The sequence below is a fragment of the Sporolactobacillus sp. STSJ-5 genome (assembly GCF_024385605.1).
In the GTDB taxonomy this organism is placed as follows: Bacteria; Bacillota; Bacilli; order Bacillales; family Sporolactobacillaceae; genus Sporolactobacillus.
The window spans coordinates 230,687-288,357 of the sequence record NZ_JANFOJ010000002.1; the positions used below are offsets into that span (position 1 = coordinate 230,687).

Annotated in this window: 53 protein-coding genes and 1 pseudogene (2 of these 54 running past the window's edge); 38 read left to right on the plus strand and 16 right to left on the minus strand. The window is 41.4% G+C overall.

From position 1 onward, the window contains the following. Positions 1-237, plus strand: partial view of a TIGR00282 family metallophosphoesterase gene (locus tag NOM01_RS03280; RefSeq protein ID WP_255746378.1) — the 3' end only. Its footprint begins 561 nt before the window's first position; the window shows 237 of its 798 coding nt (coding positions 562-798); the start codon falls outside the window, past its left edge; the stop codon is at positions 235-237. 170 nt (positions 238-407) lie between these two features. Here NOM01_RS03280 and NOM01_RS03285 read toward each other — a convergent pair whose 3' ends face one another. After that, the gene (locus NOM01_RS03285) at positions 408-668 is read right to left on the minus strand and encodes a stage V sporulation protein S (RefSeq protein ID WP_255746380.1); all 261 of its coding nucleotides are present in this window, start codon (positions 666-668) and stop codon (positions 408-410) included. A 257-nt stretch (positions 669-925) separates the two neighbouring features. Between NOM01_RS03285 and NOM01_RS03290 the strand changes: the two genes are divergently transcribed. The 3 genes from NOM01_RS03290 to NOM01_RS03300 all read left to right on the plus strand — a co-directional run bounded on the left by NOM01_RS03290 (position 926) and on the right by NOM01_RS03300 (position 2,500). Next, positions 926-1,768 (plus strand): SPFH domain-containing protein, encoded by an 843-nt coding sequence (locus tag NOM01_RS03290; RefSeq protein WP_255746381.1) that lies wholly within the window; start codon positions 926-928, stop codon positions 1,766-1,768. Between the two features lie 13 nt (positions 1,769-1,781). Then, positions 1,782-1,955 (plus strand): type II toxin-antitoxin system antitoxin, encoded by a 174-nt coding sequence (locus NOM01_RS03295; protein ID WP_255746382.1) that lies wholly within the window; start codon positions 1,782-1,784, stop codon positions 1,953-1,955. Positions 1,956-2,038: 83 nt separating this feature from the next. After that, complete coding sequence (locus NOM01_RS03300) at positions 2,039-2,500, plus strand: CBS domain-containing protein (protein WP_255746383.1); 462 nt, start codon at positions 2,039-2,041, stop codon at positions 2,498-2,500. A 255-nt stretch (positions 2,501-2,755) separates the two neighbouring features. On the opposite strand, the gene NOM01_RS03305 is transcribed toward NOM01_RS03300, so the two are convergent. Further along, on the minus strand, positions 2,756-4,027 hold the full coding sequence (locus tag NOM01_RS03305) for an MFS transporter (protein ID WP_255746384.1): 1,272 nt from the start codon (positions 4,025-4,027) through the stop codon (positions 2,756-2,758). A 209-nt stretch (positions 4,028-4,236) separates the two neighbouring features. Between NOM01_RS03305 and miaB the strand changes: the two genes are divergently transcribed. The 3 genes from miaB (at position 4,237) to cotE (ending at position 6,780) form a co-directional block, all read left to right on the plus strand. After that, positions 4,237-5,724 carry a tRNA (N6-isopentenyl adenosine(37)-C2)-methylthiotransferase MiaB gene (gene miaB, locus NOM01_RS03310; RefSeq protein ID WP_255746385.1) on the plus strand — a complete coding sequence of 496 codons (1,488 nt, stop codon included), beginning with the start codon at positions 4,237-4,239 and terminating at the stop codon, positions 5,722-5,724. Then, complete coding sequence (locus NOM01_RS03315) at positions 5,721-6,086, plus strand: YlbF/YmcA family competence regulator (protein ID WP_255746386.1); 366 nt, start codon at positions 5,721-5,723, stop codon at positions 6,084-6,086. The genes miaB and NOM01_RS03315 overlap by 4 nt, the downstream gene beginning before the upstream one ends. A 136-nt stretch (positions 6,087-6,222) precedes the next feature. Continuing rightward, a complete protein-coding gene (cotE, locus tag NOM01_RS03320; protein ID WP_255746388.1) occupies positions 6,223-6,780 on the plus strand; it encodes an outer spore coat protein CotE in 558 nt (185 codons plus the stop codon). A gap of 88 nt (positions 6,781-6,868) precedes the next feature. Here cotE and NOM01_RS03325 read toward each other — a convergent pair whose 3' ends face one another. The 4 genes from NOM01_RS03325 to NOM01_RS03340 all read right to left on the minus strand — a co-directional run bounded on the left by NOM01_RS03325 (position 6,869) and on the right by NOM01_RS03340 (position 11,509). Further along, positions 6,869-8,074: an MFS transporter gene (locus NOM01_RS03325; protein WP_255746390.1), complete on the minus strand. Its 1,206-nt coding sequence runs from the start codon at positions 8,072-8,074 to the stop codon at positions 6,869-6,871. A 99-nt stretch (positions 8,075-8,173) separates the two neighbouring features. Beyond that, positions 8,174-9,379 carry a DUF4129 domain-containing protein gene (locus NOM01_RS03330; protein WP_255746391.1) on the minus strand — a complete coding sequence of 402 codons (1,206 nt, stop codon included), beginning with the start codon at positions 9,377-9,379 and terminating at the stop codon, positions 8,174-8,176. Beyond that, complete coding sequence (locus NOM01_RS03335) at positions 9,372-10,568, minus strand: DUF58 domain-containing protein (protein WP_255746392.1); 1,197 nt, start codon at positions 10,566-10,568, stop codon at positions 9,372-9,374. The genes NOM01_RS03330 and NOM01_RS03335 overlap by 8 nt, the downstream gene beginning before the upstream one ends. Beyond that, a complete protein-coding gene (locus tag NOM01_RS03340; protein WP_255746394.1) occupies positions 10,565-11,509 on the minus strand; it encodes an AAA family ATPase in 945 nt (314 codons plus the stop codon). The genes NOM01_RS03335 and NOM01_RS03340 overlap by 4 nt, the downstream gene beginning before the upstream one ends. 137 nt (positions 11,510-11,646) lie before the next feature. Between NOM01_RS03340 and mutS the strand changes: the two genes are divergently transcribed. After that, a complete protein-coding gene (mutS, locus tag NOM01_RS03345; RefSeq protein ID WP_255746395.1) occupies positions 11,647-14,262 on the plus strand; it encodes a DNA mismatch repair protein MutS in 2,616 nt (871 codons plus the stop codon). 28 nt (positions 14,263-14,290) lie between these two features. Then, positions 14,291-16,153: a DNA mismatch repair endonuclease MutL gene (mutL, locus tag NOM01_RS03350; protein WP_255746397.1), complete on the plus strand. Its 1,863-nt coding sequence runs from the start codon at positions 14,291-14,293 to the stop codon at positions 16,151-16,153. Between the two features lie 262 nt (positions 16,154-16,415). On the opposite strand, the gene NOM01_RS03355 is transcribed toward mutL, so the two are convergent. Then, a complete protein-coding gene (locus NOM01_RS03355) occupies positions 16,416-17,564 on the minus strand; it encodes a helveticin J family class III bacteriocin (RefSeq protein ID WP_255746399.1) in 1,149 nt (382 codons plus the stop codon). A gap of 257 nt (positions 17,565-17,821) precedes the next feature. Here NOM01_RS03355 and NOM01_RS03360 point away from each other — a divergent pair, with 257 nt between their 5' ends. Next, positions 17,822-18,601 carry a hypothetical protein gene (locus NOM01_RS03360; protein WP_255746400.1) on the plus strand — a complete coding sequence of 260 codons (780 nt, stop codon included), beginning with the start codon at positions 17,822-17,824 and terminating at the stop codon, positions 18,599-18,601. A 315-nt stretch (positions 18,602-18,916) separates the two neighbouring features. Here the strand turns inward: NOM01_RS03360 and NOM01_RS03365 are convergent, their stop codons facing one another. Next, positions 18,917-20,368 carry an IS1182 family transposase gene (locus NOM01_RS03365; RefSeq protein WP_255746402.1) on the minus strand — a complete coding sequence of 484 codons (1,452 nt, stop codon included), beginning with the start codon at positions 20,366-20,368 and terminating at the stop codon, positions 18,917-18,919. Between the two features lie 758 nt (positions 20,369-21,126). On the opposite strand from NOM01_RS03365, the gene NOM01_RS03370 reads away from it, so the two are divergent. From NOM01_RS03370 to NOM01_RS03435, 14 genes are all read left to right on the plus strand, one after another. Further along, complete coding sequence (locus NOM01_RS03370; RefSeq protein ID WP_255746404.1) at positions 21,127-21,423, plus strand: hypothetical protein; 297 nt, start codon at positions 21,127-21,129, stop codon at positions 21,421-21,423. A 31-nt stretch (positions 21,424-21,454) separates the two neighbouring features. After that, positions 21,455-21,583 (plus strand): hypothetical protein, encoded by a 129-nt coding sequence (locus tag NOM01_RS03375; RefSeq protein ID WP_255746405.1) that lies wholly within the window; start codon positions 21,455-21,457, stop codon positions 21,581-21,583. A 312-nt stretch (positions 21,584-21,895) separates the two neighbouring features. Further along, positions 21,896-22,519: a DUF5052 family protein gene (locus NOM01_RS03380; RefSeq protein ID WP_255746407.1), complete on the plus strand. Its 624-nt coding sequence runs from the start codon at positions 21,896-21,898 to the stop codon at positions 22,517-22,519. A 315-nt stretch (positions 22,520-22,834) separates the two neighbouring features. Next, positions 22,835-23,794, plus strand: a complete 960-nt coding sequence (gene miaA / locus NOM01_RS03385; protein WP_255746409.1) for a tRNA (adenosine(37)-N6)-dimethylallyltransferase MiaA — start codon at positions 22,835-22,837, stop codon at positions 23,792-23,794. 204 nt (positions 23,795-23,998) lie between these two features. Beyond that, positions 23,999-24,232, plus strand: coding sequence for an RNA chaperone Hfq (gene hfq / locus NOM01_RS03390; RefSeq protein ID WP_093669405.1), 234 nt, complete (start codon positions 23,999-24,001; stop codon positions 24,230-24,232). Positions 24,233-24,489: 257 nt separating this feature from the next. Continuing rightward, positions 24,490-25,443 carry an AAA family ATPase gene (locus NOM01_RS03395; RefSeq protein WP_255746411.1) on the plus strand — a complete coding sequence of 318 codons (954 nt, stop codon included), beginning with the start codon at positions 24,490-24,492 and terminating at the stop codon, positions 25,441-25,443. Positions 25,444-25,468: 25 nt separating this feature from the next. Beyond that, positions 25,469-26,722 (plus strand): GTPase HflX, encoded by a 1,254-nt coding sequence (hflX, locus tag NOM01_RS03400; protein ID WP_255746413.1) that lies wholly within the window; start codon positions 25,469-25,471, stop codon positions 26,720-26,722. 3 nt (positions 26,723-26,725) lie between these two features. Next, a complete protein-coding gene (locus tag NOM01_RS03405; RefSeq protein ID WP_255746415.1) occupies positions 26,726-28,006 on the plus strand; it encodes a methionine gamma-lyase family protein in 1,281 nt (426 codons plus the stop codon). Between the two features lie 105 nt (positions 28,007-28,111). After that, positions 28,112-28,498: a MerR family transcriptional regulator gene (locus NOM01_RS03410; RefSeq protein WP_253060748.1), complete on the plus strand. Its 387-nt coding sequence runs from the start codon at positions 28,112-28,114 to the stop codon at positions 28,496-28,498. A 61-nt stretch (positions 28,499-28,559) separates the two neighbouring features. Beyond that, positions 28,560-29,894: a type I glutamate--ammonia ligase gene (gene glnA / locus NOM01_RS03415; RefSeq protein WP_255746417.1), complete on the plus strand. Its 1,335-nt coding sequence runs from the start codon at positions 28,560-28,562 to the stop codon at positions 29,892-29,894. Between the two features lie 1,387 nt (positions 29,895-31,281). Further along, on the plus strand, positions 31,282-31,755 hold the full coding sequence (locus NOM01_RS03420; RefSeq protein WP_255746419.1) for a hypothetical protein: 474 nt from the start codon (positions 31,282-31,284) through the stop codon (positions 31,753-31,755). Positions 31,756-31,787: 32 nt separating this feature from the next. Further along, positions 31,788-32,907, plus strand: a protein-coding gene (locus NOM01_RS03425) for an IS3 family transposase (protein ID WP_255746422.1) whose coding sequence is annotated in 2 segments (ribosomal slippage) — positions 31,788-32,056 and positions 32,055-32,907 — 1,122 coding nt in all. Because the reading frame shifts where the segments join, the coding sequence is not laid out codon by codon here. 677 nt (positions 32,908-33,584) lie between these two features. Further along, a complete protein-coding gene (locus NOM01_RS03430) occupies positions 33,585-34,091 on the plus strand; it encodes a DUF3189 family protein (RefSeq protein WP_255746424.1) in 507 nt (168 codons plus the stop codon). Between the two features lie 216 nt (positions 34,092-34,307). After that, positions 34,308-34,484 (plus strand): hypothetical protein, encoded by a 177-nt coding sequence (locus NOM01_RS03435; protein ID WP_255746426.1) that lies wholly within the window; start codon positions 34,308-34,310, stop codon positions 34,482-34,484. Positions 34,485-34,572: 88 nt separating this feature from the next. Here NOM01_RS03435 and NOM01_RS03440 read toward each other — a convergent pair whose 3' ends face one another. After that, positions 34,573-35,508, minus strand: a complete 936-nt coding sequence (locus tag NOM01_RS03440; RefSeq protein ID WP_255746427.1) for an exonuclease domain-containing protein — start codon at positions 35,506-35,508, stop codon at positions 34,573-34,575. A gap of 155 nt (positions 35,509-35,663) precedes the next feature. Here NOM01_RS03440 and NOM01_RS03445 point away from each other — a divergent pair, with 155 nt between their 5' ends. The 4 genes and pseudogenes from NOM01_RS03445 to NOM01_RS03460 all read left to right on the plus strand — a co-directional run bounded on the left by NOM01_RS03445 (position 35,664) and on the right by NOM01_RS03460 (position 39,315). Then, positions 35,664-36,710: a C39 family peptidase gene (locus NOM01_RS03445; RefSeq protein WP_255746428.1), complete on the plus strand. Its 1,047-nt coding sequence runs from the start codon at positions 35,664-35,666 to the stop codon at positions 36,708-36,710. Positions 36,711-37,355: 645 nt separating this feature from the next. Beyond that, positions 37,356-37,730: pseudogene (locus NOM01_RS03450) on the plus strand (phage holin family protein). Positions 37,731-38,078: 348 nt separating this feature from the next. Continuing rightward, a complete protein-coding gene (locus tag NOM01_RS03455) occupies positions 38,079-38,681 on the plus strand; it encodes an ECF transporter S component (RefSeq protein WP_255746429.1) in 603 nt (200 codons plus the stop codon). Between the two features lie 88 nt (positions 38,682-38,769). Then, entirely contained in the window at positions 38,770-39,315 is a 546-nt protein-coding gene (locus tag NOM01_RS03460) for a DUF6944 family repetitive protein (protein ID WP_255746430.1), read from the plus strand. Positions 39,316-39,557: 242 nt separating this feature from the next. On the opposite strand, the gene NOM01_RS03465 is transcribed toward NOM01_RS03460, so the two are convergent. Together NOM01_RS03465 and NOM01_RS03470 are read right to left on the minus strand one after the other, a co-directional pair. Next, on the minus strand, positions 39,558-39,911 hold the full coding sequence (locus NOM01_RS03465; protein ID WP_255746432.1) for a hypothetical protein: 354 nt from the start codon (positions 39,909-39,911) through the stop codon (positions 39,558-39,560). Between the two features lie 92 nt (positions 39,912-40,003). After that, entirely contained in the window at positions 40,004-40,453 is a 450-nt protein-coding gene (locus tag NOM01_RS03470; protein WP_255746434.1) for a DUF4395 domain-containing protein, read from the minus strand. 199 nt (positions 40,454-40,652) lie between these two features. On the opposite strand from NOM01_RS03470, the gene NOM01_RS03475 reads away from it, so the two are divergent. From NOM01_RS03475 to NOM01_RS03490, 4 genes are all read left to right on the plus strand, one after another. Continuing rightward, on the plus strand, positions 40,653-41,525 hold the full coding sequence (locus NOM01_RS03475) for a putative RNA methyltransferase (protein ID WP_255746436.1): 873 nt from the start codon (positions 40,653-40,655) through the stop codon (positions 41,523-41,525). Positions 41,526-41,647: 122 nt separating this feature from the next. Beyond that, the gene (locus NOM01_RS03480; RefSeq protein ID WP_255746437.1) at positions 41,648-42,412 is read left to right on the plus strand and encodes a DeoR/GlpR family DNA-binding transcription regulator; all 765 of its coding nucleotides are present in this window, start codon (positions 41,648-41,650) and stop codon (positions 42,410-42,412) included. A 152-nt stretch (positions 42,413-42,564) separates the two neighbouring features. Then, positions 42,565-44,469, plus strand: coding sequence for a PTS fructose transporter subunit IIABC (locus NOM01_RS03485; RefSeq protein WP_255746439.1), 1,905 nt, complete (start codon positions 42,565-42,567; stop codon positions 44,467-44,469). 865 nt (positions 44,470-45,334) lie between these two features. Further along, entirely contained in the window at positions 45,335-47,176 is a 1,842-nt protein-coding gene (locus NOM01_RS03490; protein ID WP_255746441.1) for a glycosyltransferase family 39 protein, read from the plus strand. 88 nt (positions 47,177-47,264) lie between these two features. Here NOM01_RS03490 and NOM01_RS03495 read toward each other — a convergent pair whose 3' ends face one another. After that, positions 47,265-48,440, minus strand: coding sequence for an MFS transporter (locus tag NOM01_RS03495; protein ID WP_255746443.1), 1,176 nt, complete (start codon positions 48,438-48,440; stop codon positions 47,265-47,267). Positions 48,441-48,621: 181 nt separating this feature from the next. Between NOM01_RS03495 and gnd the strand changes: the two genes are divergently transcribed. Then, a complete protein-coding gene (gene gnd, locus NOM01_RS03500; RefSeq protein WP_255746625.1) occupies positions 48,622-49,521 on the plus strand; it encodes a phosphogluconate dehydrogenase (NAD(+)-dependent, decarboxylating) in 900 nt (299 codons plus the stop codon). A 145-nt stretch (positions 49,522-49,666) separates the two neighbouring features. Here the strand turns inward: gnd and NOM01_RS03505 are convergent, their stop codons facing one another. Continuing rightward, entirely contained in the window at positions 49,667-51,397 is a 1,731-nt protein-coding gene (locus NOM01_RS03505) for a pyruvate oxidase (RefSeq protein WP_255746444.1), read from the minus strand. Positions 51,398-51,631: 234 nt separating this feature from the next. On the opposite strand from NOM01_RS03505, the gene NOM01_RS03510 reads away from it, so the two are divergent. After that, positions 51,632-52,264, plus strand: coding sequence for a hypothetical protein (locus NOM01_RS03510; RefSeq protein WP_255746446.1), 633 nt, complete (start codon positions 51,632-51,634; stop codon positions 52,262-52,264). Positions 52,265-52,336: 72 nt separating this feature from the next. Further along, positions 52,337-53,635, plus strand: coding sequence for an MFS transporter (locus NOM01_RS03515; RefSeq protein WP_255746448.1), 1,299 nt, complete (start codon positions 52,337-52,339; stop codon positions 53,633-53,635). Here the strand turns inward: NOM01_RS03515 and NOM01_RS03520 are convergent. The 3 genes from NOM01_RS03520 to lexA all read right to left on the minus strand — a co-directional run bounded on the left by NOM01_RS03520 (position 53,609) and on the right by lexA (position 56,432). Continuing rightward, on the minus strand, positions 53,609-55,288 hold the full coding sequence (locus NOM01_RS03520; protein ID WP_255746451.1) for an ABC1 kinase family protein: 1,680 nt from the start codon (positions 55,286-55,288) through the stop codon (positions 53,609-53,611). The two genes, NOM01_RS03515 and NOM01_RS03520, sit on opposite strands and share 27 nt — an antisense overlap. 21 nt (positions 55,289-55,309) lie before the next feature. Next, positions 55,310-55,645, minus strand: a complete 336-nt coding sequence (locus NOM01_RS03525; protein WP_255746452.1) for a phasin family protein — start codon at positions 55,643-55,645, stop codon at positions 55,310-55,312. A 175-nt stretch (positions 55,646-55,820) separates the two neighbouring features. Beyond that, a complete protein-coding gene (lexA, locus tag NOM01_RS03530; protein WP_255746453.1) occupies positions 55,821-56,432 on the minus strand; it encodes a transcriptional repressor LexA in 612 nt (203 codons plus the stop codon). A gap of 169 nt (positions 56,433-56,601) precedes the next feature. Here lexA and yneA point away from each other — a divergent pair, with 169 nt between their 5' ends. The 3 genes from yneA to NOM01_RS03545 form a co-directional block, all read left to right on the plus strand. After that, positions 56,602-56,913: a cell division suppressor protein YneA gene (gene yneA, locus NOM01_RS03535; RefSeq protein WP_255746454.1), complete on the plus strand. Its 312-nt coding sequence runs from the start codon at positions 56,602-56,604 to the stop codon at positions 56,911-56,913. A gap of 344 nt (positions 56,914-57,257) precedes the next feature. Then, the gene (locus NOM01_RS03540; RefSeq protein WP_253060792.1) at positions 57,258-57,473 is read left to right on the plus strand and encodes a YneF family protein; all 216 of its coding nucleotides are present in this window, start codon (positions 57,258-57,260) and stop codon (positions 57,471-57,473) included. A gap of 90 nt (positions 57,474-57,563) precedes the next feature. Further along, positions 57,564-57,671, plus strand: the 5' portion of a protein-coding gene (locus NOM01_RS03545; RefSeq protein WP_255746455.1) for a hypothetical protein. Its footprint extends 66 nt past the window's final position; only the first 108 of its 174 coding nucleotides appear in the window; its start codon is at positions 57,564-57,566; the stop codon falls past the right edge of the window.

Consider the following 57,671-nt stretch of genomic DNA (forward strand, 5'->3'; position numbering starts at 1 on the left):
CCGCAGGGAACTGCATATCTGACGGATGTCGGAATGACCGGACCTTATAACGGAATCATTGGGGTCAAGAGAGCTGCAGTAACAAAAAGATTTCTGACCTCAATGCCTGTTCGTTTTGAGAGTGAAGAAGGTCCCGGCCAGCTTGGTGCTGTGCTTATCCAAATTGATGATAAGACTGGTAAAGCAACGAAAATCAATCGTATTTTAATTAATGATGATCACATGTTTTTCGATTGAACAACAGGTCTATATCGCAGTGACGTCAATTAAAAAAACCTCACGTGAATCCGGTGAGGTACGAAGGGATAAAAGGACACGCCTTGTTGCGTGTTTTTTTATTAGGAGTTAAGACGGCTTACTTTGTCATCACCTTTTATTTCAAATTAACTTAAAATGAACTCATTTTTTCATCTAGGCTCGACGATGAGTTTCATCGCCGTACGCTCCTCACCGTCAATAATAATATCTGTAAAAGCGGGGATGCAAATGAGATCAAGACCGCTAGGCGCGACAAAGCCTCTGGCGATGGCAACCGCTTTTACTGCTTGGTTGAGAGCGCCGGCTCCAATTGCTTGTATTTCCGCTGTTTTTTGTTCTCTCATTGCGTGAGCGAGGGCTCCGGCAACAGAGTTAGGTACAGATCTTGCTGAAACTTTTAATACATCCATTTCCGTGTGTCATCTCCTTATGAGGATTGCCCATAAATTACTATATTCTTCAAGAAGATGACTATGCCTATTTTAAAATGCAGGAAGAGACGAGAGTGAAGTAATCCTGATCCTATTCTGTTCATCTTTCGGGGCCAACTAATAATACAAATAAAGATACGAAACAAAATAGACACAAAATAGCGTATTAATTATCAGATAATATGATATCATAATAATATATAAAAGAAATGTAGATGATATGAGGAGGAGTATTTGTGACGGAGCAAAACGCATGGAAAATGAATGGATTTCTTGGGATTTTGGCAATGCTGATTATGATTGGCGCAGGTGTGGCAGGCATAATTAAAACGATACCGTTTTTAGTGATTGCATCTTGGCTCATTGCTTTCATATTAATGACGGGACTGACAATCGTACCACCGAATAAAACAAAGGTGGTCACATTTTTTGGCAAATATGTCGGCAGTTTACGTGATAATGGAATCTATTTGACAATACCGTTTTCAACAAAAAAAACTGTATCTATGCGCGTGCGCAACTTCAACAGCCAGAAACTTAAAGTCAACGATGTTGAGGGCAATCCGATCGAAATTGCTGCAGTTGTTGTTTTCAAGGTTGTTGATTCTGCTAAAGCACTTTTTGATGTCGACGATTATAGTCAGTTTGTTGAAATTCAGAGTGAGACTGCCGTTCGCCATATCGCCTCTCAATATCCCTATGATAATTTTAATGAAGAGGGATTGTCTTTAAGAAGTAATTCTGTAGAAATCTCGACGATGTTGAAGACTGAATTGCAGGAGCGGCTCGCGCTTGCAGGCGTGGAGGTTATTGAAACACGGTTGACTCATCTCGCCTATTCAACTGAGGTTGCGCAAGCAATGCTGCAGCGTCAGCAGGCGTCGGCAATTGTTTCAGCAAGGCAAAAAATTGTTGAAGGTGCGGTTGGGATGGCTCAAATGGCCATTCAGCGCTTGCAGGACGAACATGTTGTTGAACTTGACGAAGAACGAAAAGTAAATATGATCAACAACTTGATGGTAGCCATCGTTTCAGATAAAGGATCACAGCCGGTGATTAACACAGGAAGTCTCTATTAAGCGGGTTTTTACAATGGCAAAGAAGAAAAGCTTTTTACTCAGAATCGATCCGGAATTATATGATCAAGTGCAGAGATGGGCCGATGATGAATTTCGCAGTGTCAATGGACAAATTGAATTCTTGCTTCGCGATGCATTAAGAAAATCGGGAAGAAAAAGCGGGAAGAAGAATGATACATCGGATTGATAGAGATAAACATTTAAACGCTTTCTTTAAGGTGGTATAATTAAGAGAGAGGAAACTTGGTCAAACCAAGGAGGCGTTTGCTGATGCGTGTTGAACAACTAATGCTGAGAAATGTTGTGACTGTTCGCGAGAATGATTCGGTTAAGACATTAATCAAGATCATGATTGAACACAAAATAGGCGGCGCTCCAGTAGTTGATGATGACAATCGATTAATTGGTTATATCAGCGATGGGGACCTTTTACGAGCTATTTCACCGAAACAACAAACGATCTATGATCTATACTCATTAATTTCTGCAATTACGATTGAGCTGTCAAAAGATAAATTAAAAGATTTGTTAACGAAACAAGTCGGCGAGATCATGAAGAAAAGAAGATTGCAGACAGCAGAAAAGGATAATGAGCTGGATACCATTTTAAAAATGCTCTCACACTACCATATTAAAAGAGTTCCAGTCGTCGATGAGGATCGGCATGTTGTCGGTTTAGTGACGAGAAGTCATATCATTCGCCATATTGGCGAGCAGCTGCTAAATGAATAAAAAGGAACTACAAAACAGAATGGCTTTCTGGGTCATGCTGTTTTTTGCAATCAGAGCAGATGATCATTTCAATAGCTGTTATCTACAACAAATGAATCGTGTTCGTACCTGCTCCATCTAATGTAACAAAGATGACGAAACGAAAAATCAGACGGAGGTCTGAGAATAACGCTCCACCAAAGGATGATTTTTAATGAATGAAATAAAAAAGTGCATGACTGATTTCATGCACTTTTTTTGTTCTTTATTCATTTTTCAAACATGTTCCCGTACGGTGTCCGCTTCCGATTGAAAACCATACGACTCCGGATTAACTTCACCTGCAGCAGGTAATTGACGCAAGATTGGCATGAGTGCAACGTAGCCTGCGTAAAACAGGAATCCGCAGCTAGCGGCAATGAAGATAACTTTCGGACCATACGCGGCACTAAGTGCGCCACCGACGAGCGAACCAAGCGGCATAATGCAAGTAGCCAAACTTGCAACAAGTGACATAGCACGAGCAAGCATGTTCCGAGGCACAACGTTTTGGATCAGAGTGAAATTAAGCACATTGTTGCAGCCTGGGAAAATCATACTCGCCGAAAATAAGATGATTGTGAGTATCGAAAACGGAGCAGAGGCAGCAGCAATCCAAAACAGAAAACCGATAAAGTAACCGATCATGAGCATCTTTCCAATGGGTTTCCGTTCAAATTGCCGTGCAGCTAAAGCCCCCAGCAATGTTCCGATCGCCATTCCTGCCATCATCAGACCATACATTCCGGATCCACCTAATTGATCAGAGTATGCCGGCAAAATGGCCACCAGTGCACCTAGAGCAAAGTTTGTCATCAGCGATCCGACCATCATTTTTCCAATTAGGGAGTGAATGACGATGTGAAACCCCTCGTTTAAATCAGAGAAATAGCGTGTGCATTGTGCTTTCATTGATAGACTTGTATGAGATGGGTTTACATGAGTTAATTGAAGCATTGAGAACATAATGACAGCAATAAAAAAAGAAACAATATCTGCGCTGAACAGAAATAGAGCACCGACTGCTGTAACGAGTACACCGCCGATTGCTTGAAATGCCGCTTCTGTACCCTGATAAGCAAGAGTCATCAATCCATTTGCTTGAACACGTTGATCTTTATCCAAAATTTGAGGAATAAGCGCGCTTTCCGCTGGAAAAGAAAATTGATTAAAAAAGGATACAATGGGCATGACGACAAGTACAAGTGATACAGATAGGACATTAAAAAGTGCAGCTGCAGGAATTGAAATGAGGAGAACAGCTTGAGCGATCTGAGTGATAATGATCAGTCGCTTGATTGAATAGCGGTCGAGAATAGGTCCAATGATAAACTGCACGGCTCGAGGCATCATGGTCAAAAACCCGGCTAATCCAGAATAAAAAGAGGATCCGCTCATCTCGTATACAAGCCACATGGCCGCGATAAAATAGATGCTGTCCCCGACATTTGTGATCATACGTGCGGAAATCAAGAGACGAAAATTCTTATTTTGTTTTAATAAGTTCATCCTTCATAAATGCCTCCATATTATTAATGGATCGATCATAGCATAAACTGATCAGAATTTTTTAAAATGTAGACTATGTTATACACTGATAGATTTTGAATTTTGAAACACTATTGAGAACAAGAATTCAGCCTAACGAAGCCCATTCTTTCATATCATGAATGAGTTTGCTATAATTTAGGGATGAGATTTGAAAGGGAGGTTGCCTTGTGGCTGAGAAAACAATCAGCAACGTTGATTTTTCAAAGTATTTCCAGCCGCCATCTCTGAAAGATGCGCGCAGGCGCCGCAGAGACGCGGTTCAAATTATAAATGATTTCAGTATTCCGGAAGACATGGAAACGATCGGTCATGGGAAGAACTACTTGATTGAAACATACGGCTGCCAGATGAATGAGCATGATACAGAAGTCATGGCAGGTATTCTCGAAAAAATGGGTTACCAAGAGACGGAAGAGCCGAAAAATGCGGATGTCATTTTGATCAATACATGTGCGATTCGTGAGAACGCAGAAAATAAAGTATTCGGCCATATCGGCACGCTGAAAACATTGAAACTGGAGAACCCCGGATTAATTTTAGGGGTGTGCGGCTGCATGGCGCAAGAAGAAGTTGTTGTTAATAAGATTCTTGCTAAGCACCCACAGGTTGACCTCATCTTTGGTACACATAATATTCACCGCTTGCCTCAGCTTCTGAAAGAAGCACTGTTCAGCAAGGAAATGGTCGTTGAAGTGTGGTCAAAAGAAGGCGACATCGTAGAGAATCTCCCGCAATCGCGACGCGGACATTTTCAAGCGTGGGTCAACATTATGTACGGCTGCGATAAATTCTGTACCTATTGTATCGTTCCATATACACGAGGAAAAGAGCGGAGCCGTCATCCTCAGGAAATCATTGATGAAGTGCGTGAACTCGCGCGTAAAGGATACAAGGAGATCACACTGCTTGGACAAAATGTAAATGCCTACGGCAAAGATCTTCCTAATATGGAAAACTATGGGCTCGGAAATCTTATGGATGAGATGCGCAAAATCGGTATTCCGCGTGTCCGGTTCACAACAAGCCACCCGAAGGATTTTGATGATCATCTGATCGAAGTCCTCGGCAAGGGAGGAAACCTTTGCGAGCATATTCACTTGCCGGTCCAATCGGGCAGCTCAGAGATACTCAAGATCATGGGACGAGGTTATACTCGGGAACGATATCTCGATCTTTTTCACAAGATCAAAAATACGGTTCCAAATGCTTCATTTACAACGGATATCATCGTTGGTTTTCCAAATGAAACAGAGGAACAGTTTGAAGAGACAATGTCACTTGTGCGCGAATGCCAATTTGACGGTGGATTTACGTTTATTTATTCACCGCGTGCGGGTACCCCAGCTGCGCGTATGAAGGATAATGTACCGATGGAAGCGAAGAAGGAACGCTTGCAACGCTTGAATAAACTAATGGATGAATTGTCTGCAAAGAGCAATGCCAAATATCAGGACAAAATGGTTGAGGTGCTGGTCGAAGGTGAAAGCCGCAAGAATCCAGATGTGCTCTCCGGACATACGCGGACGAATAAGGTTGTGAATTTTCGCGGACCCAAGTCACTTATCGGCCAATTAGTGACCGTTAAAATTACTGATGCCAAGAAATGGTCTCTTGACGGGGAGTGGCAAAAAGAAGCTGAGGTATTGAACAGATGACGGATCATCAGTATTCAAAAGAAGAAATTATTGCCAAGGCGGAAAAAATAGCAGAACAGCTTTCCGAAACGAGTCAAGTCCGCTTTTACAAACAGGCGGAAGCAAAGATAAGCGCGAATAAAAAAGTGCAGCGTCTCGTCGATGAAATTAAGCATTATCAAAAAGAATCAGTAAATCTGCAGCATTTTGGAAAAACGGAAGCCTACCATCAAAATGAAGCAATCATTAACCGATTGCAAGCAGAGCTTGATGCAATTCCTGTGGTACAGGAGTTCAAGCAATCTCAAGCTGATGTTAACGATTTTCTTCAATTGATGACTAAGATTGTGTCACAGAACGTCGCAAATGAAAATGATCGCTGATCGCCTGATTTAAATAGAGGCAAAAAAACTTCTCATACGAGGAGTTTTTTTGTTTGTCTAAGCCTTTATTTTGTTTCACACGTGTCATTCGCCCTGCATAACATGATCATGAAGAAGGTAAAGGAGGTTTGGACTTTTGGCAGAGAATGCGTATAGGGAAATTATCACCAAGGCGATTTGCGGAAAAGGCAAGAAATTCAGCCAGTCGGCACATACGGTGACACCGACTCATAAACCGACGAACATTCTTGGATGCTGGGTCATCAATCATAAATACAAAACAACCTATCATAAGGATGCAGTTATTGTCGATGGAACGTATGACATCAACACATGGTATTCGTATAATAATAATTCGAAGACCGAGGTTGTGTGCGAAACCGTAAGCTATCATGACCGTGTGCCGCTGACGCTCCGCGACAAACAAGTTATTTCTGATCAGGTCGATGTCACATGTCGAGCACTGCAGGAACCGAATTGCTTGGAGGCAAAGATTTCTCCAAATGGCAACAAGGTAGTCGCTCAAGTCGAACGTGAATTTCTCGTTGAGGTCATCGGAGAAACAAAGGTTAAAGTCCAGGTGGATGATGACGGATTAATCCGAGCAGAAGCTGATGATGACGAAGATCTGGATAAAGAATTAGATGGTCTGGATTCTGAATTTTTGACAGATGATGACAAAGAGGAAGACTGAGAAGAGGCAGGTGTCTCTTCTTTTTTTGCGTGCAACTAAAGAAGCCATGATCCGAAACAGGATCACGGCTTTTGTCTTAATCAGAAATTTATTTTTCAATAACAATACGGTTTCTGTAGACAAGCAGTAAAGAAAAAGCAAGAAACAGCAGCAGGGCCGATAGGAAAAAGACAGATCGTATACCGAACAGATCAGCAAGTGTGCCGAAGATCAGGCTTCCAATTCCAAAAAGAATGGATTGGACGGCATCCTGAGCTGCAAACACGTTTGCGAGCACATCCGGACGTGCTGCATTTTGTTCAACCGTAAGAAAAATAAGCGATTTGAACTGAAGTGCGGTTCCATAAAGAGCGGTAAGGATGAGTGCGACCCAAGGCACCGAATTCATTGCAAAGAACAACGTGATCAAGGAGGCAACGATCAAACCCCAAAGTGCGGTCGAGGAAGGTGTTTTTTTGAGCTGCGTACCCCAACGCATGCCATAAAAACTGGTAAGCAGCAGTCCAGCAAAGAAACTGAAATTAATGTAGCCCCACCATGATGCATCCACATGGAGTGCCTGCACAACGAAGACGTAAATGATGGCAGCAATCCAAACGACATCAGCAACAACGCATAGTGAATCAGTAATAAAGATGGTGCGCAGCGCAGGAACTTGCCAGATTGTAATCCAACCCGTTTTTAAAATTGTCCACTTGCTTTGTTCTTGCTGTTTCTTAATGCCCTCTTCAGTAACACAGATCAGTATCATCAGCACTGCTGCGACGATGTAAAGAACAAGCGCTGATGAAATTAAAGTAATGCCGCCGAACCGAGCTGCAATTATTCCGCCCAGTGCCCAGCCTCCCATAGAAATTGATTGATCCAAAAGGGACAAGAAACTATTGGCTGTGATCAACTTATCTCTTGAAACAAGCAGTGGTACAAGCGCTCCTCGTGCAGGAGTTGCCCACCCATCAAAAAAACTGACGAGTATGACCGTGGCAAAGATAAGCTCTAAGCGCTCACCGCTAAGTGAAAAGAAGGAGGAGCAGAAAAAGACAAACAACAGAAGGGTTTTGCCGACTTGAGAAATAACAAGGCTTCTCTTTAATCCCATCCGTTCAAGAAAGATAGGTGCAACAAGTGCACTTAAAAATCGGGATACTGTACTGAAAAACGGTACAAACGCCATAAATACAGCAGATCCTGTAAAGTGATAGAGGTAGGACATCAATCCGACGATGTAAAGTACATCACCGAGATTTGCCGATGACTGTCCCACCCAAAGAAAGCGAAATCCTCGTTGTTTCATGACACAGTCTCTCCTATTCAATTAGTATTAAGTTGGAATTGACGTGTCAATCACATATTTGGATGTTCTTCCTTTCCGAGTGATCATTCTATATTATCATCATTTTTTGTTTTCGGAATCAACACTTTGCTTCATGCTGTTTAATTGCTGCTTCGCCTCATCAATTGCTCGGAAAAATGTTTTGTTCTCCATATCCGTGAGCTCAACGCCACCGTATCGAACTTTTTCGTAAGAAGAAATCAATATATCCGAATGAGTTAGTTTCAGTCGTCTTAGCCATTCAGCCAGAGATTCAGATGAACGTCTACCAAGCTTCTGTTTTGTGGCGCGCTTTTGAAGTTTATAGATGGCACGGCGCACAGGATTTTTTGGCGAAAATAGAGGCCGCCTGCTCTGACTTGGCTCGTGAACAAGGTTCGTGATTTTCTTTTGCGTCAATTTGGTATTCAATTTATCTTGCGTTGCGCTGTTTCGCTTGATTTTCCTCAACTGCCAAAAAACAATCAAGAGCAATGCGGCAGCAATGATGATGCCGAAGATTAGGCCAAAATTAAAAACGGGATGAAGGTCGGGTGGTGGCGTATTTACCGACGGCTTCTTTTCTATATTTGATCCTTGCAGCGCATTTTGAATTCGTCTTCCGGTCTGCTTCGAAGAAAAGTGATTCAACCAACCGAAAATGACCGATACAGTTCCATATGTGATTGGTCGGATGATAACGTTGAAAAAAACGTCATAAATCATTGTAACTACTGGCTTTAAGAAGCTAGTGATAAGAGCAAGCAGGATCGCTGCTGCAGCGAACGATGCTGCAATGATTGAAAGCCAGCGTTTATTCAATTCGCTCTTAAAGCTGATCCACATGCCAGCCGCGGCTAATTCGACAAAAAGGAGAAGAAATAAAGCGCCACGTCGGCTAATTGGCGCAAACAGAGTATAGGCAACAACGACGACCGCAAACAGAAGCACCAGCCGCCAGAGTCGTTCCGGGCTCCTGCCTTCGTCATCCTGAAGTGAAAAATAAGTGAGCAGGGCGGACAATAGAGCAGATGCAAAAAGGCTCATATGCAGAACAAGCCACGCGAGCAAGCCGATTATGACGGCAACGAAGAGAAAACCTGCTAAACTGGAATGTCTGCTCCTCTGTAGTACACTAAGCAGCAGACTATGAATAATTGCGAGTGCAATAAAAGGAAACAACATCGCCCATTGGCCTGGCATGATCAGCAGAAGAACAAGAAAACAAAATAACCATTCGCAACTAAAAAAAAGTGTGAAAGAAATGCTCTCTTTTAATCTAACCAATGGCGATCGCTCCCTTCTCAACTGGTTCTAAAATGCAGGTATTCTCGGAAATACAAAGCTGAAATATAAGATGGCCGTTCTTTAACCATTTCGATAGAAACGGAGCAGCCAATTCGGGTTGGTCCAGATCCATGAGGATCAGAACGCTCGGGTGACTCAATTTCTTATCGATAATCTGCATTGCTTGAGGAATTGGTGTTTTGATTTGCCACTTTTGCATAAAAGCGAGCAGTTCCCAAACCTTCCTTAAATGGTTTCCGCCTTGTTCAGGTTCAATACCCAATATTTTTTGCCCGATTGTCTTTGTGTTGCTGTACATGGAAAACTCAATGTCGCGTTTCCTTGCATCGCGCGCCAGCCATGCTGCTGCAGAAATACGTTTTTCAAAGTCACTGGAACGTTCATGGCTTAAATGATTTGATGCATTCAGAAACAAAAATGTCCAACTCTGATGGGCGACACGCTCAAATGTTTTCGTTTGAAGACGTCCAGTGCGAGCGCTGGCTTTCCAGTGAATATGCTTGAACGGGTCTGAAGACGCATAGTTTCTAATACCGGAAGGCGCTGTGTAGTCTTGAAAGAGCGAATGAGCGGACGGAACTTCACCTAAATGCTGCGGCGGAGCAAGATTCAAATGACTCACAGCTTTTGGTTGAGGGTAGATAATGAGATGACTCTTCAGCATTTCATTAAAATGAATCCCGCAGCTGACTAAATGAAGCGGATCCGAACATGTCAATTCAAAAGTTCGAATACGCGCCGTGCCTCTTTCCATGGCTTTAACCGGACAATGAACAAGCAGTTTTTTCTGTGCCGGTATCGTCACTGAAAATTGATAGATCGGATTGGGATTCGAATGATTACCGGTTGAGAAAGAAACGATTGGATCAGAAACGATGCGTCCTCTTAATGAAAACAAGGGAAGCTTGGATGAATTAAGAAAAGTGACGATCAGTTCACCTTCGTCACCAGCAGAAAGACGAAGACTGCGGTCCGTGTTCTCAATAGATAAGGTGCGAATCATATGTACTAAATACCATTTTGACAGAAAAGCGAAAACGATAAAAATCAATCCTGTTATTGAAAGCAGGAATGTATTTCTAAGAAACCCAATCAGAAATACGATGAAACCGAACAGATAAAAGAGAGATTGGTTGCGGGTTTGCCAATCGGCCGCATATCCTTTCATTCTTGCTGTGCTCCTGCCTCAACCGGAACGTCGATATGTTCGAGGACGTCCGCAATGACTTGTTCCTTAGTTGCATGGAGCTCGCCTTCCATCGACAGCACGAGCCGATGGGCGAGTACAGAGGTGGCTATCGATTTCACGTCTTCAGGAACCACGAAATCACGTCCATTAAGAAGTGCCTTTGCCTGTACTCCGCGCATGAATGCCAACGTGCCTCGGGGACTGACGCCGCTCGCAACCCAGTCATGCGCACGGGTGGCGCGAACAACTTCCAACAAGTAATTCTCGACACTTTCACTGATTTTCGTCTTTTTAACCTGTTCCTGCAGCTGAGCAATTTCATCTTTCTCAATGACTGGTTCAATTTGAGCAAGCGGATTCGTTAACCGATGGAGGTGAAGCATTTCTCGTTCTTCGTCAAAAGTCGGATAGCCGGAAGAGATTTGCATGAAGAAGCGATCCATTTGCGCTTCCGGAAGTGCGAAGGTGCCTTGCGATTCAATCGGGTTTTGTGTTGCGATAACGAGAAAAGGCTTATCGATTGCAAATGTCTCGCCCTCAATGGTCACCTGGCGCTCCTCCATAACTTCAAGAAGGCTGGACTGTGCACGTGGCGTTGCACGGTTAATCTCATCGGCAAGCAGAATGTTAGTCATCACCGGACCCATCATCAGCTCGAAACTTTGTGACTTCGGATTAAAAAATTTAATTCCGGTAATATCTGACGGCAGTAAGTCGGGTGTAAATTGCACGCGGCGGAATGTTCCCTTAATTGACTTTGCAATTATTTTTGCCATCATTGTTTTTCCGGTCCCTGGAACATCTTCCAAAAGCAGATGGCCTTCGCAAATCATTGCGATAAATATGAGTTCCACCATGTCATCTTTTCCTGTTAATACAGTTCTAACATTGCTTTTTAAAGATTCTAAACTTTTATTCATTTTGATCGAATCCTTTCAACCATTATTTTGTCTATTATAGCATTGCACCGCATGATTCAATAACCCGAACATAGGTTACCCTGTGTTATAATAATAGAATAATAAATTGTACACAGGCAAGGTGGAGTCGACAGATCATGAGTTTTACACCAATGATTCAGCAATACTTGGCGATAAAAGCCCAGTACCAGGATGCGTTTCTTTTCTTCAGACTTGGCGATTTCTATGAGATGTTCTTTGAGGATGCTAAAAAAGCGTCGAAGGAACTGGAGATAGCGCTGACGTCACGAAACGGTGGAAAAGACGAATACATACCTATGTGTGGTATTCCGTATCATGCAGCAAAACAATATATCAAGGTATTGGTTGATAAAGGATACAAAATTGCGATTTGCGAACAAATGGAAGATCCGAAGCTGGCGAAGGGTATGGTTCACCGTGAAGTGATTCAATTGATTACACCTGGAACCATTATGGAGGATGAATCGCTGCAGCCGAAAAAGAATAACTTTTTGGCAGCGTTGAGTGCTTTTTCTGACGGCTCTTATGGGTTCGCCATGAGTGACTTAACGACTGGAGAAACGCGCGTCACATTGATTTCCAATTGGGACGGCGTGATTCAAGAAATGGATGCAAATGATGTACGTGAACTTGTTCTTGCGCCGGATTTCGATGCGGGCAAGAAAGAGGAACTGGTTGAACGGCTGAATACAACATTCTCCGAAAGCGAAGGGGATGCGATTCCGGATCAGTTGAAAAGCATTACTGAAGGTATTGATCAGGAAAAACTGATGCGGCCGCTGGGCAGACTGCTGAATTATTTAGTGAACACGCAGAAACGATCTCTCGATCACTTGCAGCCTGCAGATGTCTACCATATTAATGAATACATGATGATCGATCAGCATTCCCGGCGCAATTTGGAGCTTACGCAAACGAACCGCGAGAAGAAAACGTACGGATCACTGCTGTGGCTGCTTGACGATGTCAAAACGGCAATGGGCGGTAGGCGGCTGAAACAATGGATCGAGAAACCGCTATTAAATCAGAAGCTGATTGAGAAACGTATGGATGCTGCAGCAGCATTAAAAGAGCATCTTTTGGAACGCGAATCGTTGCGTTCTTTGCTTGGCAACGTTTATGATTTGGAACGCCTCGTCGGTCGCGTCTCATTCGGCAATGTTAATCCGCGTGAAGTTGTGCAACTCAGGCGTTCGCTCGAACAAATTCCTCAAATAAAACAGACTTTGGCTGAACTTGGAGAAGTTTCACTATCTCAGTATGAACAGGAGATGGATCCATGTGCTGAGACTCGTGATTTGATTGATCGAGCGATTGTTGATGATCCGCCTTTCTCAACCTCAGATGGCGGAATGATCAAGGCTGGTTACAACGAAACACTCGATCAATACAGAGATGCATCGAAAAATGGAAAACGCTGGATCGCTGAACTAGAAGCCAAAGAACGAGAAGCGACCGGTATTAAATCATTGAAAATTGGCTATAACCGTGTATTCGGTTATTATATAGAAGTTTCCCGGCCAAATCTGAAGCTGATTCCTGAAGGAAAATATGAGCGCCGCCAGACATTGTCGAACGCCGAACGTTTTATTACACCTGAACTGAAGGAAAAAGAACGTGTTATTTTAGAAGCAGAAGAGAAACGCGTCGGTCTTGAATTCCAACTGTTCGGTGATGTGCGACTGCAAATTAAAGAACAGGCTGCGCGTCTGCAGAAGCTAGCACGCCTTGTGAGCAGTCTGGATGTGTTACAGAGCTTTGCCTCGGTCAGTGATCGAAATGGCTATGTTCGCCCGAATTTTTCAAAGGATCGTGCTTTATCGATTAAAAACAGCAGACATCCGGTCATTGAACGCGTAATGCGGCGCGGGACATTTGTTGCCAACGATTTTAACATGGACAAGACATGCGATTTGTTAATGATTACCGGACCGAATATGGGCGGGAAGAGTACGTACATGCGCCAGGCCGCGCTTACGGCGATTATGGCGCAAATCGGCTGCTTTGTCCCGGCAGATCAGGCAACCCTGCCAATTTTTGATCAAATCTTTACTCGTATCGGTGCCGCCGATGATCTTGTTTCCGGACAAAGTACGTTCATGGTAGAAATGGACGAAGCTAATTATGCATTGAGTCATGCTACCCAAAACAGTCTCATCTTGCTCGACGAAATCGGTCGCGGCACCTCAACGTATGATGGAATTGCGATTGCTCAGGCCATTGTCGAATATATTCATGACCATATTGCAGCCAAAACCTTTTTCTCCACACACTATCATGAGCTTACCTTTCTTGAGAAAAAGCTCGATCGATTGAAGAATATTCATGTCGGTGCAATGGAAGAGAACGGGACCGTTGTTTTCCTTCATAAAGTGCTTGACGGCAAAGCGGACAAAAGCTACGGCATTCATGTTGCGAAACTGGCCGGCCTGCCAGATAATCTGATCGAACGTGCGGATGAAATTCTGCGCGGACTCGAACAGTCTCCTGAACAATCTCCTGCTTCTGAAACGTTTCCGAAGCGTGAAGCAGCGGCGGCAGCTGAAGTTGCCCGAGAAGAGCCGGAACAGCTGGTGCTTTTTGCTGAACCGAAAAAGGAGACCGGGTCTTCGGAACTGGGCAAGCACGAACGAAAAGTGCTGCATGATCTGAGCAAAATTGAATTGCTGGCTATGACACCGATGGATGCCATGAACACGTTGTATCAGCTGCAAAAGGAATTGAAGAAGTAAAGCACGTTTTGCGAAAGGAGAGACTCAGGTGGGTGTTATAAAGAGGCTAAGTGAGACGCTGGCTAATAAAATTGCTGCAGGAGAAGTCGTCGAACGCCCGGCTTCTGTCGTGAAAGAACTTGTGGAAAATGCGATTGATGCTGAAGCTTCCTCCGTTTTGATCGAGGTTGAGGAAGGCGGCCTGAAATCAATTAAGGTCACGGACGACGGTCGCGGTTTCGCACCTGAAGACTGCCAAATTGCTTTCGAGAGGCATGCAACGAGCAAAATTCGTCAGGATTCCGACCTTTTCCACATTGCGACGCTCGGCTTTCGCGGCGAAGCGTTGCCAAGTATTGCTGCAGTTTCCCATCTTGAATTGACAACATCAGATGGTGAACATCCCGGTACGCATCTTGTTCTTCAAGGTGGTCATATAATATCTACCGGTCTTGCTCAAAGCAGGAAGGGCACCGAAATCAATGTGGAACGGCTTTTTTACAACACGCCGGCTCGATTAAAATATCTTAAAAGTATACACACCGAGCTTGGAAAAATAACTGATGTCGTTAATCGCATGGCGCTTGCTTACCCGAACGTGCGGTTTACATTGATTCATGAAGAAAAGACCGTTTTTCAAACAAATGGAAGTGGAAATTTGAGCCATGTTCTGGCTGCTATTTATGGTGTGCGAACGGCGAAGGCTGGCTTTCATTTTTCAGGAGAATCACTCGATTTTAAAGTGGAAGGCCTTGCGGTACATCCGCAGATTTCCAGAGCAGGCAGACAATATGTCTACATTTTTATCAACAATCGGTTTATTAAAAACTATCCGATTTTCAACAGCATCATGGACGGCTACCACACGTTGATGATGATCGGCCGTTATCCGATCTGTGTACTTCATATTCAAATGGATCCGTCGCTTGTTGACGTCAACGTTCATCCGGCAAAGCTGGAAGCACGAATCAGCAAGGAGAAGGAGCTCTGCGCACTAATCAGCGAAACAATTCGATCAGCTTTTCATCGTGAACGGCTCATTCCCTCGGTATCAGGCAAGCCGCATATGCAGGCTGATAAGCCAAAGAATGAACAGCAGAAGCTTGACTTTTCACCGGCAGCCGTTACAGGACCTGATCTATCAGATCCGCAAGAGACACAACAAAATGAACCATTTGCTGAACCAACGTTCACGGAACAAGTACATGAGACGGAAAACGAAGGATTTTCAACGACAAGATCAGATTTTGATCAAATCGCGGCAGCTTTTCAAGGAGAGGTGCATGATACAGGCGTCGAAGTATCACCTGAGGATGATGAACCAAAAAGGCGCATGCCAAAGCTCTATCCGATCGGTCAGATGCACGGCACCTATATTTTTGCTCAGAACGAGGAAGGTCTCTATATTATTGACCAGCATGCTGCTCAGGAACGAATTAAATATGAATTCTTTCGTGAAAAGGTTGGCGAAACAGCACGTGAAGTACAGGAACTGCTTGTGCCCATGACCTTTGACTTCAGCACGGCTGAATATGAGACGGTCATGGAATATCTGGACTACTTGCGCGATATCGGGTTGAATTTTGAAGTGTTCGGAGCGCGCAGCTTGATCATCCGCTCCTGCCCAACTTGGATCCCGAAGGGCAAGGAAGAGGAAATGATCAATGACATCATCCATCAATTAATTGAAACAGGCAAAGTTTCGATCAAAAAGCTGCGCGAGAAGCTCGCAATGATGATGTCCTGCAAGCGCTCGATCAAAGCCAATCACTATCTGCGCCAGGATGAAATCCAGGCATTGCTCGACACACTCAGTAAAGCCAAGGATCCGTTCACCTGTCCACATGGCCGTCCGGTGCTCGTACACTTCACGCCGTACGAAATGGAAAAGATGTTCAAACGCGTGCAGTAAAGATAAATATAATGAAGGTGTCTCAATAGTCCATTTTTGACTTTGAGACACCTTTTTAAATGTATTTTCTCCCACAGATTTAATAAGTGAGATACAATTAAAGATTGTTGATCAATCCCGTTTCGAGATTCTGCGTGAAGTGCACAAAAACATTGGTGGTGAATTTGGCGGTTCTCCGTTTTCTTTAAACCCCACACTCTCGCATGGGAAAATTTTGAAGCTTAAGTCATAGCTTCTTAGATTACATGTTGATGAAAGTTGGTTAAAAATCATTTTTAGGTACTGTGAAAATCAATTTAGATTTATCGCCGCTATGCAGAGATACATTTAAGTAAACATAGTCTCCCTTTAATTGAATCCCTTCAGTTTCAACTTGATTAACTGCTGGATTGCTTAAGGCACCACCTTCAATAGTAACAGCGTATGGAATGAAATAAGTTGTGCCCCAATTGCCTTTTTGAATAACTGGTGTTTTACCGGTGCCACCACTTGAAATATAAATAGCTTGTCCGTCAGAAAACTCAATCCCTTGAACAGATTGATACTTAACTGCATTGTAAAAATCACTTGATTGATATGAACTTACACATAGACTGACAACAGAAGGGTCACCAGCTGAAATATACTTTGAAGCTTGAGCTTCCTGCTCATCTAAAATATCATTTAGTCCCTCAGCATTGTAATAAGCAAATTGAACCGTATTGGACGTATTCATTGACCAGATCAATAAATGGACACGAGAGCTACTTAAAGCTGCTTCACAACGCTTCAATGTACCAAAAGATGTACCTAAATTATTGGCACGATTGATGCTTGAGAAACGAGGAACATCCGTGTAGTCAACAGAAGCGCCAGCTTGATATTGAATCCGTGCAATTTGTGTTCCCCAGTCGAAACCAGAAGCCGTTGGATTATCGACCCGTGTTGCCTTTGCAACTACCCAGAAATAATCTTTTCCATTGTGGTCAAACCACTGTAACGTCTCACCATGTCCAAATCGCCCGAGAGTCATGTAATCTTGCGCTTTTAGTGATGAACCGTTCAATGGAAAACGTGTGATTATTTGATAGGCTCCCTCACTATTATCAACTTGTTGAGTGGTGTAAAGGTATGAAGTTCCTACATAGGCACTTTGGACAACATGTTCGGAGTATAAATCATGTAATGAATAAACTTGACTACCAGTTGCCGCCTGAGAGGAAATAGTTATTTTTTGTTGATGACTTGCTGATATTTCTTCTTTATATGCGTCATAGGCCTGATGAGGGGCTTCAGGGTGATCCTTAAAGTAGTGCTCCATGGCTTCGTCGGAATCAAAATCGTCTCGGTTCATAACCAATTGGTCAGTCGGAACAGGTTTACCAGCGTCAAATTGCTCATCTAATTGGCCGGCTTTATCATTTCCACTCATAACAAATTCCTCCTGTCTAAAAATTCGGTTTGCAATAATATTCTCATTATTGCAAACCTATTTTATTATAACACTATTGTGGATTGTTGTAAGTGATGTAAGCTTTTCTTTAAGAAAAAGGAAAACCGCAAAGGCGTTTAGTCTATGCGTTACGTTATGTTATAATGAAGTAAAATAAGAGGATCATCACGCAGTCCCTGAGCTGAACTGGGCGTTACGATTAAGTCCAAAACGTATTAGACAAGGGGGATTTAGATATGAATAAATGGACAAAATTATTCATGGTTTCAGTCCTTGCTGTAGCGAGCTTACTGACTATAACATCATGCAATACATCCAATACATCCAATAAACCCAATAAAACCGTTAAAACCAATACGGCAACAATTAAAGTGGGCTACACGCCTTTAAAGACAGCCGGATCCACCCGTAACGTGGTTGCTACAGGTAAATACGCCCTTTATACGAAACCCGGCACGGTAAAAGGGGCTAAACTAGTAGCTTCTAAGAGCAAGATGGCAAAATTTGCTTCTTATACTCATGCAGATGCTGATTATTACTATGGTAGTCTGAGAAACCACGCTTATAAGGGTTCAACTTATTATTTCCGTGCCTACGGTTATAAGGTCACCAACACCGGTTCCGTTTATTATCGTGTCGTGACGATGAATGGTAAATATCGGGGTTACGTCTATGGGGGCAAAAAAGTCGGCTCATTTGCTGGCGGAGTTAAAAAAGCAATGACTACCCAGCCCACAACAATTCCTGCTATCTACAAGGACCACGTCGTCGGGGTTGCCACTCCAGGTGTTATTTGGAATTATCCTCCTTACACGCAATACAAGACTAAGAGATTGGCTCAAAAATCTGATTTTATAGGCTCAACAATTCCAAGTAAGTCTGAATTTAAGGTCACTAAGGCTGTAAAACGGACTCGGGAACAGGATACTTACTACTACCTTAAATCTCAAAAGAGCTCCGTACCTTCAGGTTGGGTAAGCGCCATGCGCATTCTTTCTTATTTTGAGATTCAGTGAAATTGAAAGCAACGAAGGCATTATTCACAATTGATCGCTCTAACGCGTCATTCATATTCGATCAACGATCAATAAAAAAGAGGTTGCTCCGTATACAGTTTCTCATCAAAAAATGGTTCATGAAATCCCGAGGATTTTCATGAGCTATTTTTAGTCAACGGCAATAAAAAATCCCCCACCCTCGCATGAGGCCACTGAAAAACCTCCGTTTTTTCAGAAGAACTGAATAGCGTTATCGAAAAAGCGACTCAGAAATTCGAAAGTGAATCTCTGAGTCGCTTTTTTCTTTGAATAGGGAGGCCTTTCCCCGTCTCTTTATCCCATGAGCTTCAGTATTCTCTTTAAATTCACTGTGAATATCGCCATGGCTCCTTGTATGTCCATACTAACCAGACCCGAGGATTTTGCGACATCATACCCGTGTCTGTGTTTTAATTCACTATTCTTCGCCTCTATTTTGTAGCGTTCTTTTGATCTTTCTTTAAAATACTCCGTTTTTTCGAATGCGGCCTGTCTCGAATGCTCATCTGATTTAATGCTGACGGAATACGTCTTACTTTTTGCCCCTTCCTTGTAACATCCTTCTCGGAAGGGGCACTGCTGACATTTATTTATATCAAAATAATACGTATCTTTTTGATTCTTTCCAGCATCTTTTTTCCCCTGTCTCGCTTTTCGAATCGCCATATGCCCTGCTTTGCACACATACATACCAGCGTCCTTATTAAATTGGAACTCTTCTTCTTTCTTCCGATGCCCTTGAGTGATCAAGGGATTTAATTTCGCTACTAATTCTATCTCATTTTTCTGAGTGTACTCAATATTTCCCTTTTCAGAATAAGCAGTATCGCCAATCACTGTTTTTACGTTCATTCCTGTCTGAATGCTTTTCTGAATCAACGTTTCTAATTGCTTGCCATCGTTCTTTTCCCCAGTGGTAAGGACCGCTGCTGTGATGATGCGTTCTTCGTTCATCGCCAGATGGGTCTTATAGCCAAAAAAGGAGGTGTCTGCTGTTTTATGGCCCACTTTAGCATCTGGATCTGTGGCCAATTGTAACTGTTCCAGATCGTCATTCACCGTCTCTTTTAAAAGATTCAGGGTTTGTTTGACTTTTGGGTATTCTGAAAGCACGGGCTCCTTCTCAATCACCTGAACCAGCTGTTGACAATAATCGGTTTGGTCCTCAATGGCTTCTGAAGCGGTTTTTGTCGGAAATTTTTCTTTCATCTTTTCGTTGACTTTATAGACGGCTTTTCGAAGCTTTTTCGATCGTTCTGAAAGAATCTCTAACGGAGTTTTTTGATTATAGCGTGCTTTCGTATGGGTGGCATCTACAATAATGGTATGACTTTTGATTATGCCTTTTTCTATCGCAATCGTCACGGTCTTATTGATCAACAGATCTAGAAGGGCAATATCTTTTAAACGGAGTTTCCGAAATTTTGTCAGTGAGCTTGGCTCAATGACAGGATCTTCTGGTGCCATGCTTAAAAAATATTTAAACGACAAGTCATACCTGGAGCGTTCAACGACATCAACATCGGATAAATCGAATATAGATTTCAACAATAAATATTTAAACATGCGGATGGGACTAATTGCCTTACGACCATTATCCAAGCAATACTTATCTTTAAGTTCTTTGACAACGAAAGAGAAGTCAATAAGCTCATTAATTTTTCGCAAGAGGTTGTCCTTAGGGACAACCATGTCATAAAGTTCTGAATAAGAACTTAAGATCATCGAGGATTGTTGCGGCATCATTAGCTACACCCACTTTATAAGGATACTTATAATTATAAAGGAAAAGAGCACCATTTCCGCACTTTGTGTGAGGAATGGTACTCTTTTTAATGACTTTTTCAGTGGCCTCCCCTCGCATGGGGGTGGGGAAATATTAGGCCATCTTGCAATACTCTCTCTATCAACTTATTTAAGCATCAATCAGATCTTTTTTTGCTTTTTCAAGCCAATCAATATCACGGCAAACCGCATAATAAACAGCACGGTTGTTTAAGTCATTCTGGTGTTCATCTTCGTACTTTCTTAAATCAGAGATTTTCCCATCAATCGCTTCAATTATGGCATCAATTAATATTCAATTGAACAAATTCAGTGATGATCTAAAACGGTGTTATTCTTTCTTGAGGGTAGTGTATTCTTATTCATTTGTTTGATTCTTATTCGTGGGATTGGATTGATTCACTTATCCTTCCATTTTAAAGGCTTATCTTGTTGGATAATCACTATAAATTCGAACATTTCTAGTATTTTAAATCGTCGCATTCATTTAGTGCAATGTTACTGTTTGAGATTATAAAAATCTAAAAATGATCCGGTATTAGATTTGGTCATTCAGCATGATCTGAGAACATTTGAAATTAATCTAACTGCACACGTCTTTTTTAGCTGATGTTCGCTACGAGTTAATTCGCTTATGAATAACTAATGAAGTATGATTGTATGTAAAAAGATGCGTTTCATTTAAATAAAGTAAGTTCAGGAATTGAGGAGATTACCAAGTGAAGAAACTGAAACATCCGAATCTAGTTATATTTATACTTATGTTCATTGGCGCTTCATTCAGCAGCGGGTTCCAACAGATGGCGTACTGGTCACCAAAGGTATTCTGGTATTGGGCAGGTGCAGGAATTGCTTATATGTCTACAGCTGCAGCGCTCATTTTAATAGTGTATTTAAATAAATCAAAAAAAGAAGGCGGCTTGGTTCGGTCCACCAAGCTGATCGGTATCATTATTTGTTCGCTGATTCTCTTGTGGACGACGTTTGTGATGATCGCCGGACAGTCAGGGATGTAAACACTAGAATAGTAGAGAAGAGTTGATGTTAATGGATGAAGGCAAGCAAAAGCCTACCGACAATTTTGACCGTCTGTTTATTGGGAAACCAGGTTGCATGTCCATTATTGTGATTCTAGCGGCACTTTTTATAATCTATGCGATTTTTATTGCAAAGTAATAAAATGGCAATGAATAAAACACTTTATCTTAAGCGTTTCTTAAGGATCTAAAGTTATTATAGACTCATGAAAGCAATATCTCCCCCCTTTTTATTCGAGCACTTAGTTGCTCGTTTTTTTTTGTTCAGAATCTGTTCAGTTTACTGTGCTATCTTTTATTTACCGTACATTGTTATTTTGTGGGCCTGAAAAGGCCCATTTTTTTTGCACTTTTTTCTTATCTCTGTCTTGAGGCGGATGACAGAAGGCGACACACACGTTATGATTTTGATAGATTCATTGATTTTTCAAGGGACAGGGGAGAAAGTTTCGTGACAAAGAAAATAAAAATTGGACTTATAGCTGCTTTACTGGCTTTATCGATTGTCGTACTCAGCGGCTGCCAGGTATTGGATTTTTTCACAACGCAGGTTGAGGGAAGCTTAAGAGGCCTAAATGTGACGATGCAGACTTATGACGCGGACGGACAGCCGATTGATACGATAAAAGGAATTTCGGGATCGATTACCCGGGATAATAAATTCGATCGCACAAATGATAAGGGCGAGACAACCAAAGAATCATCAGTTTTGAATATTACTATTGGCGGAAAGCAAGTCGTTCATGTGGGCAGTACATTGATCATGTATGAAAAAGGTCTACAGGATGTCATGAATAAACTGCCGCAGAAGGTGTTGGTTGAAAACCAAGAACGCAGTGTACCATTTGTTAATCGGATTGTTAATAACTATCATAATTATTTTGACGGACATTCGAAAGTCATTTTGATTCGTTCGCAGCTGGGAAAACCAATCGCTACCTTTGCAGGCAATCATGTTTCTTATTTTGCGACAGAAGTTCCGAATTCAACCGGATTGATCATTGATGGAAAATATCTATTTATTTATCGGTGCGATTTCACCATGTACGACACAGAGCTCCTTAAAAAGGATTAAATAAATGGTCTTGTCTCGATCAATATTGGTTATAATAGATTCTACTTGCATAAAAGAACACACGTTCGTTATAATTACTGTGTAAATGATGTGCTCGTGGGAAGAGGTGAGATCATCGAGCTGATTGATCCAGGTTCGCAAACGCGTGTGCAGACGTCATTTGGTGTGGTTTAAGGTAAACGATTTATGTACTATTCGCGTGGGGTTGTCACGTAATGCCGCTGCATAGATAGGTTTATCTATGCGGTGACAAAGTGATTTGTGTTATACTGTACCCACCTTTTTACTTTTTACATGGGAGTTCATGAGTACAAGATGAAAAATAGGATGCAAACAACGATTGTCATTGTCGGGCCAACTGCAGTCGGAAAAACAAAACTCAGTATTGCGCTCGCAAAGCGGTTTAACAGCGAGATCGTGAATGGGGACGCATTTCAAGTGTATCGCGGCATGGATATTGGTACAGCAAAGGTAACTGAAGAGGAAGCAGATGGTGTAACCCATCACTTAATTAATATTTGTGAACCTAGCGAACCTTATACGGCAGCCGATTATCAGCATGATGCGAGGAAAGTACTTGAAAGTGTGTCTTCTGAAGGAAAAATGCCGATTTTAGTCGGCGGTACCGGTTTTTATATCAAGGCTGCACTTTACGATTACCAATTTGCTTCAATCGGGGCGAATCCGGAATATCGGCGTGAATTAACACGTATGGCGCAAGAAGAAGGCGGAGAAGCGCTGTTCGCATTATTAAAGCATGTTGATCCTGTTGCAGCAGAACGGATTCATCCTAACAATTTGGTGCGTGTCATACGCGCTTTAGAAGTTTTCCATGAAACCGGGAAACGCTTCAGTGATCACGTGCAAGATGAAACTGTTCGCCCGCTCTATCCGTATTTATGTATTGGATTAACCATGGAGCGCTCAATACTGTATGCACGCATTGATATGCGTGTTGACCAAATGATCGATGAAGGTCTCCTTGAGGAGGCACAGCTATTATATAAACGAGGCTTGAGAAATGCGCAGGCGATGCAGGCGATCGGTTACAAGGAGTTCATCCCGTTTTTTGATGGCTTATGTTCGCTTGATCACGCTGTGAACCAGTTGAAGAAAAATTCGCGTCATTATGCGAAAAGACAATTGACATGGTTCAAAAGACAAATGCCGATTCAATGGTTCGATATGACGGATGCACTGCAAGACTTTTCAAGAAAAGCTGAAGAAATTTACAGTTTTATCGAAGAACATCAGGCAAAAAGCGAGCGATCGTGAACTTTTATCACATTTATTGTCTTGTTTCATAAACGATCTTTGCAAATGATGGAAATTTAAAATATAATCTTAATTGTAGATCTTTCTGACTGGACATTGAATTCCTTCTCAGAGAAAAAAGATCAGACAAAAGAGGTTTTCTTGCAGGTAATTTTCACATTAAATCGAAGTAGTTTTATTTAGAGAGAAAAGAGGAGGAATAAAATGAAACAGTCAATCAATATCCAGGATACATTTTTGAATCAGTTGCGAAAAGAAGGAACGTTTGTGACCGTCTTTCTGGTCAGCGGTTTTCAATTGAAGGGCAAGGTTAAGGGGTTCGATAATTTTACAGTGCTTCTGGACAGCGAGGGCAAGCAGCAATTAATCTTTAAACATGCGATTTCGACGTTTACTCCTTCAAAGCCTGTGAATTGGACCAGTCAGGACGAGTCATAATAGATTCTGGAAGGGCAGCGGTTACGCTGTCTTTCTTTTATTTTGGTAAGGCTTTTTGCTCGCTTTGCAAGTGACGGATCTTTGGCTCTTCGCACTTCTGAATAGGGTACCGACGACATAGGATAGAGCAGTCCAATCATTTTTCATAATGTCCCGAAGTAATGGGCATTTGTCACGGAAACGATCAAGCCGGCGTATACATAACAACGCAGGCCAAGAGCGGTGCTTGATCCAATGAATAGCGAGGTGATCGAATCGTGCGAGAAGCCTATACATTTACAAAAAAAAGTCAGATCAATGTGGTCTTTAACCAGAAAACCGAGAAACATGAGGCTGCGCCTTTTCCAGTTGATGAGCGTGTGACCCATGAACCGCTTGAAAAACTGGAGGCAAAGCTTGACCGACTGGTGGGAATGGATCAGATAAAACATATGGTACGCGAACTTTATGCGTGGCTTTATATTTATCGCAAGCGTGAAGAAACTAATTTGAAGGTACAAAAACAGTCCTTCCACATGTTGTTTAAGGGGAATCCAGGAACCGGCAAGACGACAGTTGCACGTCTTCTGAGTGACTTGTTCCGTGAGATGGGAATACTGCCGAAGGGCCATTTGATCGAAGCTGAACGAGCTGATCTTGTTGGCGAATACATTGGACAGACAGCGCAAAAAACAAGAGAACTTGTAAAACGTTCTTTAGGCGGTGTTTTGTTTATTGATGAAGCGTACTCGCTGTCACGTGGTGGAGAAAAGGATTTCGGAAAAGAAGCGATTGATACATTAGTGAAACAGATGGAAGACCATAAAGATGAGTTTATTTTGATTCTTGCTGGCTATTCCGATGAAATGGATGAATTTCTCAGAATGAATCCCGGCCTGCCATCTCGTTTTCCAATGATCATGTCTTTTCCGGATTATTCCGGTGCAGAATTGCTCGAAATTGCGAAGCAAATGATCCGTGATCGTGAGTATACGATGACTGCGGAGGCACAAAAAAAACTATTCCGCCATCTTCATCAGAAAATTGTTGAGAATGAACCGCATTTCAGTAATGGACGTTATGTACGCAATCATGTGGAAAAAATGATACGTCAGCAAGCAGTTCGTTTAGTTAGGGAAAACAGCTTTGATCGTGACGCGCTGATGACGATCCGTGCCTGTGATTTGACACTGGATAATCATTTAATGATCGCGCCAGCAGACGAAGCTTAATGCATCAATTAAAGAGAGGTATCTTATGGAAAGTGTGATACTCGTTGCCTGTCAGCTTCCTTCTCAAAGTGACGATCATTTTGAATCGTCACTTGAAGAGTTGGAGGCTTTGACGAAGACGGCCGGTGGACAAGTAGTTGCCGTCGTAACCCAAAAAAGACAAAAGATTGACTCCGCTACCTACATTGGAAGCGGTAAATTACAAGAACTTGATGCCCTTGAAAAAGAATTAGGCGCCGGGACTGTGATCTTTAATGGTGAACTGTCTCCCTCTCAGCAGGGACGGCTTGGAGCGCTGCTTTATGCAAAAGTGTTGGATCGGACACAGCTCATTTTAGATATTTTCGCGATGCGGGCGCGTTCGCGAGAAGGCAAACTTCAAGTAGAACTTGCCCAGCTCCAGTATCTCCTGCCACGCTTGAGCGGGATGGGAGATTCATTGTCGCGTCTCGGAGGAGGAATTGGGACACGCGGTCCCGGTGAAACCAAGCTTGAATCCGATCGACGCTATATTCGCAGCAGAATGAAGGATATCAGCAATCAGTTGAAAACCGTTGTACAGCATCGCAAACGCTATCGTGACCATCGTCAGTCAAATAATCAATGCCAAGTGGTCATTGTCGGCTACACGAATGCGGGAAAATCCACGCTGTTCAACCAATTAACCGCTGCAGGAACTTATGCTGAAAACCAGCTTTTCGCAACTCTTGATCCCTTGACACGAAAAATGAATCTTCCTGGTGGTTTCATGGCTCTATTGTCCGATACCGTTGGTTTCATTCAAGAACTACCAACACAGCTAGTAGCTGCTTTCCGCTCAACGCTTGAGGAAGTGAGTGGCGCACAATTGATTTTGCATGTACTTGATGCTTCGGATCCGGATTTGATTACACATGAAGAAACCGTTCGCCATTTACTGTCTGAACTCGGTGTAGACGACCTGCCTATACTCACGATTTATAACAAGAAAGATCTGTTACAGACACCATTCATCGTTCCGAAAGGATCTCTTCTCGTTTCGGCAAGGGACATTAAGGACCGTGATCGAATTCTTGCTGAAATACTGGCACAAATTGAAGCGCAAATGGTGGACTATCACACACAGCTCCCAGCCGATGAAGGAAAATTACTTAATGAACTAAAGCGGAACACAATATTGAAAAGACAAGAATATGACGAAGCGTCACAGGCTTACGAAGTTGAAGGATTTGTTTTTCCCGATGCACCAATCGCCTCGAAACTGATTCACGATCCGTCGTCAACGAATAAGGAGTTTTGAAAAATGTTTGAAGCACTTGCCTATGGAGAGAAGTTAAGAAAAATTGCTGCAGCAGTTGAAGCGCAAATTGCAGAACGTTTAAAAGCGGTTGATGCTGTTTCACTAGAAAATCAGTACCGTGTTTTATCCAGTTTTAAAAAAAATAAGATTAGTGATGCCCATTTTAGCGGAACAACAGGGTACGGATATGATGATTTCGGTCGTGAGGGCATTGAAGCAGTTTACGCAAATTGTTTCGGAGCTGAAGCTGGTCTTGTCCGGTCACAAATGATCTCCGGAACACATGCGATTACGACTGCACTCTTTGGTGTGCTTCGTCCGGGTGATGAATTAATGTACATAACCGGTAAGCCGTATGACACCTTGGAAGGTGTCATTGGTATAACAAGCGGCAGTCATGGATCATTAAAAGATTTTGGTATTGGATTTCGCGATGTTGCGCTCAACAATGGCAAAATTGATATTGAGACAGTAAATCGAGAAATTGCGCAGAACACAAAGCTAATTGCGATTCAGCGTTCTTGCGGCTACGATCAGCGCCCGTCGATTCCGATTGCCCAAATTGGGGAAGCAATTGCTGCAATTAAAAAAGCACATCCTCATATTCTTGTTTTTGTCGACAATTGTTACGGCGAATTTACCGAAACATTGGAACCCTGCCACGTCGGCGCCGATCTAATGGCCGGATCGTTAATCAAAAATCCTGGAGGAGGATTAGCGAAGGTAGGAGGCTACATCGTCGGGCGCGAGGATCTCGTTTCAATGTGTTCGGAACGTCTGACAGCTCCAGGACTGGGAAAAGAAGTTGGTCCGTCATTAGGCGAACTAAAGGATCAATATCAGGGCTTTTTTCTTTCACCACATATGGTTGCTCAAGCAGTTAAAGGAGCCATATTCACATCTGCCTTCATGGAGAAGCTTGGCATGGAAACATCGCCTTCTTGGGAAAAGGCGCGTACGGACTTGATTCAAAGCATTACCTTTCATGACCCCGATCAGATGATCGCATTCTGCCAAGCGATCCAAATGGCTTCGCCAATTAATGCTCATGTTCTTCCATATCCGAGCCCAATGCCTGGTTACACGAGTGACGTTATCATGGCAGCCGGAACATTTGTTCAGGGGGCAAGTCTGGAGTTGACAGCAGACGGCCCAATTCGTCCCCCGTTCACTTTGTATGTTCAAGGCGGATTGACATTTGAACACGTTAAAGCTGCTTTGATGATTGCAGTAAATCACTTATTTGAGAAAAACTTACTTGATCCTGAAAAGATCAAATTGTGACAATTTATTTAAATCTGTGTCATAAGCTGTGAGATAAGCTAACATCGTTTGACAACTTAAGGGCTGCCCGTTATAATTATGTTTAAGAAAGGGGCGTGAGGCGAAATGGCTGACAACGTACGCCGTTCAATGCCTTTGTTCTCAATGGGCATTGTTCAGAAATTAACTGGGCTGACGGCTAGGCAGATACGCTACTACGAAGAAAATGACTTGATTAATCCGGAACGTAGTGAGGGGAATCGCCGCGTCTTTTCTTTCAATGATGTTGATCGTTTGCTCGACATCAAGTCTTTGCTTGACGAAGGTGTGAATCTTGCCGGCATAAGGCGTGTGCTTAGTGAAAAGCCGGTGGAAGCAAATCGGCCGGCTGAAGCAAAGAAAGCTATGTCTGATGCTGAGCTCATGAAATTTTTGAAATCCGAACTCGTTCAAGCGGGCAAGTTCGGTAAGGCTTCGTTAATACAAGGGGAGTTGTCCCGATTCTTTCGGTGACTGCTACCTATGTATATAAAATTTTTTGAAAACAGAAACTTATTTTTGGGGAGGATCTTGAATGGCAAAGTTTACGAAAGAAGACATCATTTCTAAGGTAAATGAAGCAAACGTAAAGTTCATTCGTTTGCAGTTCACTGACTTGCTCGGAATTATCAAAAATGTAGAGATTCCTGTAAGTCAACTCGAAAAAGCACTAGATAACGATATTATGTTTGACGGTTCTTCAATCGAAGGATTTGTTAGGATTGAAGAATCGGACATGCTTCTTTATCCAGATTATGACAGTTTCGTTATATTCCCTTGGACTGCTGAAAAGGGTAAAGTTGCTCGCTTCATTTGCGATATTTATAAACCTGATCGTACGCCATTCCCGGGGGATCCTCGTTCGGTTCTGAAGGCTCAATTGGCTGAAATGGAGAAACTAGGTTTCACTAATTTCAACATTGGACCTGAACCGGAATTCTTCCTCTTCAAATTAGATGAATCTGGCAATCCAACTCTTGACCTGAATGATAAAGGCGGCTATTTTGACTTGGCACCAACAGATCTTGGTGAAAATTGTCGTCGCGATATCGTGCTTGAACTTGAAGACATGGGCTTTGAAATTGAAGCATCACACCATGAAGTAGCTCCTGGTCAGCACGAAATTGACTTTAAATATGCAGATGCTGTAAAAACTTGTGATAACATTCAAACATTTAAGCTTGTTGTGAAAACGATCGCTCGCAAACATGGCTTGCATGCAACGTTCATGCCAAAACCGTTGTTTGGTGTAAACGGCTCAGGTATGCACTCGAACATGTCATTGTTCAAGGGCAAAGAAAATGCGTTCTTTGATGCTGACACTGAAGACAAACTCAGTGCAACGGCTAAATCATTTATTGCCGGCGTTTTGGAACATGCACGCGCATTTACTGCCATCACTAACCCAATCGTTAACTCATTCAAACGTTTGGTTCCGGGTTATGAAGCACCAAGCTATATCGCATGGTCATTGAGCAACCGAAGCGCTTTGATCCGTATTCCTGCGGCTCGTGGATTGAGCACACGTATTGAAGTGCGCAGTGTAGACCCTGCTACCAACCCATACCTTGGCATGGCTGTATTGCTTGCTGCCGGACTGGATGGTATCAAGAAAGGTTTGACTCCACCTGCTTCCGTTGACCGCAGCATCTACGTTATGAATGATCAAGAACGTGAAGAACTTGGGATTCATGAACTTCCTGCATCTCTTAAAGAAGCAGTTGATGCATTCAATGCAGATGAAGTTATCACAGCTGCACTTGGCGAACATACAGTTTCTCACTTCAACGACGCTAAGGAAATTGAATGGGATATGTTCCGCACTCAAGTACACCCATGGGAACGCGACCAATACATGGAACAATATTAATCAAAAAGAAATGCTGAAACCCCTTGAGCCGTATGGCTTTGAGGGGTTTTTGTTTTGCCCAAAAATAACGTGTCAATATCACATATTTAAGGGGCGAATGTTTAAAAATATTTTGAGTATACTTTGCAGCTGTTTTTTCCTCGATATCTTTCTACCTTAAAAGCAGATGTCTCAGATCCGTTGCTGGCAAACAATCGGAGTGAAAGTAGGGATGAGTTTGATTTTAGACAATAGACCAAAGACGGCCCAAGTGTGGGCCAGGTTGCCATAAAAGATATAGAACGTTGCCGGAGGTTGAAATCCTTAATCTATGTGATTCACTATACATCATCAAAAAGAGAACTAAGCGGCATTTGACATGATGATCGATGATCATATTTTGAGTTACTACAAGTGCTGAACAAGCATCTTGGCCCTGTAGTTTAAATGGCTATCATCATCCGTTGTACGATGAAATGCTGCCGAACTGGAAGATGGAAAAATTTTAGACGATAGGCAATGCTAAGCGGACAGGGACTTGTGGATTACCCCTGTGGGACAGTACAGACAATATTTTATCAGGAATCGCTGTGTTGGTTGTGTTTCTTAACTTTATTCCAGTCAATGATATCAACAATCATTACGAGGAACAAATATGCCAAAATATAATAGGTGATCCAGTCATCATATTTGTCAGGGGCAAAAATTAGCCACAAGGCTCCAAAAAAGATATATGGAGCTTCCAAAAATAAAAAACGTTTTGATTTATAATGGCGTTTTATTCTGTTGAGCAACTTGTTGAACATCGGATTAGCCCCTTGATTCGGATTATGAATTTATTATAATGCAAAGCAATATAAAACGATTGCAAATAATGTGCATTTCTCAGTAGACAGCAAAGGTAAAAGAAGTAGAGAATGATCTTGGATTTAATGAAGTTGGAATAATGTTGACGGAACGGAAGATTTTTAAATCGATTTTGATTTTGTTTCAAAAGGTAAATTTGGTGAGGTCAGAATTTGGAGATAGAACTGATTTACAGTTCGACACTATTGTTTTTTTTGCTCTTTTCTTTTGTGCACGAAATTAACTAGTTCACGAATAACACCAGGAATGGTAATAAGAATAACTGCCCATAGTCTAAGATCTGCAGGACCGAATAAAGCTATCAAAATAAAGGCAGATACAAATGGTATTGCCAATATTAGGTATTGCTTATAACTCATAATGGCTGCATCCCCTTATTAAAAAATCGGGATCTCATTCGATCAACCAATACTTCATTTTACCATATCAGGAGCGGTTCCTGTGCGATTGAAATGAAGATAAATCCTGCCGCAATGAAGCTGAATATTGATATAATGGAAACAAATAACAATGTGATTGTGATCGTAACAGGAAGCTAAAAATGATAAATCTGCTGGAGTTTGGAGAGACAACATACGTGTTAAAACAACGTGGGAAGGGGAAGGGCGTGAAGGATAAGAGTTTTAATATGAGTCAGGGAGTTGAAACGATGAAAAATGATGTGATCCATTGTGGCGGCACACTAACTTGGCGTGAATTTAAAAAGTATAATTTTTATGTAAGAAAAAAGTTATTTACAGTAACAAGCATTTCATTTTTTATCATCTTACTTTTGATAAATTTGATCCTGTTTCAAAAGTTACTGATTTCATTTACAATGGCAGCAGCTTTTACGGTCGTATTCTGTTTATTATTAATGATTATTTTTCCTCTTAGAATAAGAAATGAATATTCGAGTAATCAATTAATCAAACAAGAAATTCAGTATGAGGTCAATCAAAATGAAATTGTGCAAACTCGTGGAAAATCAAAGACTTTTTTCAAGTGGGAAGATTATAATGGACCCAAGAATTAAGACACGAAATAAGGATGTGTTAAGGTAGATCTATGAAACGAAAATCTTACTCTCAAACATTCAAAGTCAAAGTCGTGCTCGAAATTCTGAAAGAGGAAAAGACGTTAAACGAATTGTCCTCTGCGTACGGTGTTCATGTCAATCAGCTTCGGCAATGGAAAAAGACAGCTCTAGACCAGCTCCCACAGCTCTTCGATCGTAAGCGGACTGATCAGAGCCGGATGCAGGAGGAATACGAAGAAAAAATTGAACGACTCTATGGCGAAGTTGGACGTTTAACCACGGAACTCTCGTGGCTTAAAAAAAAATCTGGCTATGACGATGTCACGCGATGACCGCTTGATTTTAGTCGACTGGGAAGATCCAGAACTGCCCATCAAGAAACAGTCGGAGCTTCTCTCGCTGAATCGTTCAAGCCTCTACTACAAGCCCGTTCTGCCTTCGCCTAGGGAGATTATGATCAAGCATCGTCTTGATGAGTTGTACACCAAATACCCGTTTTATGGTTCGCGTCGGATGACCTATCTGCTTAACCAGGAAGGAGTGATGATCAATCGCAAAGCAGTTCAGCGTCATATGCGCGAGATGGGGATTCAGGGCATTCATCCTGGGCCTAATCTGAGTAAGCGATACCGAAATCAGTATGTTTATCCTTATCTGCTGCGGAATTTGGCCATTACCTATCCCAATCATGTCTGGGGTATTGACATCACTTACATTCGCTTAAGACACGGTTGGATGTATTTGGCCGCCATTATCGACTGGTACTCACGCTACGTTATCAGTTGGTCCTTGGAACAGACGCTGGAGATTGAGCTCATCACGCAAACCGTTAACGATGCACTCACGCAGGCAAGACCGGAAATCATGAACAGTGATCAGGGCAGCCATTTCACGAGTCCGCACTATCTAGATCTTCTCAAGGAAAAATCAGTAAAAATCAGTATGGACGGGAAGAACCGTGCTCTGGATAACATAATTACCGAGCGATTATGGCGTTCGGTCAAGTACGAGGAAGTCTATCTCAAAGACTACGCAAATCCAAGAGATGCCCGCAGGGGCATTGACAACTATCTGAATCTTTATAACCATGAACGGCCACACCAGTCGCTCGGCTATCAAACACCGGCTTCTGTTTATCACCAGGGGTAGGTGTGTCCCTCCCCATCCTTGAGAAAGTGTCTGTTTCCTTTGAGAACCTGTCAAGGGGTATCGGCTTCGCCCTCCCTGCGGTCGCCCTGGACAGAACCCCAAAGGAAACAGGGCTCGAGGTTAGGATGGGGAAGGCCATCAAATACCCACCTTAAATTTTTCAAATCCGTGTCTTGACAATGGGGTCCACTTTAGATTTTGTTTCTGCATATGAACATAAAGATATGTTTCGGATTCATGTATCAAAGAATCAAGCAGTAGTTCTACCCAAACAATTTTTCAAAAATGTTGATGAAATAAACGATTTTCGGAGATTAATCAGCACTTTGATGCCGGAAAAGAAAGTACATTTAAGCAAGCAATAGTGAAGTGGCATAAAGAGCAGGAGTTTTGATTTGGGTTGAGATTAAGCGGCCTGACACCGAAAGAGTACCGGTGTCAGGCTGTTAAAAATGTAAAAATATCTCATCAGGCATTTTTTTAATAGTCATCAGATCAAATTTAATGTATCGACTCAATCTGTTTAATATCATATCAAATACGTCTACTTGACTCGTATTCATGATATTTTTTCAGATTGAGTTTTTTTCTTATCAAGCAAGAAATGATGAGGATAATCTTCTGTTTAAATGGAGATAACAATATAAGTAAATCCAAATTAAAAAAAGGATGATTAGGTGATTTACATATATAATGACTTTGGCGGGACACATACGACTGCATTAGCAGCAGCGTATCATTTGAAAAAAATATCTGCTGATCACAAATTGACAAGGGCAGAAATTTTAGCTGTGCCTTTTTTTAATAAGCTAAACAGCTCGGATATGGGTAAAATCATTTATCACGGAATTGATGATGAAGGAAATTCGGTTTATACGGTGGGGCGTGGTACGTCTAAACACCTGCTTCCGGCGTTGAATAATTTAAGTTTACTATTGCAGCAGAAATATAAGGGCAATGAAAAGATCATTTTTTCAAACACGTCACCGACCGTGCCATTTGCGATGACGATCGGTGGCTTATGTTCCAGATGGATGAAAATAGATTTTATTGGTGTACCGCTGCTTGTACTTGGAGCAAAGCAATGCTGTCAGGATATCATTCGTCTTGTCGCGTACACCAAAAAGGCAGCAAGAACAAGCGAGAAAAAGGTTACTGTTTTACAAAATAATTCGTTTAAATAGGCATAACCGGTTATGGTCATGTCGAATGAGGAGGATGATTGTTAATCATCTGTAGGATCATAACTTTGTGGCGGTCGCAATTTTGAATGGATTGTTGGGTTTGTGATTCAAATTGTTTTTGGTTTGTCACCAAACCTTATGTTTAAGAATATCAAATAATGACCAGGCTATTTAGGTGGCTCCTTTCCCGCATTCTGCCCTAAAGGATGGATGTTAATGAAACAACCTGTACGTACGCAAATTGAGCGACCGATGTGGAAGCAGAGATTGAGGATCATCAGGCTGTTCGTGAATATTTATCGTAATAACCACAAGCGGCAGCCAGTCCTTCGCTCAACATACATTGCGTTCATTTATTGTCATTTGATTTGGAAGGATATGGGCTATTGGTAAATAATGCTTCATATTTAAATAAAAATGATCCTTAGCAGAATGGTGCCAAGGATCATTTTTTTGTAAGAGATCCATTAGGTGCGGACCTTTAATTTTCATTTAAAATCTTCAACATGTCCAAGAAATGATTTTCATCTATAATGGAAATAGATTGTCCGGAGGCTGCAAGATGTTCTGCTTTAAGCACTTTGCTGCTTTTCGAATGCATCATTGTTCGTCGATCTGGTTTGCCAATAACAAGTAACGTTGTTTTCTTTGTCACGCCGTTGCCGTTGGCCCCGCCGCAATCAGCAACTTTCTGACACGCCTCTTCACGGGACATCGATTGAAGCACGCCTGTAAACACCACGGTTTGATGAAACAAAGGGTGTTGGTTATCAAAAGATGTTTTCTTAGAAGTAATGTCTGAAGGCCTGAATGCAGCCTCTCGACGTGTTCTGACGGATGAAAAGGGTGCATAGGAATGTTTATGTAATCTGCCTAACTTATAATTGATCGCCTTCTGCATCTGATCGAGCGTCTCAATATGAAACTCCTGCATCATTTGCCGAACGATCTCAGCACAAACCAAGGCATCATCGGAAGCTTGGTGATGATGGAAGGAGATTCGGTAATGGGAAGCAACGCGATCTAAACGGTATGAAGGCAGCGTGAGCAACTTTTTTGCAAGGATATAAGAACAGAAGTAATTGACTTCCGGATAAGGCAGCCGATATTTATCCAATGTAAAACGCAGAACACTCATATCAAAGCTGGCATTGTGAGCAACCAGTGGAAGCCCCTCAATAAATGGAAGCAGTTTAGGATAAAGCTCATCCATAGTTGGTGCCTGGACGACATCATCTTCATGAATCCCATGAATCTGCGTATTATAAGGATCAAAGAATTCTTCAGGGTTAATCAAAGAGTAGAAGGAGTCGATAACTTGTCCTTGAATAACTTTTGTTAATCCGACAGAACACGGGGAAGTGCGTCGCGAATTTGCAGTTTCGAAGTCGATCGCCACATAAGATAGTTCCGGCATCCTCAGTCTCTCCATTCTAAATAGCTTTTTCAATCTATTACTATAATAACACGAGATTTGCAAATCATAATCTGCAAGATTTTTTTAAGGCATTTTTAAGTTTTATGTGCTAACTTTGTTTAATCAAAAGCTTATTGGCTTGGAGGACGGATTCATTGGTTAAACACCTGAAGTGCAATATCTGTTTCGTTTTAATGTGTATCAGTATTTTGCTGCTTTTCGGTTGTTCTAAAAGTATTTTCGGACAAACTGAACAAGAAAAACAGGTCATTATAAATGTACAGAATGTAGCGAAGACGATTCAATTGGGAGATGACTTTGATTCTAAGAAAAACGTTGTCGTGACCAATAAGGAGGGAAAGAAGCTCACTTTAAAAAAATTAACCATTTCCGGGCATGTTGATCCTAATACAACAGGAATATATAAGCTTACCTATACATATAAGTCTAACGGGAACAGTACAACTATTTCCACAGCGATTCATGTTATCTATGAAAAAAAAGAGATTATTGCATACAAAACACTAACCATCAAGAAGAAATCCCTATTTCGAGGAGATCACCAGGTGCACCAAGCGGGAAAAAATGGCTCCGTCCTCGTAGGTTATCAAGCAAAACGAACGAACGGCAAACTTGTGCTTGGAAAAGTACAGTCACATAAGGTGATCAAACAAGCGCGTTCAGAGATTGTGTATACGGGAACCAAAATCCCTAACAGTTATCGAATGAATGTTGGCGTCATTAGTCAATTACCGGAGTTGCCAACCGGGTGCGAGATTACGGCCGTGACAATGATGCTGCGCTACAAAGGAGCGAATGTGACTAAGGATAAACTTGCGGAGGAGATGCCACGAGCAACGAACGGTGATCCCAACACAGGATTTATCGGCAGTCCCTACTCAAAGTCCGGGGCAACCATCTATCCGCCTGCGTTAATGAAGCTGGTTAAGCACTATGCTGGCAGTGCAATTAATCTAACTGGGGCCTCAACAGATAAATTGAAGGACTATCTTAGCAGCGATCATCCAGTTGTAATTTGGGGAACATATGATGGGTTTACTTATCATGCGCTAACCTTGACTGGATATTCAAAAAACGGATTTTATTATAATGATCCATGGACAGGGACGAAACGCTGGATGAATAATAAGCAGATGATGGTTCACTGGAATGCTTTAGAGCAGCGAGCACTTTCATATTGAGTTGAGATATTTGGTGAATTGAGACGAATCGTGCGTGATTATGCGTGATCCCGCATAAAGAATGCGGGGTTGCGCATCATAAATACGTTGTTCATGCGGATGAAAACAAGATAAGATAATAGTGGTAAAACAATTCAATGTTTTATCGGTCGGATTTGAGGTGAATCCAGGTTATGCCTCCAGCAAATCTTGCCCCAAATACTTAATTTATTCCAGCGCACTTAGAAAACGAGTTGCGTCTGGCAGTACAATGCTTGCCTCATTAACTTTCCCATCCTTTAAGTTTAAGATTTGCATGCATGCCATGTTCACCTTAAATTCTTTTTTTATTTTTAAGACCTTAGACGTAGATGCAAATCACGCTAAAGTTTGATGTTGATTGTTCCACATTATGTTACATTCATTATGTAAGTATTTAAGCAATAACTCCCAAAACAATCGTTACTTGAACCCCTTAACCAGGGGTTCTTTTTTTGCTTTGTTCAAGCATTTCATTGTTACTCTCCCCATTGGATATGAGCTCATTATTTTGAAATAAAATGGTTATTCTTGCTGTATCGCAAGCCTTTACATGAATGAACACTCGGACATAAATTATAGATAAAGAAGTTATGAGGTGATGAAGTTGTGACAAAATATGAATTTATCTATAGGAGTATTGCAGCAATCTTTGGTGCAGTGTCGGGTTATTTATACGGTGAATGGACACCATTAATTGCAGTATTGGTCGCTTTTGTGATCATTGATTATGTTTCCGGACTTCTCGCAGCCGCCTATGTCAGTGCTTTGTCTAGTAAAATTGGTTTCAAAGGCATTGCCAAAAAAGTGATGATTTTCGCTATTGTGGCTGTCAGTCATCTATGTGATCAAATTATTGGTTCGAAAAATATTATCATGGATGCAACCATCTATTTTTAACTCTTGTCCATTTTAGAAAACGCCGGCAGGACGGGTCTGCCTGTGCCGAAGCAGATCAAGCAATTAATCGGTATTCTGAAAGATAAAGAAGGGAAGCAGTGAACGATTTAATATGCATAAATTCAATAAAGAAAATGGCAATGACTCCTTTAAATAATAGGGATTCATTGTCTTTTAATTTAGCACCTATTTCATTAAATTTCCGGTCCATAAGGTGCATCAATGAAATAGAGGAACTCCTTTTTATTACACTATTCTATTTTGATTACACCAGTTAATAACAGAAAAATATTATGTAAACAAACGATTGTCTCTGCTGCCTGTATCATTTTTCTTGTCATGCTTTCATTAAGCCTATCTTGCTAGATTGAAAAAACCAACTATAATTCATAGTAGGCTAATGATCAAGATCAATAAAAATACTCAATCAAGTTGAAGAAGGAGCAAGTTATGAAAAACGGGGGTCAAAATCAAACATATCGCTTAGTTCTCCTAAGTGTATTTACGGCAATTATCCTTTTGCAAAATTTTGTGCCTTTTCTTGGTTATATTCCGATTGGTGCTTTAAGTTTAACCATTATTCATTTAACCGTCATTGTTGTCGCCATTGTTCTGGGGCCGATTGAAGGAGCGATCATTGGCGGGGTATGGGGAATGACTACTTTTATACGTGCATTCACTTTTCCAAGTAGTCCAATTGCACCGATTGTATTCACTAATCCTTTAATTTCAGTGATACCGCGAATTCTTGTCGGCTTTGTTGCCGGATATCTTTTTATTTTATTGAAAAGAACGAAGCTCCCGCGCATTGTTTGTATGTCCATAGCTGCTTTATTTGGATCCATTACCAATACAGTGCTTGTTCTTGGCCTTATCTATATTTTTTATCGAGTACCCTATGCAAATTATCTGCAAATCGATGTGAGCAGACTGCTGCCTGCTCTGCTCGTTGTTGTAGCAACTAATGGAATTGCTGAAGCGCTCGCCGCGTGCTTTATCTCGCCAATGATTGCAAATCCGCTTATGATAATCAGGAAAAAACTGGGCAGCTGAGTCTTTCCCTTTTGACTATAGTTCAATCATTTATCCCGTTATTGAATAGGATAAAGTATTGAGGTTCGTGTGACGGGTGGGAACAATGATGAATAGAGAAGAACTGTCCAAAAACATAGCGTTTACATCCATAGCAATTGGAAAAGTGATGAATTCCATCGGACAGACGCCAATAAAAAATTTGGATCGTGAAACACAAGATCAATTGGTTTTTCTAGGCAGTTTAATCCAGGTTGGCGCCGGCGCTCTTTTTGCGGAATTCATATCCGAGGATCCATTAGCGCAATTAAGCGTTGCTCTGACGATCATTGGTTATGGCTCTTTTGCTATTCAATTCATTAATGATGAAGACGACGACCGAAAATTGCTTGTGCAAGCCATGTCGTCGAATTTGAAAGAAGTACTGGCAAACATGATTCTTTTTACTGATCGGACTGTTTGGAAGAAAATGTACTCATTCGTTGGAATCGCAATGCTTTGTTTAGGTAATTTTATGCAGGCACAGGGAAGAAAGAGGTTATTGGATGAAGAGGATGATTATACACTGTTCGATCCAACGGTAACGGCAGGAACGTGGATTGAAACAGGCGGGGCCATCGCAATTATGCTCGGTAACCTTGCCGAAACAGCTTAATAAGTAATATTAGAAAACTTAGCTTCGCAAAGTCTCTGGTAAAAGTGAAGCAATAGTTGCACTTACACTAATTCCTCTAATTAATATTTTTTCTTATTTGTGTTAGAAAACTAGGCTTCGAAAAGCCACTGGTGAAAGCGAAGTTTGAATTTCTTATTGTACAATAAAAACGCCTCTCTGTAATGTGTGATACAACATGTTGAAGAGGCGTCTTTTTCATTTGGATGACTGTAGATTTTATTTTAATAATAGTAAGGGTACGGATAGAAAAATGGTGGCGCAAAGAAAATAAAAGGAAACAGAAAACGGTTAAATCGTCTGAATCTTGGTCTTGGACCGCCTGGCCCTTGATAAAAACGCTCATTTTCATTCACATTTTCGGGAACGAGCATGACAACGCCTTGTTCGTTCACTTCTTCGATAATACCATCCATTTTTGACCCATCAGCCATTTGTGCAATAACGTGGAAGTTCATTAATTTAGTGCACATATCGTGGATGGCTTGGTTATTGCTTTCCGGTTGCTGCGCAGCTCGTTCCTCCATCATCTGCGGGACAAAGAGCTGCTGCTCGGGTGCATCATAAATATCCGACATATTCATCGCTCCTTTTCGCCTTAGTGTATTCACCCAGGTTTCGACTGGTGACAACACCTATGCAGTACAAGCCTCGATGAAGATGGATAATCTCAGAGTTGTTTCGATTGATTCTGTGCTTGCAGGCGCTTTTGGCGATATTGCGACCATTGAAAGTGAATGTAGCATCCCACGCAAAAACCGAGGATAGCGATAAAAGCTGCAAGACCAACGATTATTGAAAAGATGATGGAGACAATGGTCCAATGCAGAAGAAAGCTAATGAATGCAATGAAAAGACAGGACACTGCGATTGTCTGATTGAATTTTTGCTGTTGTTTATCTTCCGGAATATAGGTACTAAGCAGTTTTCTCAAGAATGGTTTTGCTAATGCCATTACAGGGTTGTAGTGAAAGAAGAGCCCTGAGAGTCCTGAGAGTAAAGGAATCAAAAGCAGCCAGTACTGGTGTGTAATCATCGATACGACAACGCTTAGTACAATGACCCATTGATTCGTTCTCACGAGCGGTCGAGGAATTGATGGAGTAGCAGCATCATTCATATTAATCGTACCTTTCATATAGGAATAAATTTATTATACGTTTTAAGGCTTAATATCTCCATTGATATACATTATTTGAAAGATCATATCTATCCTCAATATCGATATCTATCCTCAATGATATTATGAAGCATTGAGGAGTTATGTACTGTGGTATAATGATGCAATACGTGTTAAGGAATGAAGGTCGAGTTAAATCATGAATAAACGAATACATTGCGCCGAACAATTGCATTTAAATAGAGATATGTTCCGATGTCCTGTCTGCGGTGCTGATATGGATAGTGTTGCTCAAAAAAGTTTGATGTGCAAGCAAGGACATACGTTTGACATCGCCAAGCAAGGCTATGTAAACCTGGTAACGAAACCGGTCCATACGCATTATGAAAAAGTACTTTTTGAGGCACGCAGAAGAGTCATTGTTGATCACCGATTCTTTGACCCACTGATTGCGGCTCTTGCTGAACAAATAAAAAATCTAAAGAATGAGTCTGTTCGTATTCTTGATCTCGGCTGCGGAGAGGGTTCACATCTTGCCAAGATCTGTCAGCTTCTTGCAATCGCCTCGTCAAATAACATACAGGGGTATGGTATTGATCTGGCAAAAGAGGGCATTCAATCAGCTGCTAAGAATTATCCGGATCAAAATTGGTTTGTAGCTGATCTGGCCCATTCACCTTTTAACGAGCACTTATTTGATGTTGTTTTAAACATACTTTCACCATCCAATTACCACACCTTTGATCGAATGCTCAAGCCTGGTGGATCAATAATAAAAGTCATTCCGGGTAGTGATTATCTTAAGGAACTCCGACGTTCATTACTTGGCGCAGAAAAATCACACTATTCTAATGCGGACACATTCAGTTTATTTCAACGGCATTATCCAAACGCATCCGTGCAAAAGATAAGTTATACAGTTCAATTGGATCAGGATGGAATCAGAGACTTGATGAAGATGACGCCGCTCGCGTGGAATGCTTCTGAAGCAATACAGAAACAGTGGTTTGAAAAATCCTCCGCAATAATTACGGTTGAGTTTGAAATTCTTATCGGCAGCAGAGCGTACTAATCAGAATCGTTCAACTTTAATCATTAGTAATCGCGATAAATTGTAAGCGCTGAACTTTTTTGAAGCAAATTGATTGATTTTGGCTGAAAGTGTGGTAGAATATTTTTTGTGGAGGAATGAGTATGTTGGCTGAAGAAAGGCAACAATTGATCCTGAAAATTTTAACAGACACTTCTGTTGTTAAAATGCAGGAACTGGTTCAAATGTTGGCTGCCTCCGAATCAACGATCCGCAGAGACTTACAGGAATTGGAAAACCGTCACTTGCTTCGTCGTATTCATGGTGGTGCGTCTTTATTGCGAAAGCTCAATGAAGAGCCTGACATGGAAACTAAGACGCTTAAGAATGTTCAGCAGAAGAAGTCGATCGCTAAGCTGGCTGCTCAGAAAATAAAGGATAACGATTGTATTTATCTTGACGCAGGGACCACGACACTTGAAATCATTCCTTTTATTAGGGCAGCAAATGTAACCGTTGTCACTAACGGTCCTGCTCATGCTGAATTACTTGTTCGCAAAAGAATATTGTGTTATTTGCTAGGCGGTCTAATGAAACCGAATACAAAGGCAGTCGTTGGCAGCATTGCAATGCAGAATATTAATCTATTTCGTTTTGATACCGCATTTATTGGCGTTAACGGAATTGATTCGTCGATGGGCTATACAACCCCTGATCCGGAAGAAGCAGCATTGAAGCGATGTGCACATCAGCTTGCATCCAGTTCTTATGTCGTTTCAGACAGCAGTAAGTTCTCTGAAATATCTTTTTGCAAGATGTTTGATTTGGATAAGGCAGCCATTATTACGGATCAAATACCGGAAAGATGCCAATCCTTAATGACAGAGAAAACCGTAGTTTATATTGCAGACCGTTCAGCTGACTCTTAATGGAAAAGAGAGTCGAAGATTGATCCTACAATGAAAGTGCTTGCCAAACGACCAATTTTCATGAAATTTATTATATGGAATTGTTCCGTTAAAGACGGTATTTCAGAAAAATCTTGTTGCTCTACAGAAACTGAAAAAGGAGTTGCACAACAATGAAAATTACAGATCTAATGATTGAACGCGCCATGGTTCTGGATATGCAAGCCACGACTAAAGAAGGCGCAATTGATGAACTGATTGCTAGTTTGGAACGAAACGGAAGAATTAACGATCCGAAATTATTTAAAGAAATGATATTAAAAAGGGAAGCACAATCAAGCACTGGGATTGGTGACGGAATTGCCATGCCCCATGCAAAAACAAAGGCAGTTAATGAAGCAACGGTTGTCTTCGGTCGAAGTAAACAAGGCATTGATTATCAAGCACTGGATGGACAGCCTTCCGATTTGTTCTTCATGATCGCCGCACCAGAAGGCGCAGCAGATGTGCATCTTCAGACGCTTGCTGCGTTATCGCGCTTATTAATTGATCATGATTTTGTTGAGCAGGTAAAAAAAGCGAAAACGACCGGTGAAGTCGCACAACTTTTTAATGACAAACAAGCTGAGCATGATGCTGAAGAAGCGAAAGAAGAAGCTGCAAAATCAACGCAAACTCCGTCTCCATCAACTGAAGAGAAATTTGTTGTTGCCGTTACAGCCTGCCCAACGGGAATTGCACATACGTATATGGCAGAAGATGCATTGAAAAAGAAAGCAAAAGAAATGGGCGTAGCAATACGCGTTGAAACGAATGGTTCTGAAGGTGCAAAACATGTGCTGACAAAAGATGAAATCAAGCGCGCTTCCGGTGTTATTGTTGCGGCGGATAAGAAAATTGAAATGGCACGTTTTGATGGAAAAAAGGTACTTCAGACACCGGTCAGTGACGGAATTCGCAAGCCGGAAGAGTTAATTAATAAAGCACTCAAGGGACAGGCACCGGTTTATCACGCTGAAGGCGGAGCCTCTGAAAACGATGCTCCGGAGGCAAATGCATCGATTTGGAGCAGAATTTACAAAGACTTGATGAATGGTATTTCACACATGCTTCCTTTTGTTGTCGGTGGCGGTATTTTGCTTGCTATATCGTTCTTATTTGAAAGACTTGGTAAAGACAATACCATTTTCCAAATGTTGAGTGCGATCGCAGGAGGTGACACCGGTGCGTTTCACTTCCTAATTGCTATTCTGGCTGGTTATATTGCAATGAGCATAGGTGATCGTCCTGCGTTGATGCCAGGTATGGTCGGCGGTTTTCTTGCAGCCTCTTCGAACGCCGGTTTCCTTGGAGGTCTGGCAGCCGGATTTCTTGCAGGTTGGGTAATCATCTTATTGAAGAAAGCATTCAGCGGTCTTCCGCGTACGTTAGACGGTTTGAAACCGATTCTTCTCTATCCTGTATTTGGTCTATTGATTACTGGCGGATTAATGTATTATATTCTTGATCCGATTTTCAAATGGGTGAACACGGGATTGATTGGCGCTCTTGATCACTTAGGCACTGGAAATGCTGTTGTGCTTGGTATAGTACTCGGCGGTATGATGGCTGTTGACATGGGCGGCCCTGTTAACAAAGCCGCATATACATTTGCTATTGGTGTCTTCACGAGCAGCGGTAATACAAATGGACTTATGATGGCAGCCGTTATGGCAGGCGGAATGGTACCGCCGCTCGCAATTGCCTTGGCAACATCTATCTTTAAGCATAAATTTACTGAAGATGAACGAAAAGCAGGTATTACTAACTATATTCTTGGTCTTTCCTTTATTACTGAAGGTGCGATTCCATTTGCAGCATCTGATCCACTGCGTGTGATTGGGTCAAGTGTTATCGGGGCTGCAATTGCCGGAGGTTTGACTCAGTTTTGGAACATTAATATCCCTGCACCGCATGGCGGAATTTTCGTTGTCCTGCTCGGCAATCACGCAATCTTGTTCTTGATTTCAATAATTGTCGGGGCAGTCATTTCAGGATTGATTCTGGGATTATGGAAAAAGCCTGTAACCCAAAAATAAAAGTGTTATAAATAGATGTATTGAAGAACGGTCGATTATGTATCGACCGTTTTTTTGTGTGTCAAGTATATGATTTTGCCCGTATTTAAACGAATAAACCAGTGTCTTGGCCGAGAATCAAAGTAGAGGCGCGATACCAGGCAGATTTCTGCTTGTCTGAGGAGACTCTCAGACTGTCCGTGGTCGTGCTCAGTTGATGCGAGCAACCGGAGCGATGATTCAGCACCACAAAGACACAAACCCATGCTAAAAAAGGAACTCTCTCAAGTATCAAAGGAGCTGTCACTAAATACGCATACGTCCTGTATGTAACGCGAAAGAGAAGTAAGGACCAGGCGCTTTTTGCCCGGTTTTTCTTTTACCTATAAAAAGGTAAAAGTAACCTGACGTAACAAGATTCTTACTGAAATGATGCAGGTGGAAAGTGAATATTATTTTGCTCATATTGTAATAAATGTGAGCAGTTTAACAAATACTGAATGAGAAAAATGGAATTATTACCCGGATGTGAATCGGATTGCTGTTCCTAAAACATAGATTGATACGACTATTTTGCATTGGTTTTGCACTTTTTGCAGGACTTTTTTTCCTTATGAGCGTGCTTGGTCCCATATTTATGAATTCACGTAGTTATTACGGAAAAATTGCTTTTTCATCATTTGACTTATCCTTTATGCTGCTTTTTTACGTTGCGATTATTTTTCTTTTTTTTCTTTCATTTAATCATTTTCTAACATCCTGTTCAGAACGGAATGTAAAAAAAATCATTATTTTGCTGTTTAGTTTTATTGGACTTTTTGAGTGCTTTGTTTTTGTTGCCTTTGCAGACATTCAACCCCCGGAAATTGATGGGGGCCATGTCTTTATGAAAGCTTTTGATTTGCTCCAAAATAACGGTTCTCTCAGTGAAGACAGCATTTATTTTCAAATTTATCCTAATAACATTCCCATTATGCTTTTTCGATACATCATCTACTATCTTTTGCCCATTCATTCAAACAAAGAGTTGTTCATCGTTGATCATGCGGTGTGTTTGGCAATACTCAATATTGGCATTTTCTATTCTTGGAAGGTCGTTTCTCTGCTCCTTGGACGAAGGATGAGTGCGATCTTTCTGCTTCTTGTTTTGTCATGTGCGCCAATTTTCTTTTACACACTTTACTTTTACTCGGATACATTGATGATTATGATGCCTCCGCTACTTCTCTACGTTTGGCTCCGATATGAACAGAGAAGAAGACCAATTGATGCAATCCTTTTTTGCTTTCTTTTAGCAGTCGGTTGCGTTCTTCGTCAAAATCTGATTTTATTTCTTCCAGCAATTATTTTGTATTTGATTCTCAGATCAAAATTGAAAACGGCGTGTATAATCGGGACGAGTGTAATCATTTTAATAATATTGATGCAGCTGGCGACTGGCAACTTGGCCGAAAAAGCTCACATTAAAGCAATGCCGCAATACAAGATGCCGACCACACACTGGGTCATGCTGGGACTGTCAGAACAGGGACGTTATAATATCCGCGATTTCAAGAAAACTCTTGGGCAGCCTACGCAGGCGCAAAAAAAAGAAATAAATTTGTGCGAAATTAAGAAAAGATTAACAACAAGATCAGTAAGTGAATTGTCTTATTTGTGGCTATTGAAAGCATTTCGCGTTTACGCGGACGGTTCCATGGGCTACTACTGGTATATGGGCAATACTTCGAATCATTCTCTTATCTATGATTATTTTTTCGGTGGCCAGAAGCAACTTGTCTTGTTCATTGTTCAAATATTTCATTGTTTCCATTTTATGCTGCTTTTTTGTTCAGTTATGCGTTTTTTCAGACTTAAAAAAGTAGACGTAAGTTTATTGATCCAAATCATGCTTTTTGGAAACTATCTCTTTTACATCTTTATTTGGGAAGCCGAGCCAAGATACGCTTTACTTTTTCTGTTTCCGATGCTGATCGGATGTTGCTATGGGCTGAAAGAGCTGACGAGACTTATGCAAAAAGTGCGAAACCATGTATCCCTTAAGCTTCCTTGGATAAATACACAGCGAGGAGCTCATCTTTTCTTTATTGTCTTGATCTGCCTCGCTGCGATTCATTTGAAGCCGATTACTCAGGATTCAGATGTGCAGTATCGCTACTCAGTTAACCAAAGTCAGAGAAAGGGTGGTATCTATGCACATGTTTCTGAACAAAATGTAGTACGACAAACGTTTTATGCGGATCGTGATTTTGATCATATTGCTTTAGGAAAAGCTGGGTCTATCGGCAAAGCAAATTATCAGTTGACCATTCATCCGTTATCCGGAAAAAAACAAAAAACAAAAAAGATTATTTCAGCGGATGATATGGAGAAGGACAGGTTGTCGGAACTAGTTCTCGATCATACGCTTCCAGGGAAAATGGACTATCAATTGACAATCTCTAAAATTACGGGACAAAAGGATGCCTTTCTGGACTTATCAATCCATGGAAAAGGCTTATTCGAACAGAGAGATTTGTACTTGGAAGGGGTTTTATTTCAAGATGCACATTTGGTCATGAACAAGGATCTTCAATTCCGTGTCTATAAAAAAGTATACAAACCATATCTGAGTGTTGCAATGTATTTCTTCTTATTGAGTTTAGCATTAGCCATGCTTATCTTTTTTGCAGATGTATATCGCAAGCCGGAACCAAATCCGATGCATCTTCATCCTGACCCCGTGTAATGATCCATCTATGGGCATCTTAAAGGTCGGCGTAATCATTTTTCTGATAAAATGGCTTGATCAAAACGAAAAACATGTTAAACAGGCATTAGCTGGAAACGGAACTTCTGACTACTTTTGTATGGAAAAAATAAAGCTGTAGGAGAAGCAGAACAAGACCGACAAATGAAAGCAGGGGAGCGGTTAATGCTAAGTATCTAAGCGGTAGAAATTGAACGGATAACCCTCCAAAAAATGCTCCTGCAGCGTTTCCAATATTCATTGCTGACTGATTCAATGTGCTGGACATTAATGGTGCATCTTGTGACAGCACAAGGCTCCTGTATTGAAGAATAGGTGATTGGGCGAATGCGAGAATTCCAAACAATAAGACGGCAGCTACCATTAAAACCGCGTTTGATTGAACGAAGAACAAAATGACAAACAACAGTTCAAGAGAAATGAGCAATCCAATCAAGGATTCATTGAGACGCCAATCCGCCAGTTTTCCACCAACTAAGTTACCAATTGTGACTCCGATACCGAAAACCACCAAAGTGAAGTCGACAGCATGATCACCGAAGCTTGTCATATGTTGCAGAACAGGTGTGATATACGTAAAAAATGCAAAAACACTGCCGAAGCTAAACAACGAGATTAACAAGGTGACCCACAGTTTTCCGCTTTTCAAAACAGTTAATTCGCTTAGTAACGATGATTTTTTGCTGCTTTCTTTGTTGGGAACAAGAGCAAATAATCCTATGACAGCGATTAAGCCGATAATGCCGATTACAAGGAAACTGCTTCTCCAACCTAAGCGTTGCCCGATCAATGTGCCGAAGGGAACACCTACTATATTAGCAACAGTTAATCCAGAAAACATGAGCGCCATTGCAGAGGCTTGTTTATTTTTGGAAACAAGGCTTGCAGCCATGATGGCACCAAGTCCAAAAAAGGAGCCATGCGCGATTGCGGTGACGACACGACTGAGCATTAATAATCCGTAGTTGATTGAGATAGAGGCAAAGAAGTTCCCAATACTGAAAATGGCCATGAGGAGCATAAGCACATTTTTTCTTGCCATCTTATAGGTTGCGATGACAATAATTGGGCCGCCTATAGCAACACTGACTGCATATCCGGTAATCAGCTGACCGGCAGCTGCGGTGGAGACATGGAGGTCTTGTGCAACATTGGGAAGTAAGCCCATGATTACAAATTCAGTCATTCCGATTGCAAATGCGCCAATCACCAAAGTCCAGAGTGAAAGCGGGTATGTTTTCATCAAAAACCCTCCTTTGGAATGTAACAAGAAAATCGTAGCAGATTGCTTTTTGGATGTGAAATATTTTGCCTGTACTTAGAAAATAAATTTGTTTCATAAAAAAATTGATTTGGATAAGCCGCTTGTATGGGTTAAACTAAGATTGGAGCGACTTAAATAATTGATAAATTAGGTGATTGAATTGCAAATCGGTTTAATTGGTTTAGGAAAGATGGGTTATAATCTTGCCATGAATATGTCTGAGCATGGTTTTGAAGTGAAGGCTTTTGACCTGTCAAAAGAAGCGGTAACGAAAGCGCAGGAATCGAAAGGCATTGATGGATTTACTTCGCTTGATGCGCTTGTTGACGCACTTGAGAAACCACGTGTGTTTTGGATGATGGTTCCAGCTGGAGTTCCTACCGAGCAGACCCTTTTAAGTCTGCTGCCGCAGCTTGATAAGGGAGATATAATTCTTGATGGAGGAAACTCTCGATATACCGATTCTGTTCGACGTTATGAGCTGTGCAAGGAAAAAGGTGTGTCATTTATGGATGTCGGTACCTCTGGTGGCATGAGCGGTGCGCGTCATGGCGCATGTGTCATGGTCGGCGGAGATAAACAGACTTTTAGTTATTTGGAGCCACTATTCAAATCACTTTCGGTCGAGGACGGATATCTTTATACGGGTAAGGCAGGCAGTGGCCACTTCTTGAAAATGGTGCACAATGGCGTCGAATACGGTATGATGCAATCATTAGCAGAGGGTTTTGAAGTTCTGCAAAAGAGCGACTTTGACTATGATAATCAAGCTGTCGCAAAAGTATGGAACCATGGTTCTGTCATTCGCAGCTGGCTGGTTGAACTTCTCGAGGATGCCTTTTCGAAAGACGGGAATCTAGAAAAATTGAGCGGTGTCATGGCATCTTCAGGTGAGGGAAAATGGACGTTGGAGACTGCACTGGATATGCAAGTGCCAACTCCGGTCATCGCGCTTTCGCTGCTCATGCGTTATCGTTCACTTGAGAGCGATACATTTTCGGGAAAAGTAGTTGCTGCTTTGCGCAATGAATTCGGCGGACATGCCGTTGTAAAAAAATAAATGTTTGCACAATAAAGGATCTGCCGTTTATAAGTGGCAGATCTTTTTTCACGTTTATCTGAGAAAATCATTAAATACTGATTTGATATAAAAAAAACGTTTGTTTGGGCTAATTCCCAAACAAACGTTTTTTGCTCTCAAATGATTATAAGAATCTCCGTACAACAGTTTTCATTGGAGGCATTTTTTCTAATTTATGATTTTCAGCAATCGACTTGGCAGTGAAACGAGCATAGCCTTTTGCTTCGTCCATAACAATTTTTCCTGGAAGTGGAGCAGCATCAACATCGACGGCTACATCTAAAATAACCGGAACAATTGAAGCTTTTGCTTGTTCGAGCGCAGGCTTGAGGTCGTCGTACTTCTCAACACGGAAACCTTTTCCGCCGCATGCCTCAGCAAATTTAGCGTAGTCAATATCTCCAAAGTCAACAGCATATTTTAGCTGACCGGCAGATTGTTGTTCATATTTAATGAACGCCAGTTGCTTGTTGTTAAGAACAATAACGATAATTGGCAGTTTGTAGTGAACAGCAGTGGCAAAGTCCTGCATAACCATAGCGAATGCACCGTCTCCGCTGATCGCAATCGCTTGACGATCAGGGAATGCTTGTTTAGCAGCAATTGCGCCGGGAAGACCGCAACCCATTGTTCCCAGCCATGCTGACACAATGAAATCCTGCTTTTCTGAGACTTTGAGATAACGTGTTGACCAAACAGTTGACGTACCGACATCCACAGAATAGATGGTGTCATCCTCTGAAATCGATTCAATCGCTGACATAAGTGCTTCAGGAGCAATCGGTGTTTGTTTCTTCTCTTGATCCTCATCCATCCACTTCCACCATGTGGCCATCTTGCTTTGGCAGGTTTTCAAGAACGGACGATCATCAACAGGAGTAACATGCTCATTTAAATAGGCAAGGGCTTCAGCCGCATCGCCAACAACACCAACATTTACAGAATAACGTTTGCCGATCTTAATTGGATCAATATCAATTTGAACACATTTCGCGCCTTCCGGCAGATAAGCTGCATATGGATAATCCGTTCCGATCATAATCAGCAGATCGGAACTCTTCATCGCTTCATATGCTGGTTTAGTACCAATTTTGCCGATATTTCCAATAAAGTTCGGATGACTATCGGAAAGGGCACCTTTACCCGGCAGTGTCACGGCAACTGGAGCGGAAATGCGTTCAGCAAAGGCCTTTAATTCTTTCTTTGCACTTTTTGCACCAACTCCTGCTAAAATAACGGGATTGTTTGCGCTGTTGATTAATGCTACGGCATCATTCAAATCGTTCTGAACGAGTCCGGGTATCTTCTTTTCAAATACAGTAGAGAGCTGCGGAGCGTTATCCGAAATTTCACCCATTGCAATATCGTCCGGGATTGACAATACAGCCACGCCGCGTTCCTGGTAAGCCGTACGAATAGCTTGGTTGACAACTGCCGGGAAGCTTTCCGCACTGGTAATCTTCTTGTTATATACAGCGACATCTTTGAATAATTCAACCGTATCAACTTCTTGAAAATAATCGGTACCGGTTAAACGTGCAGGGATATGTCCGACCAGAACCAGCATCGGCACATGATCCATTTTTGCGTCATACATGCCATTCAGCAGATGAATGGCTCCAGGGCCGCCGATAGCAAGTGAAACACCGATTTTTCCGGTGAGCTTAGAATATGCTGCAGCTGCCAATGACGCAACTTCTTCGTGACGCACGGTATAAAATTTGATTTTGCTTTCCTCTTTACGCAACGCTTCAACCATCGAATCGATTGAATCGCCTGGGATTCCATAAATATGATCGATACCCCAGTTTTCTAAAAGCTTTACTACTGCCTCACTAGCTTTTACTTTTCCCATAATGGGTTCCTCCTCAGAATCAAGCTGTTTTCTTGAACCATGATTTACATCATTTTTCAAGAGTTCTATTTATATAAATGTGACAACAAACTGAACCTTATGGGTACATTTTATGACTTTTGGCGAAAAATGCAAATTTATCTGCTCATATCCATTGAAACAATTTTAGTTGAACCCACTTTTTAAAATTTTTTAAAGACCCTATAATAAAAGGAAGCGAGAAGAGGGGTAATTATGAGTTTTGTTTCAATTATTGCTACTGATCAATGGATATCTGCTGTAAGTGATGGTACTTTGGTGGAAGTCATTGAGAAGGGAAAAATAAAGCGGTGTTTAGGAAATAAACCGAGTTTCCTTCGAATTTCAAAAAGGCAATTTATCGCTTGCACAGGAAGTGCGGCCCTTTTAAATAGGGTAAAGAACGATATGCCATTTAATTCGCAACCCTATGTCATTAATCAAGCAATGCTTTCTCGACTTGAGCACGGAGTAAAAAGTATTTCGGCTGAATGGCAGGATGTACTGCTTGTTGTCGCAGACCTCACAAAGAAGAGCGTTTGCCGAATGATTTCCAATCAAAAAGATGCTGATTGGGTCACTGTTGTGCCGCAATACGGTAGAGCGGGTACACTTTTTCTTGCTGGAAAAGGGATTGATAATCAAAAAATCAAACTTATTTATGAGGAATGCAGCCGTATGCTTGGAGACAAGCAGAATGATTTAAAAAGTGTAATTATAGCTCAAAATCAATTGAATCGATTGGCAGCGAAGTTTGACCCGTCAATCGGTTCACGTTTGTTTCATCTATCCATCAAGGCTGAGGTAAAATCCGACGGAGGTCTGAACGGAAACCCAACATCAGATTGAATCTTTTTCTAATCATTTATTTTATCATTTGTTCATGGAGTTAATAAATGACTTGGAAATGAGTGGAATCTAATGAAATCTGTGTTGGCTATTTTTAAAAACAAGACTTATTCAATGTTGTTTGCTGCATCTGTTACATCACAGCTTGGGAGTGTCATAGGCATGACAGCTCTCGTTTTCTTCTTCCTTGATCGATTCAGTCATCAGCCTTATCTAGCCTCATTGAATGAGTTGATGTTTTCACTTCCGTCACTTCTTGTTTTTTGGCTTGTCGGTGTTGCCGCGGATCGAATGGATCGGCAAAAAATCGCATCAAATTGTGATTGGCTCAGTGCTCTTTTGTCGATTGTTTTGTTTGCCGTGGTGATGCTCGGCCAATTTAGTTTAATTTTCCCAATTATCTTTTTGCGCGCTGCTGTCGCAAAATTTTTTGCTCCTGCTGAACAAGCAATTCTACAAGGGATCTTAAGAAAAGGGGATTACGCAGTTGCTGCAGGTCTCAATCAAATGGTGAGCAGTGTTTTTATGATTTTCGGAAATGGGCTTGGAGCATTTGTCTATTGGAATCTTGGTCTGCAGGGAGCGATTGTTATTGATGCGCTATCTTTTGTTCTGTCAGCACTATTGATTCGTCACCCTTATATTAAAAGCGACGTTCGTTTGCCTAATGGTGTCCACGATTGGCAGACAACAAAATTCCGCTCAATTATTTCCGATTTTAATCAGGGTATGCATTATATCATTAAAGATAAACTGCTGACTTCGCTCGTTGCCAGTTTTGCAATTTTCGGTATCATTAATGGCGGATGCAGCGTTATGCTCATTTTTATTTTGAAATATAAGCTTGTTCCCGATTCTTACGAGTTATTTTCCGTGTGGACCGGAGTAATTGCAGGATTAGGTATTTTAATTGGAAGTCTCATTGCCGCCTTGTGTGCAGGAAAATGCCGCTTTCGTTCGATGATCATTGCCGGATTGCTTGTCAGCGGTGTGTTTATGATCGGCGCTGGATACGTGCCGACTGTATATATGTTTTTAATTATGATCTTTCTTGCAACCCTGTTGATTCCTTTGGTCAATGTTGCGATCGGCGGATGGATGCCGCATCTGGTGAATCCAAAAATGATGGGGAGAGTGGAAAGCTGGAGTACGCCGATTTTAATGCTTTCTCAATCACTGACACTTGGATTGATCACGTTATCTTTTCCGGTTTATTTGTCTGTTGAATCTCTATTTTTGATTGTCGGTGCCGTGACCATATTATCCGCTTTCTACTATTTATTTTTTGTACCGGCAGATACTCTAGAAGAACGCTCAAATGATCAATTTATGGAACAGAAGCACTTAGAAACGGCCGGAACGAAAAATTGACAAAAGAACGATCATAAACATGAAAAGCACAATGGTTACTGCAATGCCGATAATGGGCACATTTGTGATTAATGAACGCGACCCGAACGTTTCGCCAAGAATAATGCTTGCCAAAATGATACTGAGTGAGAGCAGCATAATACTGAACGAAATCCGGTTTGCGGCGCGATCCAGTTTGGCCAGCAGAACTTCCAGTTGCGGCAGTTTCATTTCGACACGTGTTTTGCCTTTATATAAATGCGTTAAGGTTTTTCGTAAAAGGGAAGGCAGACGCATACTGTTTTCAACAACATCGTAACCATTCATCAATAACTTTTTTGAAAGTTCAGTAGGATCAAGTCTTCTTATTAACAGACGATGCCCATAAGGTTCCGCAAGCTCGAGAATGTTCGTGTCGTGATCCAGAGTGGTGATCAAGCCTTCCAGAGTGATTAGGGCCTTGCCAAGGAGCGTGTAATTTTTGGGTATACCGATATGATGCTTTTTGGTAACAGCGAAAACATCAGAAATGACTTTGCCGATGTGAACTTCTTTAAATGGCAGACGATAATATTTCTCGCGCAGAGTTTCCAAATCGTCTTTCAACTGACGCTCATTCAAGTCATCCGGCATGACGGTCATCGTGGAAATAGTGCGGAAAAGCAGTTCGGTATTTCCTTTCATCAGACCGATAATTAAATTGCCGAAGTCGTGCTTCATCGATTCGTTTAAATGTCCAACTTGTCCAAAATCAATATACCCGATTTTATTATCGGGGAAGAAAAAAAGGTTGCCAGGATGCGGATCGCCATGAAAGATGCCACAGATTAAGGCTTGATCAAGAAATGACCGGACAAGCCGTTCACAGATAATTTTGTTGGACACATCTTTTGGCGGACTCTTAATCAATTCTTCATATTTATACCCATGAACATAGTCAAGGGTAAGCACTTTAGCTGTCGAATAATCTCGATAGATTTTGGGGATGATCACATTCACATCATTCTTGAAAAAATCAAACAGTTTTTCAGTTGTTCGCGCCTCCATCGCGTAATCAAGTTCGCTGCGGATTGCCAGTGAAAATTCTTCAACCAAATCGATAATTTGATATGTCCTAGCCCATTCATAGCGTTTCTCAACGAGAGAAGCAAGATCCCATAGAATTTCAATATCGTTCTCCACCACGTATTCAATATCCGGACGCCGTATCTTAACAGCAACTTCTTCGCCGGATTTTAACTTTGCATGATGTGCTTGAGCAATGGAGGCAGCGGCAATACATTGTTCATCAAATTGAGCAAAAACTTCAGCAACTGGTTTACCGAATTCTTGTTGAATGATCTGTTTGACGGATTGGGCATCGATCGGAGTGACACGATCCTGGAGTCCGCGCATTGCCTCTGCAATTTGCTCTGGTAAAATGTCAGTTCTCAGGCTGAGCAGCTGGCCAAGCTTAATAAAGGTTGGTCCTAATTCTTCAAGCATTAAACGGATACGCTGTCCAAGAGACTTCTGATCATTCCCGTTTCCAGAGAAGTCTGATGCAATCTGTTTCGGTAATGAAAGTAAATGAAATAGACCGACATCTTTAACAATATAGCCAAAGCCATATTTTACGAGAACGGAAACAATTTCTTGATATCTTTTAATATGGCGTATATGTTTTCCAATCATAGCATTCACCTAGTGTGCAGGTTAGTCTTCGCTGCTTTCTCTCTTAGATACTTTTTGCCTTAATTCTGTGAGTTCAGCTTCTAAAAGCGTCACTTTTTCTTTAAGACTCCCGTACTCTTCCTGTGATACAAAGCCGAGATCCTTAATTGCATCAACAATGTCTTTGTGAAACTCTGCGCGCCACTTGTCCGTGTTTTCTTTCCCTTTTTCATTGAAAGATTCTAGAAGCGATTTTGCTTCATCTGCTGCTGCACCGCCGCTTTTTGACAGGTCATTCAGAAATTTTTCTGCCTTATCTTTGCTGGTGATGGTCGCGCCGAGCCCTATGAGAAAACTTTTCTTCAGGAAATCGTTCATAGATTTATCCCTCCTTGTGCTTTTCTTCATTTTAACCGACTCAGTGGGTCATGTATACGAATTCGCCATTTCTAATTGTGAATACTTCAATAATCAATTGAAAAAGGGCACGAAGGAACAGATGTTCTTTCGTACCCTAAGGCTTCAGAATCATTCATACACTTGGCAGTTGAGATCACTTAATCGAACGGAAAACACCAATTACTTTACCAAGAATGACACAATTATCAAGCAAGATGGGATCCATTGAAGGATTTTCCGGTTGGAGCCTTATATGATTGTTTTCTTTAAAAAAACGTTTAACCGTAGCTTCGTCCTCATCGGTCATAGCAACGACAATTTCACCGTTCTCTGCAGTCCGCTGCTGACGGACGATGACTTTGTCACCATCAAGAATGCCGGCATTAACCATACTTTCACCGGAGACATTGAGAATAAATGCATCTTCATCCTCGACCATTGAACTTGGAACAGGGAAATATTCTTCAATATTTTCAACAGCACTAATAGGAAGTCCTGCCGTTACTTTACCGATTACAGGAACACTTACTGTCTTTTCTGTATAGATGTCTCCATCATGATCGAGCACTTCAATTGCTCTAGGTTTTGTAGGATCACGCCTAATAAACCCTTTTTTCTCAAGCCTTTCAAGATGACCGTGTACCGTTGAGCTGGATGCTAACCCCACAGCGTCACATATTTCGCGAACCGATGGCGGATATCCTTTAATCGCAACTTCATGCTTAATAAAATCGAGTATAGATTGCTGCCGAGTTGAGAGTTTCATGATACTTCTCCTTTTCCTTATCTTGTCAATAGTATATCATCTGGGAAATTCAGATGCAAACATTTGTTCTAAAATAAGCATTGACACAAATGTACGTTCGTATTAAAATGAAGAAAACAAACGAACAAGCGTTCTTGAGAACAAATATTCCTAGCGGAGGTAAAACAAGATGAATACTCATGCACATAATAAAACAAAGGGAATTTCATTTATTGTATTATTTTGTATTATGACAGTCATTCTTTTCTTTACTTTAACAAATACGGTTGCTGCCGATCAGAATAATTATGTCAAAATTACAGTGAAATCCGGTGACTCGTTGTGGTCAATTGCTACAACATACCATGCTAATAATCCTAAGCTCACGAAACATGCATTTGTTACCTGGGTTAAAGACAATAATGGTCTAGTTCGAAATCATATTGTTCCGAATCAAAAGTTGATTATCCCGATAACAGATAATCAATTAAAGAATCGTTAAAAATCTTAGCCGCAGAATTGGCAAAAAAAGTGTTTTGTGATATACTGTTATATAACAAAGGGAATGATTTGACAATGTACTGCTACAATTGTCTTTTCCTTTTTGCTTTTTAATTTGTGATTGCAAAGTTCTATTCCATTAATGATTATTTATCATTAATGGCCATTTTTCATCCTCCTTCAGAAGAAAGCATTTCTTAATTTATAAGAACACGCTTTCTTTTTTTTGTCTTCCAGCCGAAAATGTGCGGAAAAGGCTATGTTTCATGGGTATGAGGTTGACCTGAATTCGCGTGATAGTGTAAACTGAACTATGGACATTTGACACAAGGAGGAAGCAGACGCATGCTCTGGTTATACATACTCGTGGGCGTGATTTGCCTAGCAGCCGGATTGATCCTCGGCTTTTTAATCGCCCGTAGATATATGATGAATTACCTAAAAAAGAATCCGCCGATTAATGAAAACATGTTGCGTGTCATGATGGCTCAAATGGGTCAGCAACCGTCGCAAAAGAAGATTAATCAGATGATGAAAGCGATCAATCATCAAATGAAATGAGTAATGAACCCCTATGAATTAGCTATTCATGGGGGTTTTTACAATAGAAAAAAGTGAGTACTAATAAATTTCAGTCAGGGGGGGTGTTCAATGCTCAAAGTAAGTGTTATTGGGATCGGTTCAATTGCTGCAAAAGCATATTTGCCGATTTATTTTAAAATGGCACAGGTTGATTTTTATTTCTGTGCACGAAATGTG

What these genes read in the sequence shown, in the direction of transcription:
- NOM01_RS03355 (WP_255746399.1), bottom strand. Translation starts at nt 17,564, where the DNA reads ATGAGTGGAAATGATAAAGCCGGCCAATTAGATGAGCAATTTGACGCT.
- NOM01_RS03525 (WP_255746452.1), bottom strand. Translation starts at nt 55,645, where the DNA reads ATGAACGATTTCCTGAAGAAAAGTTTTCTCATAGGGCTCGGCGCGACC.
- NOM01_RS03505 (WP_255746444.1), bottom strand. Translation starts at nt 51,397, where the DNA reads ATGGGAAAAGTAAAAGCTAGTGAGGCAGTAGTAAAGCTTTTAGAAAAC.
- NOM01_RS03305 (WP_255746384.1), bottom strand. Translation starts at nt 4,027, where the DNA reads ATGAACTTATTAAAACAAAATAAGAATTTTCGTCTCTTGATTTCCGCA.
- NOM01_RS03440 (WP_255746427.1), bottom strand. Translation starts at nt 35,508, where the DNA reads ATGCCGGAACTATCTTATGTGGCGATCGACTTCGAAACTGCAAATTCG.
- NOM01_RS03495 (WP_255746443.1), bottom strand. Translation starts at nt 48,440, where the DNA reads ATGAAAACATACCCGCTTTCACTCTGGACTTTGGTGATTGGCGCATTT.
- NOM01_RS03285 (WP_255746380.1), bottom strand. Translation starts at nt 668, where the DNA reads ATGGATGTATTAAAAGTTTCAGCAAGATCTGTACCTAACTCTGTTGCC.
- hflX (WP_255746413.1), top strand. Translation starts at nt 25,469, where the DNA reads ATGGAAAGTGTGATACTCGTTGCCTGTCAGCTTCCTTCTCAAAGTGAC.
- NOM01_RS03295 (WP_255746382.1), top strand. Translation starts at nt 1,782, where the DNA reads ATGGCAAAGAAGAAAAGCTTTTTACTCAGAATCGATCCGGAATTATAT.
- NOM01_RS03470 (WP_255746434.1), bottom strand. Translation starts at nt 40,453, where the DNA reads ATGAATGATGCTGCTACTCCATCAATTCCTCGACCGCTCGTGAGAACG.
- mutS (WP_255746395.1), top strand. Translation starts at nt 11,647, where the DNA reads ATGAGTTTTACACCAATGATTCAGCAATACTTGGCGATAAAAGCCCAG.
- NOM01_RS03325 (WP_255746390.1), bottom strand. Translation starts at nt 8,074, where the DNA reads ATGAAACAACGAGGATTTCGCTTTCTTTGGGTGGGACAGTCATCGGCA.
- miaA (WP_255746409.1), top strand. Translation starts at nt 22,835, where the DNA reads ATGAAAAATAGGATGCAAACAACGATTGTCATTGTCGGGCCAACTGCA.
- hfq (WP_093669405.1), top strand. Translation starts at nt 23,999, where the DNA reads ATGAAACAGTCAATCAATATCCAGGATACATTTTTGAATCAGTTGCGA.
- NOM01_RS03520 (WP_255746451.1), bottom strand. Translation starts at nt 55,288, where the DNA reads ATGATTGGAAAACATATACGCCATATTAAAAGATATCAAGAAATTGTT.
- NOM01_RS03515 (WP_255746448.1), top strand. Translation starts at nt 52,337, where the DNA reads ATGAAATCTGTGTTGGCTATTTTTAAAAACAAGACTTATTCAATGTTG.
- yneA (WP_255746454.1), top strand. Translation starts at nt 56,602, where the DNA reads ATGAATACTCATGCACATAATAAAACAAAGGGAATTTCATTTATTGTA.
- NOM01_RS03420 (WP_255746419.1), top strand. Translation starts at nt 31,282, where the DNA reads ATGATAAATCTGCTGGAGTTTGGAGAGACAACATACGTGTTAAAACAA.
- NOM01_RS03485 (WP_255746439.1), top strand. Translation starts at nt 42,565, where the DNA reads ATGAAAATTACAGATCTAATGATTGAACGCGCCATGGTTCTGGATATG.
- NOM01_RS03335 (WP_255746392.1), bottom strand. Translation starts at nt 10,568, where the DNA reads ATGAAAGGATATGCGGCCGATTGGCAAACCCGCAACCAATCTCTCTTT.
- NOM01_RS03465 (WP_255746432.1), bottom strand. Translation starts at nt 39,911, where the DNA reads ATGTCGGATATTTATGATGCACCCGAGCAGCAGCTCTTTGTCCCGCAG.
- NOM01_RS03300 (WP_255746383.1), top strand. Translation starts at nt 2,039, where the DNA reads ATGCGTGTTGAACAACTAATGCTGAGAAATGTTGTGACTGTTCGCGAG.
- NOM01_RS03455 (WP_255746429.1), top strand. Translation starts at nt 38,079, where the DNA reads ATGAAAAACGGGGGTCAAAATCAAACATATCGCTTAGTTCTCCTAAGT.
- NOM01_RS03315 (WP_255746386.1), top strand. Translation starts at nt 5,721, where the DNA reads ATGACGGATCATCAGTATTCAAAAGAAGAAATTATTGCCAAGGCGGAA.
- NOM01_RS03340 (WP_255746394.1), bottom strand. Translation starts at nt 11,509, where the DNA reads ATGAATAAAAGTTTAGAATCTTTAAAAAGCAATGTTAGAACTGTATTA.
- NOM01_RS03410 (WP_253060748.1), top strand. Translation starts at nt 28,112, where the DNA reads ATGGCTGACAACGTACGCCGTTCAATGCCTTTGTTCTCAATGGGCATT.
- NOM01_RS03540 (WP_253060792.1), top strand. Translation starts at nt 57,258, where the DNA reads ATGCTCTGGTTATACATACTCGTGGGCGTGATTTGCCTAGCAGCCGGA.
- glnA (WP_255746417.1), top strand. Translation starts at nt 28,560, where the DNA reads ATGGCAAAGTTTACGAAAGAAGACATCATTTCTAAGGTAAATGAAGCA.
- NOM01_RS03460 (WP_255746430.1), top strand. Translation starts at nt 38,770, where the DNA reads ATGAATAGAGAAGAACTGTCCAAAAACATAGCGTTTACATCCATAGCA.
- lexA (WP_255746453.1), bottom strand. Translation starts at nt 56,432, where the DNA reads ATGAAACTCTCAACTCGGCAGCAATCTATACTCGATTTTATTAAGCAT.
- NOM01_RS03510 (WP_255746446.1), top strand. Translation starts at nt 51,632, where the DNA reads ATGAGTTTTGTTTCAATTATTGCTACTGATCAATGGATATCTGCTGTA.
- NOM01_RS03365 (WP_255746402.1), bottom strand. Translation starts at nt 20,368, where the DNA reads ATGATGCCGCAACAATCCTCGATGATCTTAAGTTCTTATTCAGAACTT.
- NOM01_RS03480 (WP_255746437.1), top strand. Translation starts at nt 41,648, where the DNA reads ATGTTGGCTGAAGAAAGGCAACAATTGATCCTGAAAATTTTAACAGAC.
- NOM01_RS03360 (WP_255746400.1), top strand. Translation starts at nt 17,822, where the DNA reads ATGAATAAATGGACAAAATTATTCATGGTTTCAGTCCTTGCTGTAGCG.
- NOM01_RS03405 (WP_255746415.1), top strand. Translation starts at nt 26,726, where the DNA reads ATGTTTGAAGCACTTGCCTATGGAGAGAAGTTAAGAAAAATTGCTGCA.
- NOM01_RS03375 (WP_255746405.1), top strand. Translation starts at nt 21,455, where the DNA reads ATGGATGAAGGCAAGCAAAAGCCTACCGACAATTTTGACCGTCTGTTT.
- NOM01_RS03435 (WP_255746426.1), top strand. Translation starts at nt 34,308, where the DNA reads ATGAAACAACCTGTACGTACGCAAATTGAGCGACCGATGTGGAAGCAG.
- NOM01_RS03475 (WP_255746436.1), top strand. Translation starts at nt 40,653, where the DNA reads ATGAATAAACGAATACATTGCGCCGAACAATTGCATTTAAATAGAGAT.
- NOM01_RS03490 (WP_255746441.1), top strand. Translation starts at nt 45,335, where the DNA reads ATGAAAGCTTTTGATTTGCTCCAAAATAACGGTTCTCTCAGTGAAGAC.